Genomic DNA, 57,671 nt, shown 5'->3' on the forward strand with positions numbered 1-57,671 from the left:
GGTTCCTCGCGACCCGCACGACATCCTGGCGGAACTCTTCCGGATAGGGCTTCGGCACAGCGACATCCTTCCCACCTGCCCTACAGGGCAAGCCAGATCAGATGCCACCCGTTCGTGCGGCAGACCCCACAGCAAGGACAGCCGAGTCGGCCTCCTGGTCTCCGACCACCACAACACCAACACCCTCTCCATCTCCGCCAGCAGCCTCGCCACCAACCGCCGCAAGACCATGCCGTTCGGCGGCGAACGAGGAGCCGCCCCCTACTTCTGGCCCGGCACCAAGGGCTTCGTCGGCGGCGACATCGACACCACCACGGGCCTCACTCACATCGGCGCCCGTGAATACGACACGGCTCTGGGTCAGTTCATCAGCGTCGATCCAATTCTCAGCCTCGATCAAGCGCAGTCACTTAATGGCTACAGTTACGCGAACAATAACCCGGTTACTACCTCGGATCCCACAGGAATGCGCGCTGACGACGCTAGATGTGGTGGCACGAATGGGGCTAACCGCTGTGGATCTGCATCGAATGGAACTAAAGCGACAGGTGCTGTGCCGGGAGACGTTCAGCAGCCCTCCGAAGGGGGCGATTATATTGGTGAGACAGTGGCTGGAAATGCTGGGGAAGATCAGAAAACTAAGGAAGAGGTGGATCGGGAAAGGAAGAGGAATCGAGAGAGGGAAGCCTTGCGGCTCGAAGACGAGTACCTGGATCGCCAGACCGCTCCTCTCTACTATAACGACGATGACGGAGCAAATAACGGGCCCTATTTCTGGCAGAAGCCAAATCAGGCTGAAATGAACATGTGCCTTCTTTCCCTGGCTGAATGTAGCACTGCATATGCAATTGCGGGGTGGGCTGAAGAAACGGCCGGGAAGTACTGGAGGAAGATAGGTCTGCGTAAGGGTGGGCAGAACGCTCTGCAGCACTTCCTCTGGCAGGCTAGGCTCACGGTTGAACTTGGGGAGGAGGGGGCGACTCGACTGGCCGACGCGCATGAGGCCTATCTGGATATTAGAGAGAGAGGTGACCGCATGGCGGATCTGTATAATAATTCAAAAGCGAGAGAGGTGGGGCGTAAGCCCCTTGAGTCAACATGGTCAGAGCCCTTTCCGAGAATCGCTCAGAATAACATCACGGAAGGTGAGATAGTTGACGCAGTTGACGCATATGTGAGCACTGGCGATTATGCGGTGAAGGCGAATTTTGGCACCTATGAGAATGGGAAATTTTGATGCGAAGTAATCGCCGTAAGAAGTTGCTGAGGTTTTCTGCCTTTATCGGCACGATCGTTGCTGCAATGGGTGCGTATTTCGCTTTTCTGGTGCCGGCTCGACCGCCCCTTGATGTGGGTGATGTGGCGGGGAATTGGCGAGCGGAGGGGAATGATAGAGTCTCCTCTGTATCTATTAAGGGTGATGGGACGGCAGTTTTTGTTAACGCGCCGGATGTGTGTCCTCCCCATGATGGAGAGTACTACTCTGGTCCTGCGGAATGGGATTTTTATACCGTTCCTGACGAGTCCCCTGGGGTCCTGTTTAGATTCCCTGGAATGTCTGACGGGTGCACTCTCTCCTTCTCTCTCATAGGGCCCGAGGAGGCATTTTTTACGGAAGATCCGAAATCTATTGGATATCTTCGCGGATCGGCCTGGCCGGAATAGGTTGATTGATCTTTTTCATCCCGGTTCTGTGGGGTGAAATTCCGGATCGGTAGGAGTGTGTGACGAGGCGAGGTCCCCGGACGCTGCGGTGGTGTTCTCTACGCGCCATGCATAGCCCCAGAGGCCTCGCTTGGCCCCGTTGGCGCGGTCACAGTTGGCCGAGGCGGGTCGTGTGCGAGCGGTCGAGTCGTTCGATCAGAGACGCTTAAACGCCGAGATCGCGCGGATGCTGGATGTCAGCTTGTGAGCCGGGGCGGCGGCGAGAGTGCAAAGCACCGGATGCGTATCTCGCCGAGATCAAGAACCGCGGTGTGAACGACGTCCTCATGCTCGTCTGCGACGGCCTGAAGGGCCTGCCCGGCGCGGTCGAGACCGTCTGGCCGCAGATGATCGTGCAGACCTGCTTGGTCCACCTGCTGCGGAACGCTTTCCGCTATGCCGCCCGCCAGGACTGGACAAGATTGGCAAGCTCCTCAAGCCGGTCTATGCGGTGGCGACCGAGGAGGCTGCCCTGGAGCGGTTCGCCGAGTTAGCCCACGCCTGGGGTTGGAAATATCCGGCGATCGGTCAAGGCCCGCGGACACCTCCCCAACGAACAGGCCGCGTTGAAGTGTGTCCGTATGGCGATCATGTCCCTCGCCCCCACCGGCAGGGGGATAAACCCGCTGGACTCTGCGTGGGGAGACAGCGTTGAACACCTTCGACGGCTGACTCTCCGCGGCCCGCCAGTAACCCCACCACCGTTACACCCCTCCATTGACAGACCCCACGCCGGGCGCTCACCCGGACGGCCGGTGCCGGGGGCGGTCACGGGGCGGGGCGCCGAGGGCGGTGTCGGCGAGCCAGTGGGCCAGGGGGGCCGGGGCGGCGGGGGTGCCCAGGGTGCGGAGTTCGTGGTGGAGGGGGCGGAGGAGGTCGGGGCGGCGCAGGAGCGGGCGGGCCGCGGGGGAGGCGGTGGCGAGGGCGAGGACCAGCCCCGTCCACGCGTCGGGGGAGTCGGGGTCCTCCGCCAGCAGCCGGGCGTACGCCTCCGGGGCCGACGGGTCGCCCAGGAGCAGGGCGCGGGCGGCGGACGGCGCGCCGGGGGAGCCGCCCAGGACGCGCCGGACGAGCCGGACCCGGCTGTGCGACCAGGCCCCCGAGCGGTCGGGGGCGACGGCGGGGGCGGCGGGGCGGAAGCCGGGCGCCGTGCCCGAGACGTACGCCCGGGCCAGGGCGCGGACGTCCTCCGGGTCGGGGACCAGGTGGCGGATCCGCCACTCGGTGCGGTGGTCGGTCGCGGCCAGCGCGGCCAGCGCGTCCGCGACCGGCCGGATCCGGCGGTCGGCCGGGCGGGCCGGCAGCCGCGCGGCCATGCCCGCCACGAACCGGCGCCCGTGCGCGGTCAGCGCGGGATCGGCGGCGAGCGTCGCCACCGCCTCCCGGGCCTGCCGCCGCACCAGCGCCAGCTCGAACTCGGCCGCGACCCGGCCCGCCGGGACCACCCGGTCCAGGTGCCGGGAGCGGAAGTCGGCGATGCCGAGGAACGCGTACGCCCCCTGGAGCAGGCCGCTCAGCGGCCGCGGGTCCTCCCGCCAGGGGGCGTGGTGGCGCTCCGTCCCGTCGTCCCGCTCCAGCGTCAGCAGGTGGGTCAGCGCGCCCAGTTTGCCGTGCTGGAACTCGTGCACGAGGGTGACGGCGAAGGCGACCGGATCCGGCGGCGGCGAGCTCAGCAGCCCCCCGAAGGAGTCGCCCGAGGAGGCGCTGCGGACGCGTCCGCCCGGCGGCGCCGGCACCGCCGTCAGGCTCCGCAGGGCCTCCGCCAGCGCCGCGGCCGTCTCCGGGTCGCACTCCTCCAGGACCTCCAGCGCCCGCTCGAACCCCTCCTGCCAGCGGGCCGTCCGGTCGGCCCCCAGGCGGTGCGGCGGCAGCGGCTCGCCCAGCTCCCGGTACGGGTCGACGTCGTCCAGCCAGACGCTCACCGCGCGGCCCGCCGCCCGGGCCCGCAGCCGCCGCAGCCCCAGCCAGCCGGGCGCGTCGCCGTCCGCCCCCGCCGCCGGGGGACCCACCCCCTCGCGGTGCGGCTCGACCGTCAGCCGGCCCGCCTCCACCACCACCTCGGCGGTGGACCAGCGCGGCCGGCCCGGCAGCCGGGCCAGCCCCAGGGCGGGAAACATCACGTCGCCGTCCCGCAGCGGCACCGCGGTCCGCAGCGGCAGGCCCGCCCGCAGCGCGGCGACCGCGCACACCGCGAAGAGGTGTCCGAGATCGGTCCAGAGCGGCCCGTCGCCCCAGGCCGTGTGGCGCAGCCGCCGCATCCCGTGTCCCAGCCAGACGCCGACCTGGGGATGGAGCAGCAGCTCCCGGAACTCCTCCGGCGCCCGCTCCTGGGCGGCCGTCAGCGACTCCCACGCGCTGTCCACCGGGGGCAGCGGCCCCAGCGCCGACGGCGTCGCCGCGGCCCCGTCGAGCAGCGCCCGCAGGAGCAGCAGCCGGCGGCTGTACTCGGTCGTGCGCAGGAACCGGACGACCTCGGGTCCGCCCCGGCCCGAGGCCAGGGCCTCGAAGTGCGCCGACGGCACGAGGTGGTGCGCGGCACGGGCGGGCTCGTGTCCTCCGGCGGTCTGCACCGGTCTCCTCCCGGAACGGTCGCGGCCCGGGCCGCCCCCTCCGGATCCCGCCGGGCCCGCGACTCCCCCGCTGCCGCGGGGAGGCGTCGCCTCGCGCACGCGCGCACCGGACGCGGCTCCCCGAGCCGACCTGATCCGAAGGAAACGACCCGGGGCCTGTCCTGTGGGGCGGGCCCCGGGCCCGGCCTAGCCGTTCGGCCCCTCGCCCGTCCCGTCGCCGAAGTTGATCCGCGGACGCTCGATCTGACGCAGCAGCCGGTCCAGCGCGTCGGCGTGCAGCCGCGGGCTCTGCGTGCGGAGGGCGGACAGGGGGATCCCGCTGAGATCGACCAGTTCGGATCCCATGTGTTCCGCGGACGTGTGCATCGGTTCCCCCTCACCACGCTGAACCCCGTCACCCTTCATGATGGCCCAGGCCCGGGGGTTCGGGAAGGGCGTGATCAGGGCGGTCAACCCCCTGAATCCGGCCGAATCCAGCGGTCGGCCCACTCGCTCACGGCCCGCTCCTCCGGTGAGCCGGCCTCGATCAGCGAGACCGCCGCGACAAGGGCCGTGAGGCCGCCGGGGTGTCGCCGGCAGGCCCGCACGATGCTGACGATGTCCGGCCTGGCCGCCCCGAACCGGGGGATGGAACCGGCCAGTTCGGGCGGGAGCAGGGAGACGACGAGCTGTCGCTGCTGCTGGTCCGCCATCCCCGGCGACGCGCTCAGCAGGCCGATCAGCCCGGGCAGCGCCTCGTCCGGCACCGGCCGCTCCGCGCGCCGGGGGGCGGGGAGCGTCAGCAGCCGCTCGTCGCCCGCCCCGGAGCGGTACCAGAGCGAGGTGGGGCGCTGGCCGCCGCCGGCCGGTCCGCCGGCCCCGTCCGCGAACCGCTCGGCCACCGTCGCCGCGAGGGCGCCCGGGTCGGGCGGCCACGTCCCGCCGTCCGCCGCCTCCAGGGCGGACAGCACCACCTCGGAGAACGCCCCGGTCCGCCGTACGGGATCGTTGGCCGCCCGCTGCCCGGGGCCGGCCGCCAGCAGCACGGACTGCTCGCGGCCCGGCAGGCGCTCGCCCCCCGGCGGGAGTTCGGCGGGCAGGGACCGGGACAGGCCCAGCTCCTCCACGAAGGTCTGGCAGGAGTCCACCAGCCAGATCTGGCGCGGGAAGCCGGGCAGCAGGTCGGTGGTGAAGGCGGTCAGCCAGGCGTCCAGGTCGAGATTGCGGCGGTCGTCCCCCTCGGCGTCCGCGTAGAAGAGCCGGCGGTGCCCCTGCGGGTCGGTGACGCCGTGACCGCCCCAGAACACCCACAGGAGGTCGCCCTCCCGGGCCGGCAGCCGCCGCGTCAGCACCTCCTGCACCGCCTCCCGGCCGGCCGGTTCCTCGGCGACGCCGGGCGCGGGCCCGCCCGCCCCCGGCAGCGGCGCGAGCAGCAGCGAGATCTGCCCGGCCGGCACCCCGCTCCGCCGCAGCCAGGCGGTGAAGCGGCGGGCGTCCGCCGCCGGGCCCGGCAGGTCCCACGCCGGGCCCGCCGCGTACCGCTCCACCCCGACGACCAGGGCGTGCGTCCGCTCCGGCCGCACCGGCGTCACGGCAGCTCCGCCGCGAGGAGGCGGTACAGCTCCGGATTGCCCCAGTAGGCGCTGTGCGCCAGCGGGAAGGGCTGCCGGCCGTCGACCTCCACGTCCCGCACCCGGCCCGGGAAGACCCCCGCGCCCAGGTAGGCCAGCAGGTCCCGCCGGTCGTACACGTTGATCCACGGCGGCACGTGCGCGGGCAGCGGCGCCCCGTGCTCCAGGCTCGGCAGCGCCCCCAGCTCGTACAGGAACGGCGCCTGCGAGCCGACCGTGACCAGCAGCGCCACCTCCGGCAGTTCCCGCAGCACCAGCAGGTCGAGCGAGGCGATCCCGCCGAGGCTGTGCGCCAGGACCACCACCGGCGGCGCGGCCTCCCGGACCGCCGCCGCCACGGCCTCCCGGACCGCCCCGCCCCGCGCCAGGTAGAGCAGCACGTCGCCGGCGGCCGGATGGGCCGCGTCGGTCAGCGCCGACCGCCGCTTCACCGCCTGCGCCGAGGCGATCCCGAGGACCAGCCGCCCGGCCAGCTTCCCGGCCCGCCGGGTCACCGGCCCCCGGTGGGTCCCGGTCTCCCCGGGCAGCAGGGCGGCGGCCCGGTCCACCGCCGCGTCCCGGGCGGTCCCGTCGAGCGGCGGCGCCGCGTCCCCGTCCCCGAGCGCGCGGCGCACCGACTCGGCGACGAACGCCCTCACCAGGGCGTCCGGTTCGGCCGCGGCCAGCGGCGACCTCAGGAAGTCGCGGCCGTCCGGGGAGGTCACCACCGAGGCCACGGCGGCGGCGAACTCCCCGCCGATCCCGGCCGCGTCGAGCAGCCCGCGCAGCACGTCGTCACCGGCGAGCGCCAGGGCCGCCGAGGCGAGCGCCTCGCCGGCCGGCCGGGCGCCCGGCGCCAGCTCGGTCCGGGGCCCGGACCCCGAGGCCAGCAGGCGCAGTTCCAGCAGCGGGTCGAGATAGAGCAGACCCCAGAACTCGACGTCCCGGGCGTCCGGTTCGGGGCTCGGGACGGCGCGCCCGGAGCCGTACCCCGGGATCGACAGGCCGTGCGAGCCGAGCGTCGAACCGGCCTCCCCGCCCCAGTAGCAGGGGGCCACCACGACGTCCGGACGGACCGCCGCGAACCCCTCCCGGACCCGCTCCAGAGAAGCGCCGTACCCCGGCTCGCGCACCCCCGTGCCGTGGACGAACAGCACCGTCGTCACCCGTGACCCCCCGTCGAGGTGGCATACGCCAAACGGCTTCCACGATAGGTCACTTCCGCCCCGGGCGGCTACACTCCGTAGGGGCCGCGCCGCAGCGGGAGGTGCGCGCCGGAAGGGATCGCCGGTGAGCTCGGATTCCGTCATCACGCACGTCGTCGCGGCTCTCGCGGTCGTCGTCGGGGCCTCCTACGCCCTCGGGGCGCTGGCCCGAAGATTCGGTCAACCACCCGTCATCGGGCAGCTGTTCGCCGGAATCGCACTGGGGCCGAGTCTGCTCGGACTCGTCCCCGGCGGGGTGCACGAGCTCCTCTTCCCGCCGGAGATCCGGCCGGTCATGACGGCCCTCGCCCAAGTGGCCCTGGTCTTCTTCCTCTTCGCCGTCGGTTACGAACTGGACCTCGGAATGCTCCGGGGGCAACGCTCGGTGACCACCGTCTCGCTGGGCGGCTTCGTCGTCCCGATGCTGCTCGGCGCCGGGCTCGTGCTGCTCCTGCCCGGCCCCTTCGCGGCCGTCAACGACGGCCTCCCGACCGACGCCACCTTCGTCCTCTACATGGCGGTCGCCCTCTCGATCACCGCCGTCCCCGTCCTGGCCAGCATCATCAAGGACCAGGGGCTGGCCGGCACCCGGCCCGGCACCGTCGCGATGGCCTCCGCCGGCGTCATCGACGCGCTGAGCTGGCCCGTCCTCGCCGTCGTCCTCGTCGGCGGGGTGCACGGATCGGCCCGCGAGTGGGCCGTCAAGGCCGCCCTCCTGGTCGTCTACGTGCTGGTGATGCTCTTCGCCGTGCGCCCCCTGACGGCCCGCTGGATCGGCCGGCCCGGAACCCCCGTCTCCCGCCAGGTCCCCGTCGCCGTCACCGTGGCGCTCGCCTCCGCCTGGGCCACCAACGCCCTCGGCCTGCACGTCATCTTCGGCGCGCTGCTCGCCGGCGTGATCATGCCGCGCAGGCCCGACGGCACCCCGGACGCGCGGCTGCTCCGCCCGCTCCAGGACACCGGAGGCCTGCTGCTGCCGATGTTCTTCGCCGTCTCCGGCACGGCCGTCGTGCTGGACGGGCTGCGCGGCTCCGACCTGCTGCTCCTCGCGGTGATAGTGGTGGCGGCGGTGGTGGGGAAGCTGGGCGCCGGCACGCTCGCCGCCCGCACCGGCCGGCTGCCCTGGCGCGAGTCGCTGCTGATCGGCGTCCTGCTCAACACCCGGGGTCTGACCGAGCTGATCGTCCTCGACGTCGGGCTCCGGGCCGGGGTGATCGGCCCCCGCCTCTACGCCCTGCTGGTGGTGATGGCGCTGGTCACCACGGCCGCCGCAGGGCCGCTGATCCGGCTGCTGCGCCGCTCCGGCGACGAGCCGTCCGCCCCCAGGGAGAGCACCCCGGAGATCTGGTCCGGGCCGGAGGCCGCCCCGGGGCCGAAGGCGGCGCCCGTCCCGGACGCCGGGCCGCTGCCGTCGGGCGGTGGCGGGGCGGTGCCCCGGTCCTGAGCCCGGGGACGGAAAGGGCCGGCCGGACCCCCACGGGGGTCCGGCCGGCCCTTCCGCGTCCGCCTAGAACGGCACGGGCGCGATGTCCACGTCGGCGCGGCGGCCGCTCGCCGAGGCCACCGTCGCCGGGTGCTCCTCGCCGAGCCGGCTCCGGAAGTGCGCCAGCGTCTCGGTGTGCAGGGTCGTCGCCTCGTCGTCCCGGCCCAGGGCCCTCAGGTCCAGGACCACGTTGGTGGCGCAGGCCAGCGCGGTCGGGTGGGTGTCGCCCAGGGCGCGGCGCAGCCGCTCCAGGGTGGCCCGGTCGTGCGCGAGCGCCTCCTCGTGCCGCCCCTCGGCGGCGAGCAGGCTGCCCGTGCCGACGGCCGCCGTGAGGGTGAGGACGTGATCCTCGCCCAGCGAGGCGCGCAGCCCCGGCAGCGCGAGGTCCAGCTGCTCCCGGGCGCCCGGCAGGTCGTCCAGGTGCCGCAGGGTCAGGGCGAGGTTGACCCGGGCCGACAGGGTGTACGGGTGGGTGGCGCCGAGCTTCGTCCCGTACCGCTCGATGGTCGCCTCGGCGAGTTCCCGGGACCGCCGCAGCTGTCCGTCCTGGCGCAGGTCCACGACGAGGTTGGCGGCGCAGGCGACCGCGCTCGGGTGGTCGGGGCCGTACCGCTCCACGAACTTCGCCCACACCGACTCGCCCAGCGCGAGCGCCCCGTCGTGGTCGCCGGCGCGGCGGCGGCACACGGCGAGGACCCGCGCGGCGCCGAGCGTGGCGGGGTTGTCCTCGCCGAAGGCGGCGGACAGCCGGCCGTGGACCTCCTCCTGGTGGGCGGCGGCCTCCTGGTAGTCGCCGGTCTCGCGGATGTCGATGGACAGCCCGCTGAGGGTGTTCAGGGTCGCCGCGTGGTTCTCGCCCAGGTGGAGCGCGCGGAGCCGGGCGGTCTCCGTGTCGTGCGTGCGCGCCTCCTCGTACAGGCCCATCAGCCGCAGTCCGATGCCGAGGTTGTGGGCGGCGCGGAGGGTGGCCGGGTCCTCCTCGCCGAAGGCCCGCAGCGAGCGCTCGTACACCGACCGGTCGATCTCCAGGCCGCGGGCCATCTCGGCCCGCAGCCGCAGTCCGCTGGTGAGCTGGATCAGGGCGTCGAGGGTGCCCTCGTTGTCCTCGCCCATCGTCCGGACGTACACGTCGGCCGTGTGCTCCATCATCGCGGCGGCTTCCTGGTACTCGCCGAGCGCGCGCAGCACGAAGGCCAGCCACTTCGCCATCTGGAGCGTCTGCTGGTCCTCGGCGCCGAACTTCTCCGTCCAGATCCGCAGCGCCTCGCGGGCCATCGCGGCGGCGCCCGCGTGGTCGCCCCAGGCGTGCAGGAACTCCACCATGCCCAGGAGCAGCCGGCGCACCCACGGGTCCTCGCACTCCACCGCGCGCGACCCCACGACGTGGGGCAGGAGCTCCTGGTACTGCCGCCAGGAGGAGCGGGCGCCGGGGTTGTTCGGGTTGGCGTCGGCGAGGAGCAGGTGGGCGCCGTGCCGCATGTCGGCCTGCTGCTGCGGGGACATGCGGTTGACGAGCACGGCCTGGACCAGGCGGTGCAGCTGGATGGTGTTGTGGCGGTGCTCGATGCGGGCCAGGGCGTAGACGTTGATCTCGCGGACCGCCCGGCTGAGGCGGATCGGGTCGCGCAGGGCCGCGTCCAGTTCGGGGGCGATGGTGGTGGCCCGCGAGTTGTTGAAGAGGGTGCGCGAGATCGGCTCGGGGGCGAAGAAGGAGCAGACCTGGAGGAGCTGGAGCGCCGCGGGGTTGCGTTCCTCCAGCTGGCGCAGCGAGACGTCCCAGGCGGCCGCCACCGACATCGGGTAGTCGGGCGACGGCACCAGTTCGAGCATCAGCTCGGCGATCTTCTCCTTGATCAGCCGCAGGTACTCGGGGACCGCCATCCCGGTGACGGCCTGCCAGGCCGCCGCCTGCTCGATGGCGAGGGGGAGGTCGCCGAGGGCCTCGGCGAGGCGGTCGGCGTCGGAGTCGCTGAGGTCGCGGGCGCGCCGGCGCAGCAGCGCCTTGCTCTCCTCGCGGGTGAAGATGTCGACGGAGAGCGTCCTGGCCACCCGGTCCCACTCCTGGTTCCGCGAGGTGATGAGGATCTTGCCGGTGCCGCCGGTCGGGAAGTAGGGGCGGACCGCCTCGACGTTCTCGGCGTTGTCGAAGACCAGCAGCCACCGGTCGTAGGGGTCGCCCCGGCGCAGCGCCTCGCGGACGGCGGGGACCGCCCGGTTGGCCTCGCTGCCCACGTTCAGGCCCATCCGCTGGGCGAGTTCGGTGAGCGCGGTCAGGATCATCGTCGGCTGCTCGGAGGGGATCCACCAGACGACGTCGTACTCGTGGGCGTGGCGGTAGACGTACTCGATGGCGATCTGCGACTTCCCGACGCCGCCCATGCCGTGCAGCGCGTGCGGGAGCACCGCCGAGGTGTCGCCGGTGAGGAGCTGGCGGCGCACCTGGGCGATCAGGTCCTCGCGGCCGACGAAGTTGGGGTTGTGCGGGGGGACGTTGCCCCAGACGGCGGGCACGGCGGCGCGCGGCTGCCGCTCCGTCCGGGGGCCGGTCGTGCCGCCGGGGAGCCTCGTGCCGCCGGCGGGGGTGTCACCGCCCTGCCGGTCGTCGGGACTCGGCGCCGGGATCGAGGGGCCCGAGGAGCCGTTGACGTCCTCGATCGGCTGCTGACGGGCGGTGATGTCGGTCATGGGAAGGCCGTCCATGTCGGTATTTACGGGGGTGTTGGGGACATCGTGTACCAGGCCGGGGGCGTCCTCCATGACGGACACTCCCGTGGGACGGCCCTCCAGGGCCGCGCTGATCCGGTTGGCCCGATGGAGGTAGGGGCCGGACAGGGCGCGGAGGATCGCCAGTTCGACGCGGACGAAGGGGAGGCTCTCCGGGGTCAGCGGCGGGTCGGGCGCCTCCTCGGGGGTGAGGAGGGCGCCGCGCAGGCCGCGGGCCGCCTCGGAGCGGTCGCCGAAGAAGTCGGCGACCGAGCGGGCGACCCGTGCGGTGTCCGCCCGCATCGCGCCGGCCAGGAGCGCCTCGCGGGCCCCGGCGACGAAGTCGAGCGCGGCCACGACGGCCGGTGCCGTCCTGGGCGAGGGCTCCTCGACGAGCCCGCTGAGGAACAGCTCGGCCACGTGCACCGGTTGGGCCTCCGGCACCAGCCGGCGCCGCACGTCACGGACCAGCAGGGGGTCGAGGACGGCGGCGGCCAGATGGGTCGCGAGCCGGAAGGCGGTGGGGGTGGCGTGGCTGCGGAAGCGGCGGACGCGCTCCTGCACGGTCGGCGCCGGCGCGGCGGCCGGCGGTGCGGGCGGCTCCGGCGCGCTGCGCGCGGGAGCCCCGAGGAGCAGGACGGAGGAGGGGGCCCAGCCGGAGGTGTCCCCGGCGACGAGCGAGGCCCAGCGGCCCAGCCAGTCGGCGTCGAGCCCGAGGACGGGCACCGGCACGCGCCAGGACGCGGGCGGCGGGGCGAAGGGGTCGTGCTCCTCCGGCGGGAAGCGCACGGCCAGTTCGGTGTTGCGGGCGGCCGGGCGCGGGCTGCGCAGCCGGACCCGCCACGGGGCGAGGGCGGTGCGGTGCCAGTCCCGTTCGGAGAGCAGGTGGACGACGGCGGCGGGCCCGGCCGCCGCCCACCGCTCCAGGGCCGCCTGCCCGGCGCCGGTGCGCCACAGCGGCCCCAGCGCGTCGGTGAGGACGAGGACGATCCGGCGGCCGGTGCGGTCGATCAGCTCGGCCGGGTCGCTCACGGCGCCGCGGGGGCCGTTCAGCACGGCCCGGGTGCCGGACGGGGTCCCGCGTGCGCCGAGGCGGTGGACGCGCACGTCCCGGAAGGCGCCGAGCTGTTCGGCGACGGCGGTGAGCTCGGCGACCGTCTGCTCCCAGATCGCCATCGTCGTGTGGTCGTCCACCACCAGCGCGAGGTCGAAGCGGCGTTCGCCGACGGGCCGGGTCCGGGGCAGCCAGAAGCCGTCCTCGGCGACGCGCTCGACGGTGGCCTCCTCGTCCAGTTCGACCTCGGTGGGGGAGGGGACCAGCCGGCGGAGCGGCCGCAGCCGGCGGCCGATGCCGGGCGCGTCGCGCAGGTCGGGCAGGGGGGCTTCGGCGGGGCGGAGCGCGTCGCCGCCCTCGCTCCCGCCGGGTGCCGCGGCCGGCGGTTCGGCCGCGCCGGAGGGGAACGGCCCGGTCCACCCGGCGAACGGATCGGCCGGCCGGCCGGGTCCGGGGCGGTCCGCCGTGTCCCGCCGCTCTCCGGGCCCCGGTGGCTCCCGCGGTTCCGGCGGCGCGGACGGCGGGGGTTCCTCCGGGAACGGGCCGGTGAGCTCGGGCGGGGTCCTCGGCCGGGTCTGCGGCGGCTCGGAGGACGGCGGCAGCGGGGCGGCGGAGGTCTGGTAGGCGTGCAGCCAGAGCGCCTCGGCCACTTCGAAGGGCTCGGGGAGCGCGTCGGCGTCGTCCATCAGGGTGCTCCCGAGAGGCGTCGCCAGAGGGCTTCCAGGAGCTCGCCCCAGGCCTCGTCGTCGCCGCGGACCCCCGCGGAGCGGAGGTAGACGGCGTTGAGCAGCTGGTCGGTGGCGAGGCCGCCGTGGTCCCGGCCGCGTTCGATGAACTGCCGGATCATGGCGTCGTGGCGCCCCTCCTGGTTCTCGAAGTGGGCGGCGATCATGGCGGCGAGCTGGTCCTCGCGGGGCGGGGAGACGTCGAGCCGGACGCAGCGGCGGAGGAAGGCGGGCGGGAACTGCCGTTCGCCGTTGCTGGTGATGACGATGAAGGGGAAGGCCCGGCACCGCACCAGGCCGTCGGTGACCGGCACGGTGCCCTCGGGGTCGTCGGTGTGGACGTGCGAGACCGGTTCCCGGCGTCGGGCGCGGACCAGTTCGGGGATGGTGTAGGTGCCGTTGTCGAGGACGTGCAGGAGGTCGTTGGGCAGGTCGATGTCGCTCTTGTCGAGCTCGTCGACGAGCAGCACGCGCGGCAGTTCGTACGGGAGCAGGGCGGTGCCGAGCGGGCCGAGGCGGACGAAGTCCCCGATCCTGGAGCCGGGTTCGGGCTCGGCGGCCGGACCGGGGGTGCCGTCCGTTCCGCCCGGCACCGCGGGGGCGGGGCCGGGGCGGAGGTGGCCGAGGGAGGCCTGGGCGCGGCCGATGGCGTCGTACTCGTACAGGCCGGAGCGCAGGGTGCTGCGCGAGGTGATGCCCCAGTGGAGGACCCGGCCGAGGCCCAGTTCGCGGGCGATCAGATAGGCCAGGGTGGATTTTCCGATTCCGGGCCGTCCCGTGACCAGGAGCGGCCTGCGGAGCAGCAGCGCGGTGTTGATGAGGTCGATGTCGTGGGCGTCCTGCCGGGGGGTGGCGCGCCCGGTCCGGCCGAGCCTGCGGTCCGTCTCGGCGCTGTCCGGGGGCACGGGGGGCAGCACGGGGCCGCCGTCGAAGGTCCGCCAGCCGGGTGGTTTGGGCAGCACGTCGCCGAGACGGATGTCGGTCAGTGGCTGTCCGGTGCCCCGGTAGATCCACCAGCTGCGGCTGGTGACGGGGCCTGTGGTCCGGTCCTTGTCGGCCGGGTGGTGGACACCGCTCATGTCTCCCCCTCCTCGTCGTGTCCGCCGCGCACGCGTCCGGGGTCCGACTCGGGAGAACCGGACCAGTCCACCAGCCGGTTCGGGTCGTCGAACAGGACGGCGAGGTGCCGGCCGGTGTGGCCGCCCCGCCTCCCCGCGGCGGCGGTGGCCGCGTCCATGCGCAACCGGTGGACGCGCTGCGGCAGTTCGATCGCCTTTCCCTTGAGCAGTCGGCGTGCCTTCTTGCGGAAGTCGGAGGGCGGTTCGGGGCGCCGGTCCCAGACCGCCATCGGCACCCCGGCGAACAGGGCGTCGAAGAGGGAGGCCCGGCTGCCGCGCGGGTCGCCGGAGAGCGGAGGGGCGCTGAGGACGACGGAGACGAGCTGTTCGTCGGCGGCGAGCGCGCTGGTCCAGTGGCCGGGGTCGTGGTCGCGGCTGCCGGCCGTGTCCCAGTGGCAGGCGGTGTCGGGGCTGTCGAGCGCCTGCTGCCAGCGGTTGCGCCAGCGCCGGTGCGACTCCTTGGCCCGCATCCGCTCCAGGCTGCGCAGGACGACCGGGTAGGTCAGGCACAGGGCGGTGGAGGAGCTGGGCAGGAAGGCCACGGGCAGCCACTCCATCGGCTCGTTCAGCAGATGGAGGGGGAGGATGAACTCCAGCACGGGGCGGCCGGGTTCGCCGGCCCAGCTCTGCTCGGCCCGCAGGACCAGCCGCTCGACGGCGTCGGCCACCTCGGCGAGGGTGACGAGCCGGTCCCGGCCGGGGACCGGATGCCAGGGGCCCGGCCGCATCTGCTGCCAGTGGGACAGGCGGTACCGCTCCGGGTCCGCTCCGCTTCTGCACAGCTGGACAACGACGCACGCGGGCGCGGGTTGTGCGGCGCGCGTCCGGGCGAGTTCGTCGCGCACCGCCTCCAGCGGTGTCCGCAGGCCGAGTTTCCCGGCCTGGACGTCGCTCCAGGCCCGCAGTCCCGCGGCGGTCGGGGCGTCGTCGGGGCCGGAGCCGTCGAGGGCGGCGGCCACGTGCTCGACCAGCACCACCGTGGGGGGCAGTCCGTCGGGCCGGGCGTTGGCCCCGGTGAGGAAGTCGAAGGCCTCGCCGAGGGTGGTGACGGGGCGGAGGGGGAGGGCGAGTTCGCCGGCGGAGGCGTAGAGCAGGCCGCGGGCGTCGAGGTGCCGGACGCGGCCGAGGAGGGCGGCGGCGGCGAGGGTCTCGGAGTCGGGCAGGGCGGCGAGGACCGGCGGGGCCGGGGCGGCGGCGATGAGCTCGCGGACCCGGTGGGCGGGGCGGGAGCCGGGGTCGTACAGGGTGAGGGCGGCGGCCAGTTCGTGCAGCCCGCCCGCTTCGCGGCGGCAGAACCGGACGATCTCCAGGATCCCCGAGCGGGGGCGGTTGTGCCGGGGGATGTTGGCGGCGCCGGGTAAGCGGTCGGCGAGGGTGTCGATGAGGAGGTCGCGGCCGTCGGTGGTGTCGAGCCCCGGCACCGCGCCCAGCTGTTCCACCAGCTCGCGCGTGAGATCCGGCGCCTGAACGGCGTGACGCTCCTCGTGCACCAGCCCCCCCGTCACGGCTCCGGTGTTCCCGACTGCCCGTCGGGCAGGGGTCGTTCGGGCGCCGCCGCCCTGTCGCCCAGGGTAGGGCGAGGGCCGGAGCCGTCGCCACCCCGCGGGCCGATCCTTCGGGTCACTCGACGACGAGGTCCACGGTGATGTTGCCCCGGGTGGCCTTGGAGTAGGGGCAGAAGGCGTGGGTCTTCTCCAGGAGGGCGAGGCCGGCCTCGCCCTGGAGGTGGTCGGGGAACTCGGCGCGCATGACGACGGCGAGGCCGAAGCCGCCGTCGGCGGCGTCCTTGCCGATGGAGACCTCGGCGGTGACGGAGGCGTCGGAGATGTCGATCTTCTCCTGGCGGGCGACGACGCCCATGGCGCTGGCGAAGCAGGCGGCGTAGCCGGCGGCGAAGAGCTGCTCGGGGTTGGTGCCCTGGCCGTTGCCGCCGAGGGCCTGGGGGTGGGCGAGCGGGAGGTCGATCAGGCCGTCGGAGCTGACGGCGCGGCCCTCGCGCCCGTTGGCGGTGGCGACGGCGGTGTAGAGGGCGTTCATGGGGGTCTCCGGTCTCTCGGGAGGGCGTGCGGGAGGTTCCTCGGTGGAGGAGGGGTGGTGCGTGCTGCCCTCTATTGATAGCGCACGATTCAGTTGTGCACAACTCAATCGCGTGTGAGGGGCCTCGCGTATCCTGGTTCCCATGGAGACGCCCGACACCCTCCCCGACGAGGAGTTCCTCCGGCTCGACCGGCAGATCTGCTTCTCGCTCCACGCCGCCGCGCGCGCCTTCAACGGCGTCTACCGCGAGGCGCTCAAGGAGCTCGGGCTCACCTACCCCCAGTACCTCGTCATGCTCGTCCTCTGGGAGCACGGCGAGCTGCCCGTGAAGGGCATCGGGGAGCGCCTGCGGCTCGACTCCGGCACCCTGTCCCCCCTGCTCAAGCGGCTGGAGGCGGCCGGATACGTGGAGCGCCGGCGCAGTGCCGAGGACGAGCGCTCCGTCACCGCCCGGGTCACGGACGCGGGCGCGGAGCTGCGGACGGCCGCCCTCGGCGTGCCGCGCCGGATCGCCGCCGCGACCGGCCTGGACGTCGCGGACATCGCCGACCTGCGCGAGCGGCTCGGCGCCCTCGCCGCCCGCCTCGACGGCATCGACCCCGGCGAGCTGCGCCCCGCCTGCGGCTGAGCGGCCGGCGAGCCGCCCCCGCCTGCGGCTGAGTGGCCGCCGCCCCCGCCTGCGGCTGGGCGGCCGGCGTCCGGCGCCACCGCCCGGCGCCACCGGTCCGCCGGGCTCGGAGGGCGGACCGGGGCCGGGGTGGTCGCCGTCATCAAAATGTAAGGACCGATCGCCGAATGCGTTCCTATACTCGGCGTATGTCCGAGATCACCGTCCGCCGCGCCACGGCCGCCGACTCCAAGCGCCTGACCAAGCTCGTCCGCGGCTCCGCCGCCTACCGGGGGCCGTACGCCGTCATGGTGGACGGCTACCGGGTCGGCGGTGCCTACATCGAGCACCACCCGGTCCACGTCGCCGTCGACGCGGACGACCGCGTCCTCGGCTTCTACGCCCTCCTCCTCGACGAGGCCGAACTCGACCTCGCCTTCGTCGCCGACTCCGCCCAGGGGCTCGGCATCGGGCGCCTGCTCATGGCCCACATGACCGGCGAGGCCCGCGCCGCCGGGCTCGACGCCGTCCGGGTCGTCGCCCACCCGCCCGCCGAGGAGTTCTACCTCCGCACCGGCGCCCGCCGCACCGGCACCGTCCCCGCCGCCGGGCGCATCCACTGGGACCGCCCCGAGCTGAGCTACGACCTCACCGACGCCGCCGCGGCCGCCGCGTGACCGCCGTCGGGTCGCCGCAGGAGGAGAAGCGCCGGATCTTCGCCGACCTGACCCCGCTGCGCGCCTCCGCCGACTACCGCCGCCTCTGGTTCGGCAACACCGTCTCCTGGGTCGGCCAGGGCATGACCGCCCTCGCGATCTCCCTCCAGGTCTACGACATCACCGGCTCGGCCTTCTCCGTCGGACTCGTCGGCCTCTTCTCCCTCGTCCCGCTCGTCGTCTTCGGCCTCTACGGCGGCGCCATCGCCGACACCGTCGACCGGCGCGCCCTCGGCCTCGCCGGGGCCACCGGCTCCGCCGTCCTCTCCGCCGCCCTCGCCACCGCCGCCTTCGCCGGCTTCCACCGCGTCTGGTTCCTCTACGCGATCGTCGGCCTCCAGGCCGTCTGCGCGGCCCTCAACTCGCCCGCCCGCAGCGCGATGATCCCCCGCCTGCTCCCGCCCGAGCAGCTGCGCGCCGCCAACGCGCTCAACTCCATGGTCATGACCTTCGGCACGCTCGTCGGCCCCAGCCTCGGCGGCGTGATCGTGGGCCTCGCCGGCTACCAGATCGCCTACCTCATCGACGCCCTCGCCTTCTCCGCGAGCCTGTACGCGATGTGGCGGCTTCCCTCCATGCCGCCGGAGCGCACCGGGGCCAGGAAGGCGTCCGTCCTCGACGGACTGCGCTTCCTCGGCACCCGGCCCAACCTGCGCGCCACCTTCGTCTCCGACCTCTTCGCGATGATCCTCGCCCAGCCCAAGGCGCTCTTCCCGGCCGTCGCCGCGCTCTGGTTCGGCGGCGACGCGAAGACCACCGGACTCCTCGTCGCCGCGCCCGCGTTCGGCGCGCTGCTCGGCGGGGTGGTCTCCGGCTGGCAGAGCCGGATCCGGCACCACGGGCAGGCCATCCTCGTCGCCGTCGCCGCCTGGGGCCTCGCCATCGCCGCCTTCGGTCTCAGCCGGAACCTCTGGATCGGGCTGCTGTGCCTCGCCGCCGCGGGCTACGCGGACACCTCGTCGATGATCTTCCGGAACACGATGATGCAGGTCGCCGCCCCGGACGAGATGCGCGGCCGGCTCCAGGGCGTCTTCATCGTGGTCGTCGCGGGCGGCCCCCGGCTCGGCGACTTCGTCGCCGGCTCCGTCGCCGACCTCACCTCGCCGGCCGTCGCCATCACCGGCGGCGGCCTCCTCTGCGTCCTCGCCGTCGGCGTCTTCGCCCTGTACGCACGGGGCTTCCGGCGGTACGACGCCCTCGACCCGACCCCGTGAGGCACCCATCCGGAGCGTCCCGGACGCTCCCGTACCGACCCGTCTTCGCCCGACTGGCGGTTGGCCGCCACGGCACATAGCCGCCAGGCGAGAAGCGACTCAACTCCCTTCCCGGCGACCAGACTCCTCGCGGATCCGGAATCCCACCCCCGAACCCCCGGGTCCGCGAGGAGTCCCCCATGACCGCACCGCCGACCGGAGGAAGGGCCGGGCTGATCGCCGCCGGCGTCTCCCTCGTGATGCTCTCGGCCGGGCAGACCGCCGCCGCGCCGGGCGCGACGGCGGCCGCCGCGCCCGACACCTTCAGGGGCCCGGCCGCGTCCGTCACCGTCACCCTCGTCACCGGTGACCGCGTCACCCTCACCGGACTCGACGGCGGACGGCGGACCGTCACCGTCGACCGGGCGAAGGGCGCCACCGGCGCCGTCCGCACCCGGGTCACCGACGGGCGGATCACCGTCGTCCCCGACGAGGCCCGCCGCCACCTCGACTCCGGCGCCCTCGACCCGCGCCTCTTCGACGTCACCGGCCTCGTCGAACAGGGCCTCACCGACACGCTCCCGCTGATCGTCACGTACGGCGGCAACGCCCGCGCCGCGCACGGCGCCCCGCGCGGCACCGAGACCGTCCGCGCGCTGCCCAGCGTGGGCGGCGCCGCGGTCACCGCCACCGACCCCGCCGCCTTCTGGCAGGCCTTCACCGGGAAGACCGGCGCGGCCCGCTCCGCCGCCCCCGCCAAGGTCTGGCTCGACGGCCGGGTCGAGGCCGCCATGGCCGAGTCCAACGCCCAGATCGGCACCCCCGCGGCGTGGGAGGCCGGGCTCACCGGCAAGGGCGTCAAGGTCGCCGTCCTCGACACCGGCGTCGACGCCGGCCACCCCGACCTCGCCGGCCGGATCGCCGAGTCGAAGTCCTTCATCGAGGGCCAGGAGGTCGCCGACCGCGACGGCCACGGCACCCACGTCACCTCGACCGTCGGCGGCAGCGGCGCCGGCTCCGACGGCAAGGAGAAGGGCGTCGCCCCCGGCGCCACCCTCGCCGTCGGCAAGGTCCTCGGCGACGAGGGCTCCGGCACGGAGTCGCAGATCATCGCCGGCATGGAGTGGGCCGCCAAGGACATCGACGCGAAGATCGTCTCGATGAGCCTCGGCTCCCGGGAGGGCAGCGACGGCACCGACCCGATGGCCCAGGCCGTCAACACCCTCTCCGCCGAGACCGGCGCCCTCTTCGTCATCGCCGCCGGCAACTCCGGCGCCCCCGGCTCCATCGGCTCGCCCGGCGCCGCCGACTCCGCCCTCACCGTCGGCGCCGTCGACTCCGCCGACGAGGCCGCCTACTTCACCAGCAAGGGTCCCCGCTACCGAGACCAGGCCCTCAAGCCCGACCTCTCCGCGCCCGGCGTCGGCATCCTCGCCGCCCGCTCCCAGCTCACCGAGGGCACCGGCCTCTACACCTCGATGAACGGCACCTCCATGGCGACCCCGCACGTCGCCGGAGTCGCCGCGCTCCTCGCCGAGAAGCACCCCGACTGGACCGGCGCCCAGCTCAAGGACGCCCTCATGTCGAGCTCGAAGGGCCTCGACGCCTCCGCGTACGACCTCGGCGCCGGACGCGTCGACGTCGCCGCCGCCATCGCCGCGGAGGTCACCGCCACCGGCTCCGCCGACCTCGGCTTCTTCGCCTGGCCCCACGAGGAGAACGAGCCGGTCACGAAGACCGTCACGTACACCAACTCCTCCGACACCCCCGTCGAGCTGGACCTCGCCGTCGAGGGCATGCCGGCCGGCACCGCCGCCCTCGCCGACACCACGCTCACCGTCCCGGCCCGCGGCACCGCCTCCACCACCGTCACCGGCGACGGCACCGCCGCCCCGGTCGGCACCAGCTCCGGCCGGATCACCGCCGCCGCGGGCGGCACCCCGGTCGCCCGCACCGCCCTCGGCCTGGTCAAGGAGGAGGAGCGTCACACCCTCACCGTCCACGTCAAGGACCGGGACGGCGCCCCGGCCGCCGCGGGCCTCGGCATCAAGGAACTCACCCCCGGCGAGGACCCCTTCCCGGCCTCCGTCGGCGAGTCCGGCACCCTGAAGCTGCGCCTGAAGCCCGGCACGTACACCGTCGACACCTTCCTCGACGTGCGCGGCGCCAAGGGCGCCGACTCCCTCGGCCTCGGCTTCATGGCCGCCCCCGAGGTCGTCCTCGACCGCGACCGCGAGATCACCCTCGACGGCCGGGAGCTGCGCGAGATACGCGCCGACGTCGAGAAGCGCACCGAGACCCGCCAGCTGCTCATGGAGTACGACCGCCGGGCGAACGGCACCGGATACACCGACATCGTGCAGGTGCCCGTCACCTACGACTCGCTCTTCGCCGCGCCCACCGCGCCCGTCGCGAACGGCACCTTCGAGTACCGCACGGTCTGGCGGCTCGGCAAGCCGATGGCGGAGGCGAGCGTCGACGGCGTCCGCCTCGCCGACCTGCGCCCGCAGGCCGGTGCCGCCCTCCTCGAAGGCCGGCACCGCCTCGGCCTCGTCGACGCGGGCACCGGCACCCCGGCCGAGTACGCCGGGAAGGACGCCGCAGGCAAGGCCGTCCTGGTCCGCCTCGCCGACGGGGCCGACCCCGCCCGGGTCGCCCAGACCGCCCAGGACGCCGGGGCCGCGGCGCTCCTCGTCACCGACGACGCCCCCGGCCGCCTGATGAAGTGGTTCGGCACCGCCGACTACCAGGACCGCCCGCTCGCCGTCGCCACCGTGAACCGCGCCGACGCCGCCCGGCTCGCCGCCGGCGCCGCCCGCGGCAAGCGCGTCGACCTCACCGGCACCCGCTTCACCCCGTACGTCTACGACCTCTCCGAGGGCCACCCCGGCCGCATCGGCACCGACCTCGTCTACCGCCCCGGCGGCCGGGACCTCGCCACCGTCCGCTCCACCTTCCACGCGCCCACCAAGCGCGGGGAACAGGGCGGCGAGTTCCGCTACTCGATCACCGACACCTTCCCGATCGGCGTCGGCTTCAAGGAGCGGATCGGCTTCCCGGCCGAGCGCACCGAGTACGTCTCCACCGGCACCGGCCAGCAGTGGCACGAGTCCGTCGACCTCGGCGAGTCCCTGGAGCAGCGCGGCGGCCGCTCGGTCTACCGCGGCGGCTCCGTCACCCGCAGCGAGTGGTTCGGCCCCGTCTGGCACCCCTGGCTCGGCACCGGCCTCGGCTGGGGCCAGCAGCGCACCGGCAACGACCTGAGGTTCAACACCCCCGGCTGGGGCGACTCCGGACGCGACCACACCGGCTTCGGCAACGTGTGGGGCGACGACACCATGACCCAGTACACCGAGGTGTACGTGAACGGGGTCCGCGTCGACCGCAAGATGAGCTCCGGCGCCTACGCCTGGGACGCGCCGGCGGAGGAGGCCACCTTCAAGGTCGTCACCGACACCACCCTCGACCCGGCCCGCTGGCGGCTCGGCGCCAAGGGGCACAGCGAGTGGACCTTCCGCTCCGCCGAGACCCCGTCCGACCGGGTCACCCACCTGCCGATGCTCAACCTCGGCCTCGACCTCGACACCGACCTGTACGGCGACGTCCGGGCCGGCTCCAGGGTCCCGGTCGGCGTCTTCGCGGAGTATGTCGAGGACGCGTCCGGCACCGGCACCGTCACCACCGGCGGCCTGGAGGTCTCCTACGACGGCGGCACCACCTGGCGCGCCGTGCCCCTCCGCGGCTCCGGCAGGGGCGCCTCCTGGACGGGCGAGCTGCGGATCCCGTCCGGCGCGGCCACCGTCTCGCTGCGCGCCGCGGCCGCCGACGACCAGGGCGGCACGGTCCGCCAGGAACTGATCCACGCGGTCGGCGTGAAGTAGCCGGCGGGCGACGGGCCGGGCTCCCGGAGCGGAGCCCGGCCCGTCGCCGTCATCCGGCCGGCAGCCGCTTCTTCAGGACCTTCCCCAGGTCGTTGCGGGGGAGGGCGTCGAGCAGCCGGACCGTCCGGGGCCGCTTGTGCGGGGCGAGCAGCCGGGCCACGTGGTCCGCCAGCTCCGCGTCCGCCGGCGGGGCCGCCGGGTCGGCGGGGACGATCCAGGCCACGATCCGCTCGCCCAGGTCCGGGTCGGGCTCCCCGGTGACGGCGGCCTCCCGCACCCCCGGGTGGTCGAGGAGCGCGTTCTCTATCTCGCCCGCCCCGATCTTGTACCCGCCGCTCTTGATCAGGTCGGTGGCCTTGCGGCCCACCAGCCGGATCGCGCCGTCCGCCTCGCGGACCGCCATGTCGCCGGTGCGGAACCAGTCGCCGTCGAACGCCTCCGCGGTCGCCTCCGGCCGGTTCAGATAGCCGGAGAAGAGGTTCGGCCCGCGCACCTGCACCTCGCCGACGGTCTCCCCGTCGGACCCGCCGAGCACCGTGCCGTCCTCCTCCACCAGCCGCACCTCCACACCCGGCAGCGGCGTCCCCACCGTGCCGGGGCGCGGCGGCCCGCCGGGCCGGACGCTGGTGTTCATCAGCGTCTCGCTCATCCCGTACCGCTCCACCACCGTCCGGCCCGTCGCCGCCGTGATCCGCTCGTGGTCGCGCACCGGCAGCGCCGCCGACCCCGACACCAGCAGCCGCGCCCCGGACAGCGCCTCGACCAGCGCCGGGTCCCCGGGGAGGGCCTCCGCGAGCCGGTGGTACATGGTGGGGACCCCGAACAGCATCGTGCCGCCCGCCGCCAGCTCCCGGGCGACGCCCTCCGCCGAGAAGGCGCCCAGGTGACGGACCTCGCCGCCGCGCCGCAGCGGGCCGAGGACCCCGAGGATCAGCCCGTGGACGTGGAAGAGCGGCAGCGCGTGCACGAGGACGTCCTCCTCCGTCCAGGACCAGACCTCCGCGAGCGCGTCCAGCGAGGCGGCGACCGCCCGGCGGGGGAGCAGCACGCCCTTCGGGGGGCCGGTGGTGCCGGAGGTGTAGACGACGAAGGCGGGCGACCCGGGATCCTCCGGCCCGTCGCCGTGCGCGACCACCGCCGAGACCGGGGTGAAGTGCGCGACGCGGGTCGGCACGTCGATCCGGGGCAGCCCCGCCAGTGCCGCCGGCGGCTCGTCCTGCGGGCCCGCCAGGAGGAGCGCGGGCGCGCTGTCCGCGAGGACGTGGGCCAGCTCCCGCTCCCCGACCCGCGGGTTGAGCGGGACGACGGGCACGCCCGCGAGCAGCGCCGCCACCACCGCCACGGCCGTCCGGGCGGTCGGCGTGGCCCAGACCGCGACCCGGGTCGCCCCGGAGAGCCGGACGGCCAGCTCCCCGGCGGCCCGGGCCAGTTCCTCGTAGGTCAGGGTCTCCGCCGTCGCGGGGTCCGCGCCGAAGCGCAGCGCGGTCCGGTCGGGACGGCTTCTCAGGGCCGGGAAGAGCGCACTCACCGGTCGTACTCCTCGGGTCGCATCGGGAACGCCGCTGCCGAGGGGCATTCTGCCGGGCCGTCAGGGCGTCCCGGCCGTGACCTTCGTCGCCCCGGACGCCGGCTCGTCGCCGCCCGGCCGGATCCCGCGCATCCGCCCGTACGCGTACACGCACCCCGCGAGCGCCAGGTCGGAGAGGAGCATGAAGCCGATCGAGTACGAGTCCTTGGCGCTGTAGATCGCGCCCATGACCAGCGGCGGCACGAAGCCGCCGAGGCCGCCCATCGCGCCGACGATGCCGGTCACCGAGCCCACCTTGGCCTGCGGGGTGACCTGCGAGACCAGTGCGAAGACCGAGCCGCTCGCGGTGCCGAGCCCGGCCGCCATCACCAGCAGGGCGATCGTGCCGCCCGGGTTCAGCTTCGGGTCGAAGGCCTGGACGATCGCGAACAGGGCGACGACGCCGAGCGCCCACGCGGTGACGACCGCCGGGTGGACCCGGTCCGAGAGCCAGCCGCCGATCGGCCGGAAGACGACCGTCACCAGCGCGAACCCGGCCGCCTTGGTGCCCGCGTCGGTCGGGTCCAGCTCGTACCAGGTCTTCAGGTACGTCGGCAGGTAGACGCCGAAGGCCACGATGCCGCCGAAGCCGATCGCGTACAGCGCCGACAGCTCCCACGTCACCCGCAGCCGCCCGGCCGAGCCCAGCCGGGTCGCCAGCGAGGCGGTCGGCACCGGGCGGTCGGGGCGGTCGGTGATGAGCGCGGCGGCGAGCACCGCGTACACGGCGAGCGCGATCGCCACGACGATGAACGGCAGGTTCTCGCCGTGCTTGGCGATCCGGGGCGTGAAGTAGCCGGAGAGCGCCACACCTCCCATGCCCATGCCGAAGACGCCGAGCGCCAGGCCCCGCTTCTCCGGCGGGAACCAGGAGTTGACCAGCGGGATGCCGATCGCGAAGGTCGTGCCGCCGAGGCCGAGGAGGAAGGCCACCACGATCATCAGGCCGTAGGAGTCCTTCACCAGGATCAGCAGGAGCACCGGGACGATCGTCAGCGCCGAGACGAGCGGGAACATCAGCTTCGCGCCGTACCGGTCGGTGAGCGCGCCGGCCGGGATCCGGCCCAGCGAGCCGACCAGCACCGGCACGGCGACGAGGAACGACTGCTGGAACGAGCTCAGGCCCAGGCGTTCGCCGTACCAGCTGCCGAGGGGCGCGATCAGGTCCCACGCCCAGAAGGTGAGCGTGAAGCCGATGGTGGCCATCACCAGGTTGCGGTAGGCCGCCGCGGTCGGGGGCTTGGCGTCGGAGTTCACCTCCTCAGTCAAGATCCGGCGCGCGGACCCGGCGCGCGGTACTGCTCCGTCCGGGGGAGCCGCGCGCCGGGCGGCACCTCGCGGACGGGGCCCGAGACCGGGTCGCGGCGTCCACGGCCGTGTTGCCATGCCTGCGGGCGGGGCCTCGTGTCTACGGCCAGGTCACCGTCGTCGGCGGGGTGCCGTCGTCCTCCACGCGCAGCCGGGCCCCGTCGGCACCGGCGCCGACGTCCACCTGGATCCGCCCGATCCCGGGGCGCCGGTGGGCCGCCGCGAGCGCCCGGCGCAGCACGCCGAGCAGCGCCCGCGCCGACTCCTCGTCCACCAGCGCGTCCACCGCGCCGGAGAACCGCACCGACGGCTGGAAACCGAGCAGCGCCCCCGCCCCCGCCGTCTCCCGCAGCACCCGGCCCCGGAAGGTCGTCGGGGCGTCCGCGGGCGGCTGCTGGAGCGCGAAGATCGCTGTCCGCACCTCCTGGATCGTCGAGTCCAGCTCGTCCACCGCCTTCTCCAGCAGCTCGTCCTCCTCGGACGGCCCTCCGGCGCGGCGGCGGGTGGACTCCAGCATCATCTCGGTGGCGAACAGGCGCTGGACGACGAGGTCGTGCAGGTCGCGGGCGATCCGGTCGCGGTCCTCGAAGACCGCGAGCCGCTCCCGGTCGTGCCGCGCGTCCGCCAGCACCAGCGCCAGCGCCGCCTGCGAGGCGAACTGGGAGGCGAGCAGCCGGTCCACCGCCGAGTACGGGTCGGCGTCCCGGTGGCGGGGGAGCGCGAGCGTGCCGATCAGCCTCCCGCCGCTGCGCAGCGGCAGCATCATCGACGGCCCGAAGCGGGAGCGGACCGGCGTCGTCATCCGGGGGTCGGTCGAGGAGTCCTCGACGAAGACCGGCTCCCCGCCGAGGAGCTGCACGAGGACGGCGGAGCCGGGCAGGATGGTGGTGCCGACCAGGTCGCCGGGATCGTCGGTGGTGGAGGCCGTGACGATCTCCATGCCGCCCTCGGGGGTGGGCTGGAGGATCACGCCGGCCGCCGCGCCGGCGAGGATCCGGGCCTGTTCGGCGACGGTCATCAGGGCGTCCTCGGCGGATTCGCCGGTGAGCAGCGCCGTGGTGACGGCCGCGGCGCCCTCGATCCACCGCTCGCGCTGCCGGGCCGTCTCGTAGAGCCGCGCGTTGCCGATGGCGATGCCGGCCTGGGCGGCGAGGACCCGCAGCAGGGCCAGGTCCTCCTCGGTGAAGCCGTCCGGCTTCCCGGAGAGGTACAGGGTGCCGAAGACCTGGGTGTGCACGCGGATCGGGACGCCGAGCTCCCCGTGCGGGCCCTCGGGGAGCCGGGCGATCCTGGTCCGCTCGGCGTCGTCCATCCCGGTGGTGAAGAGCCCGGTGAGCCGCGGGCGCTCGGGGTCCACCACCCCGAGCGCCCCGCGGCGGGCCCCGACCAGCTCGGTCGCCGAGTCCACGATGTGCTGCAGCGTGGCGCGGAGTTCGAGGTCCGTGCCGACGCCGAGGACCGCTTCGAGCAGCATCGGCAGGCGCGCCCGCCCCCGCTCCCCGTCCTCGTCCATGATCACCATGGTCTCATCGGCGTACGAATCAGGCGATGTCGTGATCGGTCACTCCGTCAGGTCGTCGGCGTACGCCCGGTCCCGGCCGCCGTCCCGGTCGTCCGCCAGGCCGCGGTGGTCGCCCAGCGGGTCGAGGATCATCGGCTGCACCTTGCCCTCCAGCATCGCGCCCAGGCCCAGCACGGCGCAGACGTCGGGGCGTTCGGCGATGTGCACCGGCATGCCGGTGGCGTCCCGGAGCATCTGGTCCAGGCCCGGGAGCAGCGCGCTGCCGCCGACCATCATGATCCCGCGGTCGGCGAGGTCGGCCACCAGGTCCGGCGGGCAGTCCCGCAGCACCTTCCCGAGGCCGTCGAGCACCGCCGTCAGCGGGGTGTGGATGGCCTCCCGCACGGCCGCGGTGTCGACGGTGACCGAGCGGGCCAGGCCGGTGGCCACGTCCCGGCCGTGGATCTCGGTGGACGCCGGCCCGTGCGGGGTCAGACCGTTGCCGCTCAGCGCGATCTGGAGCGGACGCACCGACTGGCTCGGCAGCATCAGCTCGTGGTGGTGGCGCAGGTGCTGGATGATCGCGTGGTCGATGGCGTCGCCGCCGACCGGGATCCGCTCGGCCGTCACGATCGCGCCCAGCGAGAGCACCGCGATCTGGGTCGTCGCCGCACCGCACACCATGATCATGGTCGCGGTGGGCTGCTCCACCGGGAGACCGGAGCCCACGGCCGCCGCGATCAGCGTGTCGACCAGCTCCACCCGGCGCGCCCCGAGCCCCACCAGGGTCTCCACGGCCGCGCGCTGGGCGAGCGGGTCGCTGTCGTGCGGGGTGCAGGCGGCGGCCCGCAGCCGGGGCTTGCGGCGGAGCTGGCGGCGCAGCTTCTCGCCGAGGAGGTGACGGAGCATCCGCTGGGCCATCTCGATGTCGACGACGGTGCCGCCGGAGACCGGGCGCACGACCCGGATGTAGTCCGGGGTGCGGCCGGTCATCTTCTCGGCGAGCGCGCCGACCGCGATCAGCGCGCCGGTGCGGGTGTTGACGGCGGCGACGCTCGGCTCGTCGACGACGAGCCCGGAGCCCTTGACGAAGACCCGGGTGCGGGCGGCACCCAGGTCGACGGCGACATGGCAGCGGCGCAGCTGTTCGAGGCTGACGGTCATGGCGGATCCTCCGGGGGGCGGTGCTGACACGGGCGAGGTGTCGCGTTCGGGTTTCCTGTTGGCATCGTGCGACCGCCGGGCCCGCCGCGCGCGTTGGGCTGAGCCGCCCGGGGCCGCTCCCGGGCGGCCCCGCACGGCCTCCGGACCGGCGGAGGAGTCCGGTCCGGAGGCGTGCGGGCGGGAGGTGGCGAACCGGGAGAATCGCGGCGCCACGGCGTTCACCTGCGGTTTCCTCACAAGATCCTCACGTCCTCGACGCCCCGGGGCCGCTCCGCTCGTCCTAGCGTGCGAGCCCCATGGACTACTGCCACGCGTGCCGGCGGTATCTCAACGGGGCCCTCGCCTGTGCCGGGTGCGGGACCCCCGTGGAGCGGCTGCGGTACGACACCCCCCAGACCCCGCCTCACTCCGCGCCTCACGAGGGCGTCGAGGCGCCGGAGCCGTACCCGACCGGACGGCCGTACGGGCCGGAGCCGCACGCGCCGCAGCCGTACCCGGCGGAGCCGTACGCGGGGGCCCCGCACCCGGCGGGGGCGTACCCGGCGGAGCCGTACGCGGCGGAAGCGGGGGAGACGGCGGGCGGGGGTGCGGCCGGGCCGGTCGCTCCCGAGCACGTCTACGAGCTGGACGTGGTGGTGCCGCCGCGCCCCGGCGGGCGGGCGGCGGGCCGCGCCGCCGCGCGGCGGAGGCGGGGCCGGGCCGGCCTCGGCCGGACGGTCGCGGTGAGCACGCTGGGGCTGGTCCTCGCGGCCGGGTCGCTGGGGCTGGCGAGGACGGCGTTCGAGGGGCCGGGGGAGAAGGGCCCCGCGAACGCCGTGGAGGAACTGGAGGTCACCGAGGCCCCGCTGCCGCCCGCGCTGCCCACGCGCAGCCCCGGCGGCGGGACGGCGGAGGACGGCGGGGACGGCGACCGGGCGGGCGGGGGCACCCCGGACCCGGCCGCGCCGACCGGTCGGCCGCGCGGGACCGGCGCGGGACCGGACGGCGGCGGCCCCGGCACCTCCGCCGCCCCGCGCCCCGGGGCGGGCTCCGCCGGCGGGCCGGGGACGGGCTCCGGTACGGGCACGGGTGCGGGCGCCGGCTCCGGTGCGGGCACGGGCGGCGCGTCCGCCGGGCCGTCCTCCGCCGCGCCCTCCTCCCCGGCGCCGTCCGCGCCGGAGGTCACCTCGGGGCCGCAGGGCGACGGCCCGGGTCCCACGCCGAGCGCCTCGGGCTCGCCCACCGCGCCGGCCACGGGCGGCGCGACCCCCTCGGCCTCCGCGGGCACCGGCCGTCCGGCGCCCCCGTCGGCGACGCCGGAGCCGAAGCCCTCGGAGACCTGCACCCGCTTCCTGTGGTGGTGCGTCTAGTCCCCGCTTCCGGGCGGGACGGGGCGGGAGCCGGGGCGGGCGGGACCGGGGCGCGTCCGGTCCGTCAGGGGGCCGACGGGGCCGGGCCCTCGCCGAGCATCCGGCGCAGCAGGTCCCGCAGCAGGGTGCGCTCCAGGCCGGTCAGCTCGCCGAGCGGCTCGCGGGCGAAGTGGAGGGAGTCGCGCAGCCGGCGGGCGGTGTCCCGGCCCTCGTCGGTGGGCGCGGCCAGCTTGACCCGGCGGTCGGCCGGGTCGGGGCGCCGCTCGACCAGGCCCCGGGACTCCAGGCGGTCGATGATCCCCGTGACGTTGGACGGCTCGCACTTGAGCTTCTCGGCGATCTTCCGCATCGGCGTGGGTTCCAGGGTGAGCAGCCCGAGGACGCGGGCCTGCGCGCCGGTGAGGGAGTGTGCGGCGGCGGCCTCCTCGTACTCCTGGTGGTAGCGCGCCACGACCGTGCCGATCAGCTCGACGACTTCGAGGGTCACGGGGTCGGTGTGTGAGGTGGGCATGGGCGCCATCCTACTCCGATGCTTGACAACCTGAAATATTCAGGCGCATGGTTGTTTCATCAAGTGAAGCTTTTTCCCGGAGGTCCCCACCATGACCGCTCTGCCCGCCACCAGCCGCGAATGGCACCTCGTCGCCCGCCCGCACGGCTGGCCCGCCCCCACCGACTTCGCCCTGCGCGAGGTCCCGGTCGAGGCGCCCGCCGAAGGCCGGATCCTGGTGCGGAACCTCCACTTCTCGGTCGACCCCTACATGCGCGGCCGGATGAACGACGTGAAGTCCTACGTCCCGCCGTTCAAGCTGGACCACCCGATGGACGGCGGCGCGGTCGGCGTCGTCGTGGCGTCGAACGCCGAGGGCTTCGCCGAGGGCGACCACGTCCTGCACGGCCTCGGCTGGCGCGAGTACGCGAGCGTCCCGGTCCAGCACGCCACCAAGGTGGACCCGGAGCTCGCCCCCCTCTCCACCTACCTCGGCGTGCTCGGCATGACCGGCCTCACCGCCTACGCGGGCCTCTTCGAGACCGCCTCCTTCAAGGAGGGCGACGCCGTCTTCGTCTCCGGCGCGGCCGGCGCCGTCGGCAGCCAGGTCGGCCAGCTCGCCAAGCTGGCCGGCGCCTCCCGCGTCATCGGCTCGGCCGGCTCCGACGAGAAGGTGAAGTGGCTGGTCGAGGAGCTCGGCTTCGACGCCGCCTTCAACTACCGCAACGGCCCCGTGCGGGACCAGCTCAAGGCGGCCGCCCCGGACGGCATCGACGTCTACTTCGACAACGTGGGCGGCGAGCACCTGGAGGCCGCGATCTCCTCGCTCAACGTGCACGGCCGCGCCGCCATCTGCGGCATGATCGCGCAGTACAACGACACGGAGCCGGTCCCCGGCCCGCGGAACATGGCGATGATCATCGGCAAGCGGCTCCGCCTCCAGGGCGTCCTCGTCGGCGACCACTACGGCCTCCAGCAGAAGTTCGTCGAGGAGGTCGGCGGCCGGCTGCGCTCCGGCGAGCTGAAGTACCGCGAGACCTTCACCCAGGGCATCGAGAGCGGCGTCGACGCCTTCCTCGGTCTGCTCCGCGGCGACAACACCGGAAAGATGATCGTCTCGCTGGACCGGTAGTCTTCCCTCAGCCGTCGCGATCGTGGGCGCGAGTCGAGGCGGGGAGAAGAAGGTAGATACCAGCATGTCCATCCAGCACTCCGACGTCCTCTACACCGCCGTCGCCACCGCGGAGAACGGCCGCGACGGCCGTGTCGCCACGGACGACGGCCAGCTCGACGTCGTCGTCAACCCGCCCAAGGCCATGGGCGGCTCCGGCGCCGGCACCAACCCCGAGCAGCTCTTCGCGGCCGGCTACAGCGCCTGCTTCCAGGGCGCCCTCGGCGTCGTCGCGCGGAACGAGAACGCGGACATCTCCGGCTCGACGGTCACCGCCGAGGTCGGCATCGGCAAGAACGACGACGGCTTCGGCCTCATCGTGAAGATCTCGGCCACCCTCCCGAACGTGGACGCCGAGACCGCCAAGAGCCTGATCGAGAAGGCCCACCAGGTCTGCCCGTACTCTAAGGCGACCCGCGGCAACATCACGGTCGAGCTCGCCGTCTGAGGCACCGGCCACACCGGAAGCGGACCCGTGCGGGCCGCACCCCGGTCGACCGGGGTGCGGCCCGCACGCGCGTACAAGTGCGCGAGCGGGCCCCGCTAGGCTGCCCGCATGCGCGATTTCGGGGTGGGTTTCGGTCATCTGGTCCAGGGCCAGAAGTGGGTGGCACGGCACGGACGCCGGTTCGGTTTCGGACTGCTGCCGGGCCTGGTGACGCTGGTCCTCTACTCGGGGGCGCTGGTCGGTCTCGCCCTCGGCGCGGACGACCTGGTGGCCTGGGCCACCCCCTTCGCCGACGACTGGTCCTCCCCGTGGCTCGGCCTCTTCCGCAACGCCCTGACGGCCCTCCTCTTCGTCTTCGGGCTCTTCCTCTCCGTCATCACCTTCACCGCCGTGACCCTGCTCGTCGGCGAGCCCTTCTACGAGTCCCTCTCCGAGGACGTCGACCGCGACCGGGGCGGTGAGGTCCCCGAGTCCGGTCTGCCGCTCTGGCGCGAGCTGCTGATCTCGGCCCGGGACAGCCTGCGGCTCCTGCTCCGGGTCGCCCTCTACGGCGTGCTCCTCTTCGCCTGCGGCTTCATCCCCGTCGTCGGCCAGACCGTCGTCCCCGCCCTCGGCTTCTGCGTCTCCGGCTACTTCCTCGCCGTGGAGCTGACCGGCGTCGCCCTCCAGCGCCGCGGCGTCGAGCTCAAGGAGCGCCTGGCGCTGCTGCGCGGCCGGCGCGGCGCCGCGCTCGGCTTCGGCGTCCCGCTCATCCTGGCCTTCCTCGTCCCCTTCGTGGCGGTCTTCCTGATGCCCGGCGCCGTCGCCGGCGCCACCCTCCTCGTCCGCGACCTGCGCGGCGAGGACCCCCAGGAGAACGATCACGAGGGCGGCAACCTTTCCTCCGCGGGCGGCGACCAGGGAGTGCACCACATCCCCCACTGAGGAAGTCACCCCATGACGTCACACAAGCGCAGGACGGTCCGCCGCAGGGCGCTCGCCGGCGGCCTGGCCGCGTTCGGAGTCACCGGCGCGGCCATCGTCACGACCACCCTGCTCGCCCCGGCGGGCGCGGCCCCGGCCGCCGTCCCCGCCTGGCCGGCCGCCAAGGGCGCCCGGCCCGTCGCCGCCACCATCGAGGTCTCCGGCACCTACGACGGCGGGCTCAAGCGCTTCTCCGGCACCGGCGCCCTCGGCTCCGACGGACAGGACGAGAGCCAGCAGCCGCTCTTCGTCCTGAAGGACGGGGCCACCCTCAAGAACGTCGTCCTCGGCACCCCCGCCGCCGACGGCGTGCACTGCCTCGGCAGCTGCACCCTCCGGAACGTCTGGTGGGAGAACGTCGGCGAGGACGCCGCCACCTTCAAGGGCACCTCGGCGAACGCCGTCTACGCGGTCCACGGCGGCGGCGCCCGGGGCGCCTCGGACAAGGTCTTCCAGTTCAACGGAGCCGGCAAGCTCGTCGTGACCGGGTTCCAGGTATCCGACTTCGGCAAGCTCGTCCGCTCGTGCGGCAACTGCAAGAAGCAGTACCGGCGCACGATCATCGTCAACGACGTCGACATCACCGTCCCCGGCAAGTCGATCGTCGGCGTCAACGCCAACTACGGCGACACCGCCTCGCTGCGGAACGTCCGGATCCACGGCGACGCCAAGAAGAAGATCAAGCCCTGCACCCGCTTCACCGGCAACAACACCGGAAAGGAGCCCGCCGAGCTCGGCACCGGCCCCGACGCCACCACCTGCCGCTACACGCCCTCCGACGTCTCGTACGACTAGGGACGCTCCGGCAGCCGCTCCGCCAGGACCGGATGGAGCTCCGGCCTGGCGGCCCACCACTCCCGGTGGAAGGCGTTGTTGCCGACGTTCGCGAGGTACGCCTCGGCCGCCGCCCGGTACAGCAGCTCCGCGTGCCGGGCGGAGACCGCCGAGCGGTTCCAGGCGAGGCGGATGCGGCCGGTGACCGGGTCGCCCTCCAGGGGACGGAGGACCGTCCCCCCGGTGGGCGGCGCGGTCGGCTGGCTCAGGGAGATCGCGCGCCCCGAGGCGATCAGGTCGTAGTGGATCTTCCGGTCGGCGACCCGGTGCCGCAGGGACGGGGTGAAGCCGGCCCGCTCGCAGGCGGCGACCAGCGCCTCGGGGCCGCCGTCGTCGTCCTCGACCAGCGTCATCCAGGACTCGCCCGCCAGCTCGGCCAGCGCGATCCGCTCCTTCGCGGCCAGCGGGTGGTCCGCCGAGATCCGTACGCAGAAGGGCTCCTTCGCGATCAGCGTCCGGGCCGTCGTCCCCTGCGGCAGCGGCACCTCGTGGTCGTTGACCTCGCCGTACAGCACCGCGTCGTACCGGCCCGCGCCCAGCTGCCGGGTCAGCGTCGTCGCCGACTGCTCGACCGTCACCGCGATCTCCCGGCCCGCCACGACCTGTTCGAGCCCGACGAGCAGCCGGTCCACCAGGACCAGCAGGATGCAGCCGAGCCGCAGCGGGGTGGACGGGTCGACGGCCCGCGCCCCGGCGGTGATCGCGTCCATCTCGCCCAGCACGAGCCGGGCCTTGGAGAGCACGAACTCGCCCAGCGGGGTGGGCTCCACGCCGCGCCGGCCGCGCAGGAACAGCTCCCCGCCCGCGACCCTCTCGATCCGCCGCAACTGGGCCGAGAGCGCCGGCTGCGAGATGCCGAGCCGGAGCGCCGCGCGGCCCAGACTTCCCGCCTCCGCAATCCGGCAGACGGCTTCGAGATGCCTCAACTCCAGCTGCATTTCAGCAGCGTACGCAGCACCGCGCGGGCGCACCATAACCCGCGTCTTATGCCGGATGAGATGTCCCGAACTGGCCATGTCCACGCCCATACTCGGCGCGACGATCCGTCTCCCCCACCCTTGAACGGAGCACGACGTTGCACCCCACCAGACTCACGGCGGCCGTCGCCGCCCTGGCTCTCTCGGCGAGTCTCGCGACCGCCCTCGCCGGATCCGCGGCCGCCGCCCCGCAGCCGCAGCCGGTCCCGCCGGGCCACGGGAAGTCGCTGGCCCTGGCCGCCGCGGACACCGCCGCCGCCAGCGGCCTCGACGAACTGCGGCACGGAGCGGACGAGGACCTCGTCCGCACGTCCGTCACCCCGTGGTCGAACGGCCTCTACTACACGGCCTACCAGCGGACGTACAAGGGCCTCCCGGTCCACGGCGGCGGCGACGCCGTCGTCCTCTCCGACTCCTCCGGCAAGGTCCGCGACGTCACCGGCGCCGCGGCCCCCTCCCTGAGGCTGTCGACGGGCGCGAAGGTGACCGCGGGGGCCGCCCTCGCCACCGCGCGCGGGCAGCTGGCCGCCGTGGAGAGCGCGAGCACCCCCGAACTGACCGTGCTGCTCAAGGGCGGCAAGCCCGTCCTCGCCTGGCACACCCTGGTCGTCGGCACCACCGCCGGCAAGCTGCCCGGCTCGCTCGACACCTACGTCGACGCCCGCACCGGCAAGATCGCCCAGGCCACCGACAAGGTCCGGCACGCCGACGGGCGCGGCTACCACAACGGCAACGTCACCATCGACACCGCCGCGGGCTCCATGACCGACACCAGCCGCGGCGGCTTCAAGTGCGGCGGCCAGAACGGCAGCGCCTACACCGGCTCCTCCCCGTGGGGCAACGGCGGCGCCAACGACCTCGTCACCGCCTGCGTCGACATCATGTACGCGGCCCAGCGCGAGTCCGACATGCTCAAGGAGTGGTTCGGCTACAACGGCATCAACGGCCAGGGCGGCATGGTCCCGGCCCGCGCCGGGCTCTCCCAGGTCAACGCCTACTACGACGGCACGAAGACCACCTACGGGCGCAACCAGAACGGCACCAACCAGCTCACCGGCATCGACGTCGTGGCCCACGAGTACGGCCACGAGATCTTCGACCGGACCCCGGGCTCGGCCGGCTCGTCCAACGAGAACGGCGGCATGAACGAGTCCACCGGAGACATCTTCGGCGCGCTCACCGAGCACTACGCCGACAACCCGAACGACACCCCCGACTACACGGTCGGCGAGAAGCTCAACTTCACCGGCAACAACCAGCCGATCCGCAACATGTACAACCCCTCGCTCATCAACAACGACCCCAACTGCTACACCCAGCTGACCTCGGGCACCGAGGTGCACGCCGCGGCCGGACCGCAGAACCACTGGTTCTACCTGCTCGCCGAGGGCTCCAACCCGGGCGGCGGCAAGCCCAGCAGCCCGATATGTTCCGGCGGCCCCTCCTCCGTGACCGGCATCGGCATCCAGAAGGCCGGCAAGATCTTCATGGGCGCCCTGCTCCTGAAGACCTCCTCCTGGAACCACCCCGCGGCCCGCCGCGCCACCCTCACCACCGCCAAGAACACCTACGGCGCCACCGAGTGCAACGCGGTCAAGGCGGCCTGGAACGCGGTCGGCGTCCCCGCACAGTCCGGCGAGACCGACTGCGGCGGCACCTCCACCCCGGACTTCTCGCTCTCCCTGAACCCGTCCTCGGGCTCGGCCCAGCCGGACTCCTTCGTCACCGCCACGGTCAACACCACCACCACCGGCGGCGCCGCGCAGACCGTCCAGCTCACCGCGAGCGGCGCCCCCAGCGGGGTCGACGTCTCCTTCAGCCCGGCCTCGGTGACCTCCGGCACCTCCTCGACGATGACCGCCAAGGTCGCCGCGGGCACGCCCCACGGCACCTACCCGATCACCGTCACCGGCACGGGCTCCGCCACCCACACCGTCACCTACCAGCTGACGGTCGGCACCTCCACGCCGCCCACCGGCTGCGCGAACGCCGAGCACACCTACCGGGGCACGCTGGCCTCCGGTCAGGCCGCCGCCCAGCCGGACGGCTCGTACTACTACTCGGCGAGCGCCGGCACCCACGTCGGCTGCCTCCGGGCCCCGGCCGGCACCGACTTCGACCTCTACCTCCAGAAGTGGAACGGGGCGGGCTGGGCCGACGTGGCCGTCGGCGGCACCGCCGGTGCCGACGAGGACACCAGCTACTACGGCACCGCGGGCTACTACCGCTACGTCGTGCACGCCTACAGCGGCTCCGGCGCCTACACGCTGGGCCTGAGCGCCCCGTAGCGGGCGACGGGAGCGCGCCCCGCGACGGACGCGACGAGAAGCGCCCCGGGGCGGGGTCCTGACGCCCCGCCCCGGGGACGGGGGCGGCACGGCGGACCGGGGGTTCCGTCGGACGTCCTCACGGGCCGGGCCGCCGGAGTCCCACGGCGGCCCGGCCCCCTCCGCGTCCGGGCCCGCCCCTCCCCGGGCGGGCCCGGCGTCCCCGGCGGACGGGACCGCCCCCGCGTCCCCGGAGTCCCGCGGGTCCGCGCCTCCGACGGGACCGGCGGTCCGGCGAGGCGGGTCCGGCGCCTCAGCCCACCTCGGCGAGGACGAACCCCGGCTTCTCCGGCCCCGCGTCGGCGAGGCGCGCGCCGTCCGGGCCCCAGATCCCGGCCCGGCCGCCGCCCTCGCCGACCTCGCTCGGCCCCAGCGCGTTGGCCAGCGCGACGAAGAGGCCGAAGTCCCGGGCCCGGACCGGGTAGACGGTCTCGAAGGAGTCGTTGCCGGCCTCCAGCATCGAGCTCGCCAGATAGACCGCGCAGCCGTCGGCGGCGGCCCGCTCGGCGAGCTCGGGGAAGCGGTTGTCGTAGCAGGTGGCGAGCGCGAACCGGACCCCGTCCAGGTCGAACCGCCCGTCGGCGGTGCCCGCCGTGAAGGTCGACCCCTCGTCCCCGTGGTAGAGGTGGCGCTTGTCGTAGCGGGCGAGCGTCGTCCCGTCCGGGCCGATCACCAGGGTCGCCAGCCCCGGCAGCGGGCCCCGGCCCCGCACCGGCCCGTTGACGACCGCCGCCGCGCCGGCGGCCCGGCAGGCGTCGCGGACCGGCTCCAGCCGGGGATCGTCCTCGGCGAGCGTCAGACCGGGGCGCTCCCGGATCAGGGCCGTGTCGTAGCCGGTGAGCGACAGCTCGGCGAAGACGACGACCCGGGCCCCGGCGGCCCCGGCCTCCCGGACCAGGCCGGCGATCGTACGGACATTGGCCTCGACGTCCCCGGGGACCGGGGCGAACTGAGCGGCGGCGAGCTTCATGGCCCCCATGCTCGCAGCTCCCGCGCGGTCTCCCGCAGGAGGCCCAGGAAAGCCGTCGCCGCCGCCGTCGGGGCCCCCGGTGCGGCCGCGCAGATCCGCCGGTGCGGCACGTCCTCGGGGTGGATCGTCACGAGCGCGACGTCCGGGCGCACCGACGCCGCCGCCAGCGCGGGGACCAGCGTGACGCCGAGTCCGGCCGCGACCGCGCCCAGCTTGGCGATCCAGTCGTGCGCGAGGAGCCCCGTCCGGGGCCGGAACCCGGCCGCGACCGCGGGCCGGAAGAGGGTGTCCTCCAGCCGTTCGTTCCCGACGATCCACTCCTCGCCGGACAGCTCCGCGAGCCGCACGTCCCGCCGCCCCGCGGACGGGTGCCCGCGCTCCAGCGCCACCAGCATCGGCTCGTCCAGGAGGTGATGGAGGGTCACGCCCGGCGGCGGCGGGACGTCCACCGCCGGGCTGACCACCGCCAGGTCCTCCTCCCCGGCCGCGACCAGCCCCAGGTGCTTCACCGACGGCCCCTCCACCCGGGTCACGGCCACCCCCGGGTGGCGCCGCCGGAAGGCCGCCTGCGCCCGCGGCACGAGGGCGGCGGTGGCGCTGGAGAAGGCGCCGAGCCGCAGCAGCCCGCCGTCCAGGGTGCGCAGGGCGGTCAGTTCGGCGCGGGCGGCGGCCAGCCGGTCGCGCACCGCCTCGGCGTGCGGCAGCAGCGCCCGCCCCGCCTCGGTGAGCCGCACCCCGCGCGGCCGCCGCTCGAACAGCTCGGCGCCCCACTCCTCCTCCAGGGACCGGACCTGACGGGAGACGGCGGACTGGGTGTAGCCGAGGGCGCGGGCGGCGGAGGTGAAGGACCCGGACCGGGCGACGGCGAGGAAGGCGTCGTACAAGCCATGCGTGACGGGCATGCCCGCCATGCTAGACATTCGCTTGTCGCATGAGTGGGCCGGTCCTAGCGTCGACGGCATGGACACCACCCCGCAGACGATCGCCTTCCTCGGTCTGGGCTCCATGGGCCTGCCCATGGCCCGCCGCCTCCTCGACGCCGGACACCCGCTCACCGTCTGGAACCGCACCGCCGCCAAGGCCGCACCGCTCATCGAGGCCGGCGCCGCGCTCGCCGCGAGCCCCGCCGAGGCCGTCCGGGACGCCGAGGTCGTGATCACCATGCTGGCCGACCCGGCCGCCGTCCGCGCCGTCGCCGCCGAGCTGGTCCCGGTGCTCCGCCCCGGCACCACGTGGATCGACACCTCGACCATCGGCCCGGACGCCACCCGGGAGCTCGCCGCCCGGCTCCCCGAGGGGGTGACCCTGGTCGACGCGCCCGTCATGGGCAGCGTCGACCGGGCCGCCTCCGGCGAGCTGCTGGTCCTCGCGGGCGGCGACACCGCCCCCGTCGCGGACGTCCTCGCCCGGCTCGGCTCCGTCACCGCCTGCGGCGGGCCCGGCGACGGCGCCGCCCTCAAGCTGGTCCTCATCAACGCGGCCGTCGGGGGAGTGGCGCTGGTCGCCGAGAGCCTGCGGCTGGCCGCGGCGCTGGGGCTTCCCCGCGAGCTCGCCCTGCGCACCCTGGGCGCGGGACCGATCGGCGGCGCGGTCGGCCGGGCCACCGCCACCGGCTCGCACTTCCCGGTGGCGCTGGCCGCCAAGGACGTGGCCCTCGCCTCGGCCGTGACCGAACTGCCGCTCCTGGAGGCCGTGCACCGCCTCCTCGTCGCGGACCCCGCGCTGCTCGCCGAGGACCTGGGGGCGGTGGCGCGGTAGCCCGGGAAGGGCCGCGGACGGACCCGCGGTAGCCCGCGAAGGGCCCGGGGAAAGCCGGGGCTCCGGCGCGCGGCGGGACCCGGACCCGCCGGCAGCGGCCCCGCGCGCCGTCGTCACGCCTCGGCGGGGCCCGCCAGCAGGCGCAGGAAGTCCCGGAAGGCGCCCGGCATGTCGACCGCGGCCGGGTCCAGGAGCCACTGGTACTGGAGGCCGTCCATCACGGCGGTGAGCAGGGGCGCCGCCCGCTCGGGGGTGAGGCCGCCGGGCAGCCGCTCGCCGTACTCCAGGCGCAGCACGTCCGCCATGTTGGCGCGGACCTGCGCGTACCGCTCGGTGAAGAACTCCCGGGCCGGATGTCCGTCGGTGACGCTCTCGCCGAGCAGCGCGGAGAAGGTCTGGACGATCCCGGGCCGCATCGCGTTGTACTCCACCAGCGAGTCCAGCAGGTCGAGCCGCCAGCCCTCGCGGTCCCGGCCGCCGCTGGTGTCCCAGCGGTCGCGCTCCTCCAGGACGGCGACGAGCAGCGCCTCCTTGGTGGGGAAGTAGTGCAGCAGGCCCTGCTGGGTCAGGCCGACGCGCTCGGCGACGGAGCCGAGGGTGGCGCCCCGGTAGCCGCGCTCGGCGATCACCTCCAGGGCGGCGCGCAGGATCTCCGCGCGGCGCTCCTCGCTCCTGGTCCGTGCCATCGCCGGCCCCCTTTCCGCTGGTCCCGTGGGACAGGACCGTACGCCATGACGGATATAACGAAAAGATTACATCACCTACCGATCTACAGGTAGGCGGGTTCATGATGGCCGGACCAGCACTTCAACGCGGAGGTACGGACGTGAACGAGGACGCCGTGCGCGAGGCAGCCGTCGAGGCCGCCCTCGCCCAGCTCGACCTGGACGCCAAGACCCGGCTGCTCGGCGGCCAGGACATGTGGTCCCTGCCCGCCCTGCCGGAGATCGGCCTCGCCTCGCTCGTGATGTCCGACGGCCCCATCGGCGTCCGCGGCGTCCGCTGGACCGCCGACGACCCGTCCGTCGCCCTGCCCTCCCCGACCGCCCTCGCCGCCGCCTGGGACCCCGCCCTCGCCCGCCGGGCCGGCCGGCTGCTCGCCCAGGAGGCCCGCCGCAAGGGCGTCCACGTCCTCCTCGCGCCCACGGTCAACCTGCACCGCACCCCGCTCGGCGGCCGCCACTTCGAGGCGTACAGCGAGGACCCGCACCTCACCGGCGCCGTCGGCACCGGCTACGTCCGGGGCGTCCAGGACGGCGGCGTCGGCACCACCGTCAAGCACTTCGTCGCCAACGACGCCGAGACCGACCGCTTCACCGTCGACAACCGGATCGCCCCGCGCCCGCTCCGCGAGCTCTACCTCGCCCCCTTCGAGGCGATCGTCGCCCACGCCCGCCCCTGGGGCGTCATGACCGCCTACAACCGGGTCAACGGCGTGACGATGACCGAGCACCGCCACCTCGTCGAGGACGTCCTGCGCGGCGAGTGGGGCTTCGACGGCGCCAACGTCTCCGACTGGATGGCCGCCCGCTCCACCACCGGCGACATCACCGGCGGCCTCGACGTGGCCATGCCCGGCCCCGGCACCGTCTACGGCGAGCACCTCGCCGCCGCCGTCCGCGCCGGCGAGGTCGAGGAATCCGCCGTCGACGCCGCCGTGCGGAACGTGCTGCGGCTCGCCGCCCGCGTCGGCGCCCTCGCGGGTGCCCCCGCCGCCGTCACCGAGCACCCCGAGGCCATCGACGGCGACGCCCTCGCCCGCGAGATCGCCCGCCGCGGCTTCGTCCTCGTCCGCAACGAGCGCCGGGCGCTCCCCCTCGCGGCCGGGACCACCGTCGCCCTCTCCGGCGCCGCCGCCCGCGACGCCCGGGTCCTCGGCGGCGGCTCCGCCCAGGTCTTCCCCGAGCACGTCGTCTCCCCGCTCGACGGCCTCGCCGCCGCCCTCCCCGACGGCGCCCTCACCTACACGATCGGCGCCGACCCCAGCGAGGAGCTCGCCCCCGCCGACCAGGGCTTCACCCTCCGCGCGGTCTGCCGCGACGCCGCGGGGAACGTCCTCGGCGAGGGCACCCTGCCCAACGGCCAGGTCCAGTGGATCGGCGACGACCTCCCGGCCGGCGTCACCCACGAGGCCCTCGCCTCCGTCGAGGTCACCGGCGTCTTCACCCCCCGCGAGTCCGGCGCGCACGCCTTCGGCACCCGCGGCCTCGGCGCCTTCGCCCTCACCGTCGACGGGCGCGAACTCTTCGACGGCGTGCAGGCCATGGGTCCCGAGACCGACCCCTTCGAGGCCTTCTTCGGCTCCCCGGTCGAGCGCGGCACGGTCGGGCTCACCGCCGGCGAGACCGTCGAGGTCTCCCTCCGGCACACCCTCTCCAAGGAGTTCGCCGCCCCGCTCCCGGCGGTCATGTTCTCCTTCGTCCACCTCGGTCCCCGCCGCGACCCCGACGAACTGATCGCCGAAGCCGTCGAGGCGGCCCGTGCCGCCGACACCGCCGTCGTGGTCGTGGCCACCACCGAGCGCGTGGAGTCCGAGGGCTTCGACCGCAAGGACCTCGCGCTCCCCGGCCGCCAGGACGACCTCGTCCGCGCCGTCGCCGCCGCCAACCCGAACACGGTCGTCGTGGTCAACGCCGGCTCCCCGGTCGAACTGCCGTGGCGCGACGAGGTCGCCGCGATCCTCCTCGGCTGGTTCCCCGGCCAGGAGGGCGGCGCTGCCCTCGCCGACGTCCTCACCGGCGCCGAGGAGCCCGGCGGCCGCCTCCCCACCACCTGGCCCGTCGCCCTCGCCGACGCCCCCGTCACCGAGGTCACCCCCACCGGCGGCGAGCTCCACTACGCCGAGGGCCTGTTCATCGGCTACCGCGCCTGGGACCGGGCCGGCGCCGTCCCCGCGTACCCCTTCGGCCACGGCCTCGGCTACACCACCTGGTCGTACGACGCCCTGGAGGCCACCCCCGGGACGGTCACCGTCCGCCTCACCAACACCGGCGACCGACCCGGCCGCGAGACCGTCCAGCTCTACCTCGCGCCGCTCGCGGACACCGTGGAGCGCCCCGCCCGCTGGCTCGCCGCCTTCGCCGGCGTCGAGGCCGCGCCCGGCGAGACCGTCGAGGCCGTGATCGAACTCCCGCGCCGCGCCTTCGAGATCTGGGACGAGGAGAAGAACGCCTGGACCCTCGTCCCCGGCCGCTACGAGCTCCACGCCGCCCACTCGCTGGCCGACGCCCGCCTCACCACCACCGTGGAGGCGTAGCGCCACCCCCGAACCGCCCCGGGGCGGACCTGACGCCCGCCCCGGGGCTACTTCTCCGTGATCCTCCGGTACGCCAGCTCCGCCAGCCGCGCCTGCCCGTCGCGGCTCGGATGGAACCAGTCCCAGGTGCTCAGCAGCGTGCCGTCGAAGCGGAAGCCGAAGACCGCGCCGCCGTCGTACCGGCAGAGCTCGTCCGCCGCGCAGACCTCGGCCAGCACCTCGTTGTACGCCACCACCCGCTGGCGCACCGCCGCGCGCCGCTCCTCGGCCGCCGGCCCCAGGTCCCGCGGGTCCGCCAGCATCGATCCGCAGACGCCCAGTTCCCACACCCGCAGCGCCAGGGGGCTGGTCCGGCCGGTGTCCCACAGGCGCAGCAGGTCCGGCACGCTCGCCACGTACACCCGCGCCTCGGGCGCGTCCTTCCGCAGCCGGGCCAGCGCCGTCGTGAAGAAGTGCCGGAAGTCCTCCACCGGCGTCATCCGCGCCGCGGTCGGCCGGCAGGCGTCGTTGGCGCCGATCATCACCGTGACCAGTCCGGGCCGTTCGGCCGCCGCCCGGGCCATCTGCTCCGGCAGCGTCGCCACCCGGGCCCCGCTCCGGGCCAGGTTCCAGCTGTTCCCGGCCACCCGGCCGGCGCCCAGCAGCCTCAGCGCCAGACTGTTCACCGCCGGGTCCGTGCCGGTCGCCCAGGACGCCTCCGGGCAGTCCGCGAGGAGCGAGCAGGCGTCGAAGGCGCGGGTGATGGAGTCGCCGACGGCGGCGACGGACGAGGGGGCGACGTCCCACGGGGAGGCGGGAGCGGGCGTCGGCCGAGGCGGGGACGCCGGTGCCGGTGCCTGGGCGGGTGTCCGCCGCGGCGCCGGCGCGGCCGCCGGATCGCCGCCCGCGCACCCCGCGAGCGCGGCCACCGCGAGCACGGCCCCCACGACGGCGGTACGGAATCGTCGACGGCCGTACGGCACCGGCCCCTCCTCACGCGCTGCTGGCCTCCTGGCGGGTGAAAGCTTCGTGTCCACCCGCCCCCTGACCGACCGTACGTCACCCCGATGACGGTGCGGCACGGTAGCTTTTCCCCGTCGAACCGGCGGCGCGCCCACGCCGGCCGGCTCCGGTAAATTACATCACGTCACATGCTGTCCCTTTTCATGAGTTTTGCGGAGTTCTTCGCCTGATGCCGATGCCCGAGGCCGCTGGGAAGGCGCACCTCGTCCCACACTGGAGGTCCCGGTGACGACACGTGGAGTCCTGTACGTACACTCCGCGCCGCGCGCGCTCTGCCCGCACGTCGAGTGGGCGGTGGGGGGTGTCCTCGGCGCGCGGGTCCAGCTCGACTGGATCCGCCAGCCCGCGGCGCCCGGCACCTGGAGAGCGGAGTTCTCCTGGCAGGGGCAGGCCGGTACGGCCTCCAAGCTCGCCTCCGCCCTCCGCGGCTGGCAGATGCTCCGCTTCGAGGTGACCGCCGAACCGTGCCCGACCGCCGAGGGCGAGCGCTACAGCGCCACCCCCGACCTGGGCATCTTCCACGCCGTCACCGGCATGCACGGCGACATCCTCGTCCCCGAGGACCGGCTCCGCGCCGCCCTCGCCCGCGCCGCGCAGGGCGAGACCGTCCTGGAGGCCGAGATCGCCAAGCTCCTCGGCAAGCCCTGGGACGACGAGCTGGAACCCTTCCGCTACGCCGGCGAGGGCGCCCCGGTCCGCTGGCTTCACCAGGTCGTCTGAGGCCGTTCACCCGGGCGCGCTAGTTTCCCGCCCCTGGGCGCGCAGCGGGCGCGCGGGCGGGGGGACGACGTTGAGGGTGCTGCGCAGAACGGTCGGAGCGGCCACCGCCCTGCTGGGGGCGCTCGCCCTGGGCGCGGCACTGGTGCTCCTGGCGGGCTTCGCCCACCGGCTGGTGTCCGGCGACGCGGTCGGCGCCATGGGGTGGTGGGGCCTCGGCCTGCTGGTCCTGGTGCTCGTGCTGTTCGGCGTCTCGGGCGTGACGCTCTGGGGCGCCGATCCGGCCGAGCCGGGGGAGCGGGCCGATCAGGGGCAGCCGGTCGACCGGAAGGGGCCGGTCGACCGGGGGGACCAGGAAGAGCCGGGGGAACCGGAAGGGAGCCCGGAGCCGGCCGGATCCGCCGGACCCGCCCGGCCGGACGTGGCCGCCGGATCCGCCGGACCCGCCCGGCCGTCCGTGGTCGCCGGACCCGCCGGGCCCCCGGCGTCCGTCGCGGCCGGCGGGAAGGCCGCGAAGGCCGAAGGCGACTGGTTCGACGGCCTCGTCTTCCTGCTCGTCCTGCTGGGCATCCTCGCCGGAGGCCCCTTCGGCATCGCCGGGTACGAGGCCCTGCGGCCCGGGGCGGCCGCCGCCCCCGCCCCGCCCGCCCCCGATCCCACCGCCTCCGGCCCCTCCTCCGGTGCCGCGCCCCCCGCGGCCTCCCCCTCCGCCTCCCCTTCCGGCGCGGTCCCCGTCCCGCCTCCGCCGCCCGGCGACGCGGCCGTCGTCTGGAAGGTGCCGCCCGCCGGAGGCCCGTACGAGACGGCCCCCGGCGCCTGGGGGGCCGGGGACGCCGTCGTCCACGTCCGGCTCGACGGCCTCTTCGCGTACGCCGCCCGCGACGGCGCCGTCCGCTGGAAGCTCCCGGCGCCGCCGCGCGAGGGCGTCTGCGCGATGAGCCCGGGTGCGGGAGGGAACATCGGGCTCGTCGGGCTCGGACGGCACCGGAAGCCCTGCGCGACCCTCCTCGCCGTGCACACCGCGACCGGCGAGGTGCTGTGGCGCCGGCCGGCCGGCGGCGGCGGGCTCGCCCCGTACGGCCTCGCGGTCGGCGGGTCCACGGCCGTCGCCGCCGAGGACGGGGCGGTGCGCGGCCGCTCCGCCGAGACCGGGGAGGAGCGCTGGCGCCGGACCCCGGACCGGGACTGCGCGGTCCTCGCGCTCGACGCCGACGAGGCCCGCGCGCTCCTGGTGGAGCAGTGCGGCGCCGGCGCGCGGCTGGTCGCCCTGGAGACCCGTACCGGCGAGGAGCGGTGGCGCAGGGCGCTGCCCGTCGAGTCGCCGGCCGCCGCCGCGGTGGTCTCCGTGACGCCGCCGGTCGTCGCCGTCGACGAGGAGGACCCGCGCGGCACCCACGCGCTGTTCGCCTTCGACGAGCGCGGCACGCCCGGGGCGACCGTGCCGGTCGACGGGCCGGCCGGGACGCTCCTGGTCCCCGAGCAGGTGGCGGAGACGGGTCAGTGGGGCCGCCCGGTCGTCCTCGGCGGCCGGCTGATCGCCCTCGCCGCCCAGGGCTCCTCCCGGGCCCACAAGGTGGTCGCCCTCTCCCTGGAGGACGGCGGCACGGCCTGGGAGCACGCGACCGAGGGGACGTTTCCCGAGGCGCTCGCCCCGGAACCCGACGGCGGCCTCGGCGTCCTCACGGTGCCCGACGCCGGCCTCGCCCTCCTCGACCCCGCCACGGGGGCGGTCCGCGCCGGGAAGGCCGCGAAGGGGGCCGGCGCGGACGTCTCGATCCGCCCCCTGCTCGTCCCCCTCGCCGGTGCCCACGTCGTCGTCAACCGGGTCGCGTCCGCTCCCCAGCCGGCCGTGTTCGGCCTGCGCTGACACGCGGAAGGCCCGCCCCCGTGCACGGGGGCGGGCCTTCCGCGTTCAGGCCGCGGGATCAGACGGTGCGGAACGCCAGGACCACGTTGTGGCCGCCGAAGCCGAAGGAGTTGTTGACCGCGGCGATCGTCCCCTGGGGGAGGGGACGGGGCTCGCCGCGCACGATGTCGGCGTCGACCTCGGGGTCCAGCTCGTCGACGTTGATGGTCGGCGGGGCCAGGCGGTGGTGGAGCGCCAGGACCGTGGCGACCGTCTCGATGCCGCCGGCGCCGCCCAGGAGGTGACCGGTCATCGACTTGGTGGCGGAGACCGCCACGTGGTCGAGGTCGTCGCCGAAGACCTTCCGCAGCGCCTTGATCTCGGCGACGTCGCCCTGCGGCGTCGACGTGGCGTGCGCGTTGAGGTGCACGACCTCGGACGGCTTCAGGTCGGTGGTGTCGAGCAGGTGCTGGAGCGCGGAGGCGATGCCCCGGCCGCTCGGCTCGGGCTGCGCGATGTGGTGGCTGTCGGCCGACAGGCCCTGGCCGAGCGCCTCGCAGTAGATCCGCGCGCCGCGGGCCTTGGCGTGCTCCTCGGACTCCAGGATCACGACGCCGGCGCCCTCGCCGAGCACGAAGCCGTCGCGGCCGGTGTCGTAGGGGCGCGAGGCCTTCGTCGGCTCGTCGTTGTTCTTGGACATCGCCATCATGTTGGCGAAGGCGGCGATCGGCAGCGGGTGGATCGCGGCCTCGGTGCCACCGGCGACGACCACGTCGGCACGGCCGCTGCGGATCATCTCGATGGCGTAGCCGATCGCCTCGGCGCCCGACGCGCAGGCGGAGACCGGGGTGTGGACGCCGGCGCGGGCGTTCACCTCCAGACCCACGTTGGCGGAGGGGCCGTTCGGCATCAGCATGGGGACGGTGTGCGGGGAGACGCGGCGGACGCCCTTCTCCTTCAGCACGTCGTACTGGTCGAGCAGGGTGGTGACGCCGCCGATGCCGGAGGCGATGACGGAGCCGAGCCGCTCGGGGGCGACGCCCGCGTCCTCGCCGGCGGGGGCGGTGTAGCCCGCGTCGGCCCACGCCTCGCGGGCCGCGATCAGCGCGAACTGCGCCGAGCGGTCCAGCTTGCGGGCGAGCGGGCGGGGCAGCACATCGCCCGGGTCCACCGCGGCGGCCGCGGCGATCTGGACCGGAAGTTCGGCGAAGCGCTCGCCCTCCAGGGGCTTGACGCCGGAGCGTCCCGCAAGAAGACCTTCCCAGGTCGACGCGGAGTCGCCACCCAGCGGTGTGGTTGCGCCGATACCGGTGACGACCACGGTGCGATTGGTCGAGCTCACAGGAATTCGTTCTCCATGTGTGTGATGGTCGAAAGACGGCGCCACCGCCGGGTGGCGGACCGAGTCAGCGGGGACCGGGCCCGGTGGGGCCTGGTCCACCAGGGCCGAATCAGGCCTGGTGCTTGAGGATGTAGTCGACGGCGTCGCCCACGGTCTTGAGGTTCTTGACGTCCTCGTCGGGGATCTTGACGTCGAAGCGCTCCTCGGCGGCGACGACGACCTCGACCATGGACAGGGAGTCGACGTCCAGGTCGTCGGTGAAGGACTTGTCCAGCTGGACGTCCTCGACCGGGATGCCGGCGATCTCGTTCACGATCTCGGCGAGACCTTCGACGAGCTGCTCCTGGGTGAAGGCCATGGTGGCGCTCCTTCTGTGGTTGCTTCGGTGGGTGGGCTTCCGGGAGATCCCGGTCGCCTAGGGGAGAGTAACGACCGTCGCGGCGAACACGAGACCCGCCCCGAAGCCGATGACGAGCGCGGTGTCGCCGCTCTTCGCCTGTCCGGTCGCCAGGAGCCGCTCCATCGCGAGCGGGATCGAGGCGGCCGAGGTGTTGCCGGTGGTCTCGACGTCACGGGCGACCGTGACGTGCTCCGGCAGCTTCAGGGTCTTCACCATCGAGTCGATGATCCGCATGTTGGCCTGGTGCGGGATGAAGACGTCCAGGTCGTCCGCCGTGATGCCGGCGGCGTCCAGGGCCTGCTGCGCGACCTTGGCCATCTCGAAGACGGCCCAGCGGAAGACCGCCTGGCCCTCCTGCGTGATGGCCGGGAACTTGATCTCCCCCGCCTCGTTGAGGGGGAGGGCGGAGACGTCGCCGGTGGGGGTCCCCCCTGCTCGAACGGAGCCGAGAACGTGGGGGTGGAACTCGTTCCAGGGGACGGTCTGCTTGATCGTCTCCGACTTGTCGCCCTCGGAGCCCCAGACGGTGGGGCCGATGTGCGGCACGTCGGAGGGGCCGACCACGACGGCGCCGGCGCCGTCGCCGAACAGGAAGGCCGTGGCGCGGTCCTCCAGGTCCGTCAGGTCGCTGAGCCGCTCCACGCCGATCACCAGGACGTACTCCGCGGAGCCCTCGACGATCATGCCCTTGGCGAGGGTCAGGCCGTAGCCGAAGCCCGCGCAGCCGGCGGAGATGTCGAACGCGGCCGGCTTGCCGGCGCCGATCTTGTCGGCGATCTCGGTGGCGACGGCCGGGGTCTGCTTGAAGTGCGAGACGGTGGAGACGACGACGGCGCCGATCTGCTCCGGGGTGATCCCGGCCTCGGCGATCGCCTTCCCGGAGGCCTCCACCGACATGGCGGTGACGGTCTCCTCGGGGGAGGCCCAGTGGCGGGTGGAGATGCCCGAGCGCGAGCGGATCCACTCGTCGGACGAGTCGATCTTCTCGAGGATCACCTCGTTCGGCACGACCCGGGCCGGGCGGTAGCCGCCGACGCCCATGATCCGCGCGTACGGGGCGCCCTTGCTGGGCTTGATCTTCGACATGCTTCTCGACACTCCTCGTCAGACGGCCGTGTGCTCGGCGACGAGCGTACGGGCCGCGTCCAGGTCGTCGGGAGTCTTGAGGGCCGCGGTGGCCACGCCCGGCAGCGCGCGCTTGGCGATGCCGGTGAGGGTGCCGCCGGGGCAGACCTCGATCAGCGCGGTCGCGCCGAGGGACCGGAAGGTCTCCATGCACAGGTCCCAGCGGACCGGGTTGGCGACCTGGCCGACCAGGCGGGAGAGGACCTCGTCGCCGGTGGCGACGGTCCGCCCGTCCTTGTTGGAGACGTACGGCACGGTCGGGTCGGCCGGGGACAGCTCCCGGGCGGCCTGCTCCAGGGTGGCGACCGCGGGGGCCATGTGGTGCGTGTGGAAGGCGCCCGCGACCTTCAGCGGGACGACCCGGCGGACGCCCTCGGGCTTGTCCGCCTCCAGGGCGGCCAGCTGCTCCAGCGTGCCGGCGGCCACGATCTGGCCCGCGCCGTTCACGTTGGCCGGGGTCAGGCCCAGCTTCTCCAGGTGCGGGACGGTCACCTCGGGGTCGCCGCCGAGCAGCGCCGACATGCCGGTCGGGGCGATCGCGGCGGCGTCGGCCATCGCCAGGCCGCGGGTGCGGACCAGCTTCAGGGCGGCGGTGCCGTCGAGGACACCGGCGAACGCGGCGGCGGTGAACTCGCCGACGCTGTGGCCGGCGACCGCGCCGGGGGCGGTGACGCCGAGGGCGTCGGCGGAGAGCAGGCCGGCCGCGACGAGCAGCGGCTGGGCCACGGCGGTGTCGCGGATCTCGTCCGCGTCCGCCTTCGTGCCGTAGTGGACGAGGTCGAGTCCGATGGCGTCGGACCAGGCAGCGAGGCTGTCGGCGGCGCCGGGGAGTTCGAGCCAGGGGGTCAGGAAGCCGGGCGTCTGGGCGCCTTGGCCGGGAGCGACGAGTACGAGCACCCTCACACTCTCTCTTGGGGACGGCGTCCGGCGCCCGTGGGGACTAGGACGAAGAACCGTCGGGGTAATTGTCGGTGTTCGACAAAAGTCTAGGACTGCCCCTCGGCCTCGGCCAAGCGTCCGAGGATCAGGGCGATCCGCAGGGTGAACGCGGAACGGACGTCGGAGGGTGACCAGCCGGTGACGTCGGTCACACGTCGGAGCCGGTAGCGCACGGTGTTCGGGTGGACGAAGAGCATTCTCGCCGCGCCTTCGAGACTGCTGGCCTGCTCCAGATAGACACTCAGAGTTTCCAGCAGCGCCGAGCCCGCTTCCTCCAGCGGTCTGTAGATCTCCTCCACCAACTGCTCGCGGGCCGAAGGGTCGGAGGCGATGGCGCGCTCGGGCAGCAGGTCGTCCGCGAGGACCGGCCGCGGCGCGTCCTGCCAGGCCGTACAGGCCTTCAGCCCGGCCGCCGCGGCCTGTGCGGAACGGGTCGCCGCCAGCAGGTCGGGCACCACCGGACCGGCCACCACCGGACCCGCCGCGTACGGCCCGATGAGCGCCTTCGCCACCCCGAGCGGATTGTCGGAACCGCCCGCGATCACCACGAGCCGGTCGCCGAGCACTCCGGTCAGCACCTGCAGCTTGGCGTGCCGGGCCGCCCGCCGGATCGCCTCCACGGTCAGCTCGCTGTCCCCGTCGGGGGCGGTGCCGAGGACCACGCACACGTGGTTCGGGGAGTTCCAGCCGAGCGCCGCCGCCCGCGACACGGCGCCCTCGTCGGCCTCGCCGGACAGCACCGCGTTCACCACCAGCGACTCCAGGCGCGCGTCCCAGGCGCCGCGCGCCTCCGCGGCCTGCGCGTACACCTGGGCGGTCGCGAAGGCGATCTCCCGCGCGTACACCAGCAGCGCCTCGCGGAGCACCGACTCGTCGCCGGGTGCCGCGACCTCCTCGATCGCGACCTCCATGACCTCGATCGTCGTCCGGACCATCTCCACGGTCTGCCGCAGCGTGATCGCGCGGGTCAGCTCGCGCGGCGCCGTGCCGAAGACGTCCGTCGAGATCGCCTGGGGGGTCTCGGGGTGCCGGAACCACTCGGTGAACGCGGCGATGCCCGCCTGCGCGACCAGTCCGATCCACGAGCGGTTCTCGGGCGGCATCGCCCGGTACCACGGCAGCGTCTCGTCCATGCGGGCGATGGCGTCGGCGGCGAGCCGCCCGGAGGACTGTTCGAGGCGCTTCAGGGTGGCGGTGTGCGGATGAGCGGCGTTCGTGGGTTCAGACACGGGGACAAGACTGCCTCATCCGGGCGCCGACGTGCGGGGTCGGGGCGGTTTCACCGCAGAGGGCCCCGCTACCGTACGGAGGGTGATCCGCATCCAGCGCGCCGGCGACCGCTACCCGGGCGGCGACCCCGAGGCCGGCATCGAGACCCGGCACGCCCTCTCCTTCGGGCCGTACTACGACCCGGACAACCTCCGCTTCGGCCCGCTCCTCGCGGTCAACGAGGAGCGGCTGGCGCCCGGCGCCGGCTTCGACGAGCACCCGCACTCCCACACGGAGATCGTGACCTGGGTGGTCGAGGGCGAGCTCACCCACCGCGACACCACCGGCCGCGAGACGGTGGTCCGCCCCGGCGACCTCCAGCACCTCTCCTCGGCGGCCGGCGTCCGGCACGTCGAGCGCAACGCCGGGGACGCGCCCCTGGCCTTCGTCCAGATGTGGCTGGCCCCGCGCGAGACCGGCGGGGAGCCCGCGTACACCCTCCTCCGCGGCCTGCCGGACCGGTACGAGCTGCCGGCCGCCGGCGCCGTCCTCCACGTCCACCGCCTGGCGCCCGGCGAGGAGGCGGAGCTGCCCGGCGCCGCCGCCCTCTACGTCCACGTGGTCCGGGGGGCGGTCGCCCTGGCCGGCGAGGAACTGGCGCCCGGCGACGCGGCACGCGTGACGGAGGCGGCGGGGCTGACGCTCCGGGCGACCGCCGACGCGGAGGCACTGGTCTGGGCGGCGGACGCCTGAGGCCCTTCAGCCCAGCGCGCTCTTCGCCTTCCAGGCCGGCCAGGACAGGTTCCACGCCCCGTAGCCGTTGCCCTCGGCGACGACGCCCTTCGTGTCGCCGCCTCGGATCTCGAACGGGTCGCCGACGTTCACGCTCGCGTAGAACGACGCCGCGTCCTCGGTGCTCATCCCGATGCACCCCGAACTGGCGTTGACACGGCCGAAGTTGCCCGCGTTCCACGGCGCCGCGTGCGCGTACATCCCCGACCACGTCAGCCGCATCGAGTAGTCGACCATCTTGTCGTAGGCGTCGCCGAGGCCGACCGTCTCCGAGTTCATGTTGATCGTCCCCTCCTTCGCCATCAGCACGGCCGTGCCCCGCCAGGACCGCTTGTCGCCGCCGGGCGTCCCGCCGGAGACCGGGATCGTCCGGACCGCCCGCCCGTCCTTGACCAGCGTCAGCCGCTTCGCGTCCAGGTCGACCTTCACCACCTGCGAGGCGCCGATCGTGAAGCCGGTCCGGTAGTCGCGCACGAACCAGCCGTCACCGGAGTCCGTCCCGTTCAGGTCCGCCTCCAGCGTGACCCTCGTCCCCGGCTTCCAGTACTCCCGGGGCCGCCAGTCCACCCGGTCCCGGCCGGAGTGGTCGGTCACCCAGCCCCACGACCCCTCGGTGCCGTTCGAGGTGGTGACCTTCAACTGCCGCTCGACGTCGGCCTTCCGCGTCACCGGCCGGTCGAAGACGATCGACAGCGGCTGCCCGATGCCGACGGTGGTGTTCTTCCCGGGCGCCAGCGTCAGCCTGTTGACCCGCTCGGCCTTCTCCGTGGAGAAGGTGGACCGCGTCGTGGTCTCCTTCCCGCCGGCGGTGCGGGTGACGGCCTCGACCGTGTACGAGGTGCCCGGCGCCGCCTTCCGGTCCGAGGTCCAGCGCGCCCCGCCCGCCGCGGACCTCCCGGCGAGCTTCCCGCCCTCCGCGTCCGTGACCGTGACCGACGAGAACGTCCCGCCGGCCGCCGCCACCGTCACCGGCTTCCCGGCCACCCGGTCCACGACGGTCACCTTCGCGGGCGGCCCGTCCTGCGCCGCGCCCCGCGCGGGGGCCCCCGAGGAGTCCGGACCGCTCGCGGCCTGGGCCGTGCAGGCGGTGAGGGAGACGACCAGGGCCACGGCGGCGAGAGCGGGCCGGGACGTGCGTATCGGCGGCACGGAGCACCTCCAGAAGAGGAGAGAAAAGAGTGGGATGCCCGGACTCTAGGCCGCCCCCGCCGGCCCGCGCCCGGCTCGGGGCCCATGTGACGAGGGCTGATGAAGAACGGTCACCGTCCCGTCACACACGCCGCGCGGACCCGTCTCATCCGGCTGTGAGCCTGCTGTGCGCCGCGCCACCGGGGGGCGGCAGGACCAAGGAGGCTCCCGTTGTGTCAGCGCTGCTCGTGACGCCCGCACCCGCGAAGCGCCGCCCCGCCCCGGCGCCGCCCGCCGGCCCGCTCCGGCTCGGCCCCGTGACCCCCGAGGTGTACCGCGCCTTCCTCGCCTCCCGCGCCACGGGACCGGACGGCCCCAGCTTCCTCCAACTCCCCTCCTGGGCCCAGGTCAAGGACGGCTGGACCCACCAACTCATCGGCTGGGGACCCGAGTCCGGACAGCTGACCGGCGTCGCCCTCGTCCTGCTGCGGGCCTTCCCCGGCACCCGGAGGCACTTCGCCTACCTCCCCGAGGGCCCCGTCGCCGACTGGGCCGACCCCGGCCTCGACCGCTGGCTCGACCCGCTCCTCGCCCATCTGAAGGCCTCCGGAGCCTTCGCCGTCCGCATCGGGCCCGGCCCCGACCACCGCCGCTGGGCCGCCGCCACCGTCAAGGCCGCCACCGGCCCCGGCCGCCGCCTCGGCGACGTCCTCGCCGACGAGGTCGACCCGCTCGGCACCGCCGTCGCCGAACGGCTCCGCGCCCGCGGCTGGAAGCGCTGCGGCGGCGACTCCGAGGACGGCGCCGACGCCCAGCCCCGCCACGTCTTCCAGGTCCCGCTCACCGGCCGCACCCCCGACGACCTGTGGTCCGGCCTCAACCAGGAGTGGCGGCGCAACGTCCGCAAGGCCCGCAAGTCCGGCGTCGAGATCACCGTCGGCTCCGCCGCCGACCTCCCCGAGTTCCACCGGCTGCTGCGCGTCACCGAGGAACGCGACGGCTTCCGCCTCGGCCGCTCCCTCGCCTACTACGAGCGCCAGTACGCCGTCCTCAACGCCGAGCACCCCGGCCGGATGCAGCTCTACCTCGCCCGCCACGAGGGCGAGATCCTCGCCGCCCACACCATGATCACCGTCGGCCGGCGGGTCTGGTACCAGACCGGCGCCTCCGCCGACCACCGCCGCGAGGTCCGCCCCTCCAACGCCCTCCAGTGGCGGATGCTGCTCGACGCCCACGCCCTCGGGGCCGACGTCTACGACCTGCGCGGGGTACCCTCCACCCTCGATCCGGACGACCGCGCCCACGGGCTGCTGCGCTGGAAGCTCGGCACGGGCGGACAGGTCGTCGAGACGCTGGGGGAGTGGGAGACACCGATGCACGGCACGACCAACCAGGCGCTCTACCGCGCCTTCCAGGCCTACCTGGCCCGCCGATGACGACGCTCACCGCCGGACCGGCGACGAAGACCGAAGCGCCCTCCGCGCTGCGCAGCGGCGCCCTCATGGCCGCCGGCTCCCTCGTCTCCCGCGCCACCGGCTTCGTCCGCGCCGCCGTCGTCGCCGCCGCGCTCGGCGCGGGCCTGGTCGCCGACGGCTACGCGGTCGGCAACTCCGTCCCCACCATCGTCTACATGCTCCTCCTCGGCGGCGCCCTCAACGCCGTCTTCGTCCCCGAACTGGTCAAGGCCGCCAAGGAGCACGAGGACGGCGGCGCCGCCTACACCGACCGCCTCCTCACCCTCTGCGCCCTCGCCCTCGCCGCCCTCACCGCCACCGCCGTCCTCGCCGCGCCCGCCCTCGTCGACGCGTACACCGACTACACCGGCGGCCAGCGGGACCTCACGATCGCCTTCACGCGCGCGTGCCTCCCGCAGATCCTCTTCCTCGGCCTCTTCACCCTCCTCGGACAGGTCCTCAACGCCCGCGGCCGCTTCGGCGCCATGATGTGGACCCCCGTCCTCAACAACGTCGTGGTCGTCGCCGTCTTCGGCCTCTTCCTCCTCGTCGGCGACGGCGGGGAACTCACCGCGGGCGAGACCGCCCTCCTCGGCTGGGGCACCACCGCCGGCATCGCCGTCCAGGCCCTCGCCCTCGTGCCCTCGCTGCGCGCCGCCCGCTTCCGCTTCCGGCCCCGCTTCGACTGGCGCGGCAGCGGCCTCACCGCCCCGCTGCGCGCCGCCGGCTGGCTCGTCCTGCTCGTCCTCACCAACCAGGCCGCCTACTGGGTCACCACCTGGGTCGCCACCTCCGCCGGCACGGACGCCCGCACCGGCGGCGCCGGCCTCGCCGCCTACAACAACGCCTACCTGCTGTGGGCCGTCCCGCACGGCATCGTCACCGTCTCCCTGGTCACCGCCCTGATGCCCCGGATGAGCGCCGCCGCCGCCGCCGGGGACCTCGCCGCCGTCCGCCGCGACGTCGGCTACGCCCAGCGCACCGCCGCAGCCGCCGTCGTCCCCGCCGCCTGCGCCCTCCTCGCGCTCGCCGTCCCGCTGATGTCGGCCGTCTTCGGACACGGCGCGACCGGCCCCGCCGACGTCCGCGCCATGGCCTGGACCCTGATGGCCCTCGCCCCGGGCCTCATCGCCCTCTCCGGGCAGTACGTCTGCACCCGCGCCTTCTACGCGCTCCGCGACACCCGCACCCCCTTCCTGCTCAACCTGGTGATCGCCGGCCTCAACGCGCTGCTCTCCCTCGCCGCGTACCACTGGCTGCCCACCCGCTGGACCGTCACCGGCATGGCCGCCGGCTACTCGCTCGCCCTCTGGGCGGGCTGGGCGCTCACCGCCCACGTCCTCCGGCGCCGGCTGCCCGCCTCCGACGACGGCGGGACCGGCCTCGGCCGCCTGCTGATCGCCGCCGTGCCCGCCGTCGGCTACGGCCTCCACGTCACCGACGGCACGGCCCCCGCCGGCGCCGTCGTCTCGGGCCTCGCCGGCGCCGCCGCCGTCCTCGGCACCTTCGCCGCCCTCGCCCGGCCGCTGCGCCTCACCGAGGTCGCCGCCCTCCTCACCGCCGCCGCGGGCCGCGCGCGCCGCCTCGCCCGCCGGGCCTGACCGCACACCGGGGCTCCCCGCGGGGCCCTCCACCGACCTTGGGATACTCCACGAATGCCTCGCGTGCTCCTCATCGAAGACGACCCCTCGGTCCGTGAAGGCGTCGAGCTCGGGCTCCGGCGCCGCGGGCACGAGGTGCGCACCGCCGCCACCGGGGAGACCGGACTCGCCGCCCTCGGGGAGTTCCGCCCCGACCTGCTCCTCCTCGACCTCATGCTGCCCGGCATGAACGGCGTCCAGGTCTGCCGACGGGTCCGCGAGACCAGCCAGCTCCCGATCATCATGCTCACCGCCCGAGGCGACGACTTCGACGTCGTCATCGGCCTGGAGGCTGGCGCCGACGACTACATCGTCAAACCGGCCCGCACCGAGGTCATCGAGGCCCGCATCCGCGCCGTCCTGCGCCGCATCGAGGAGCCCGGCGGCGGCCGGCCCGCCGTCGAGCACCACGGCGACCTCGCCGTCGACCGGGCCGGACTCACCGTCGCCAAGGGCGGCGAGCGCCTCGCCCTCGCCCCCTCCGAGCTCAAGCTGCTGCTCCACCTCACCGCCGCCCCCGAGCAGGTCTTCAGCCGCCAGCAGCTCCTGGAGCACGTCTGGGAGCACAACTACCACGGCGACGCCCGCCTCGTGGACGCCTGCGTGCGGCGGCTGCGCGCCAAGATAGAGGACACCCCCGGCGACCCCCGCTACATCCAGACCCTGCGCGGCTTCGGCTACCGCTTCGGACCGCTGTGAAGGCCTGCGTGCACCCCCGCGAGGAGCCGGGGACCGACCCGGCGGACCTCCCGGGCGGGACGGCGCACGGGCGGGGCGCCGGGCGCGCCGGCGACGCGGAGGCGGGCGGCGACACCGGTCCGCACCGGGCGCGCGCCCGGCTCCGCCGCCCCCGCCCCTTCGGACTGCGCACCCGCATGGTCTTCGCCTTCCTCCTCGTCGCGGCCGTCAGCTGCGGCACCACCGCCGCCCTCACCTACCGGGCCGCCCGCAGCGCCATCCTGGAGCAGACGCAGAACACCGCCGTCTCCGCCTTCCGCGAGCAGGTCGACGCCCTCGCCCTCGACCTGCCGCTCGACGAGACCATCCTCCGCGAGATGCTGCTGAACATCGCGCGGCAGGGAAAGCCCCGCCCCTGGCGGGTCTACGCCGAGTACGGCGCGCTGCGCGTCTCCTCCACGGACCGCCCCGCCTCCTCCGTCCTCACCCCGGAGCTGAAGGCCCGCGCCCACGCGCGCGAAGGCGTCCCGCACACCTCCTTCCAGCGGGTGGTCAAGGGCGGCACCCCCTATCTGACGATGGCCGTCCCCGCCGTCTTCCGCACCCACCACGAGCAGGGCACCGCCCAGCCCAGCGGCCTGGTGGTCTACGCCGTCATGGAGCTCCGCGAGGACGAGGCCAACATCGAGGCGCTGGTCACCGCCGCCCGGGACGGCGCCCTGCCCGCCCTC

The 57,671-nt window shown here is 74.5% G+C and carries 45 protein-coding genes and 1 pseudogene (1 of these 46 running past the window's edge); 22 read left to right on the forward strand and 24 right to left on the reverse strand.

What is annotated here, in order from left to right:
* Positions 1-1,237, forward strand: a 1,237-nt coding sequence (locus IE287_RS26590; RefSeq protein ID WP_229883765.1) for an RHS repeat domain-containing protein, incomplete at its 5' end; no start/stop codon positions are given.
* A gap of 683 nt (positions 1,238-1,920) precedes the next feature.
* Positions 1,921-2,376 (forward strand): annotated as a pseudogene (locus tag IE287_RS26595) (transposase); the annotation flags it as partial.
* A gap of 68 nt (positions 2,377-2,444) precedes the next feature.
* Here IE287_RS26595 and IE287_RS39165 read toward each other — a convergent pair.
* The 4 genes from IE287_RS39165 to IE287_RS26615 all read right to left on the reverse strand — a co-directional run bounded on the left by IE287_RS39165 (position 2,445) and on the right by IE287_RS26615 (position 7,029).
* Positions 2,445-4,274 (reverse strand): HEXXH motif domain-containing protein, encoded by a 1,830-nt coding sequence (locus tag IE287_RS39165; RefSeq protein WP_189851738.1) that lies wholly within the window; start codon positions 4,272-4,274, stop codon positions 2,445-2,447.
* A gap of 186 nt (positions 4,275-4,460) precedes the next feature.
* Positions 4,461-4,640 (reverse strand): hypothetical protein, encoded by a 180-nt coding sequence (locus tag IE287_RS26605; RefSeq protein ID WP_189851739.1) that lies wholly within the window; start codon positions 4,638-4,640, stop codon positions 4,461-4,463.
* Positions 4,641-4,723: 83 nt separating this feature from the next.
* Positions 4,724-5,845, reverse strand: a complete 1,122-nt coding sequence (locus tag IE287_RS26610) for an effector-associated domain 2-containing protein (protein ID WP_189851740.1) — start codon at positions 5,843-5,845, stop codon at positions 4,724-4,726.
* Complete coding sequence (locus IE287_RS26615) at positions 5,842-7,029, reverse strand: hypothetical protein (protein ID WP_189851741.1); 1,188 nt, start codon at positions 7,027-7,029, stop codon at positions 5,842-5,844. The genes IE287_RS26610 and IE287_RS26615 overlap by 4 nt, the downstream gene beginning before the upstream one ends.
* 124 nt (positions 7,030-7,153) lie before the next feature.
* Here IE287_RS26615 and IE287_RS26620 point away from each other — a divergent pair, with 124 nt between their 5' ends.
* On the forward strand, positions 7,154-8,512 hold the full coding sequence (locus tag IE287_RS26620; protein ID WP_189851742.1) for a cation:proton antiporter: 1,359 nt from the start codon (positions 7,154-7,156) through the stop codon (positions 8,510-8,512).
* 63 nt (positions 8,513-8,575) lie between these two features.
* On the opposite strand, the gene fxsT is transcribed toward IE287_RS26620, so the two are convergent.
* The 4 genes from fxsT to IE287_RS26640 form a co-directional block, all read right to left on the reverse strand.
* Positions 8,576-12,994, reverse strand: a complete 4,419-nt coding sequence (fxsT, locus tag IE287_RS26625) for an FxSxx-COOH system tetratricopeptide repeat protein (RefSeq protein WP_189851743.1) — start codon at positions 12,992-12,994, stop codon at positions 8,576-8,578.
* Positions 12,994-14,112: an AAA family ATPase gene (locus IE287_RS26630; protein ID WP_189851744.1), complete on the reverse strand. Its 1,119-nt coding sequence runs from the start codon at positions 14,110-14,112 to the stop codon at positions 12,994-12,996. Before IE287_RS26630 ends, fxsT begins: the two co-directional genes overlap by 1 nt.
* Positions 14,109-15,641, reverse strand: coding sequence for a VMAP-C domain-containing protein (locus IE287_RS26635; RefSeq protein ID WP_189851745.1), 1,533 nt, complete (start codon positions 15,639-15,641; stop codon positions 14,109-14,111). Before IE287_RS26635 ends, IE287_RS26630 begins: the two co-directional genes overlap by 4 nt.
* A gap of 130 nt (positions 15,642-15,771) precedes the next feature.
* Positions 15,772-16,188, reverse strand: coding sequence for an organic hydroperoxide resistance protein (locus tag IE287_RS26640; protein WP_189851746.1), 417 nt, complete (start codon positions 16,186-16,188; stop codon positions 15,772-15,774).
* 142 nt (positions 16,189-16,330) lie between these two features.
* Between IE287_RS26640 and IE287_RS26645 the strand changes: the two genes are divergently transcribed.
* The 4 genes from IE287_RS26645 to IE287_RS26660 all read left to right on the forward strand — a co-directional run bounded on the left by IE287_RS26645 (position 16,331) and on the right by IE287_RS26660 (position 22,585).
* A complete protein-coding gene (locus IE287_RS26645) occupies positions 16,331-16,816 on the forward strand; it encodes a MarR family winged helix-turn-helix transcriptional regulator (protein WP_189851747.1) in 486 nt (161 codons plus the stop codon).
* Positions 16,817-17,004: 188 nt separating this feature from the next.
* The gene (locus IE287_RS26650; protein ID WP_189851748.1) at positions 17,005-17,472 is read left to right on the forward strand and encodes a GNAT family N-acetyltransferase; all 468 of its coding nucleotides are present in this window, start codon (positions 17,005-17,007) and stop codon (positions 17,470-17,472) included.
* On the forward strand, positions 17,469-18,725 hold the full coding sequence (locus IE287_RS26655; protein ID WP_189851749.1) for an MFS transporter: 1,257 nt from the start codon (positions 17,469-17,471) through the stop codon (positions 18,723-18,725). The genes IE287_RS26650 and IE287_RS26655 overlap by 4 nt, the downstream gene beginning before the upstream one ends.
* Before the next feature lie 179 nt (positions 18,726-18,904).
* Positions 18,905-22,585, forward strand: a complete 3,681-nt coding sequence (locus IE287_RS26660) for a S8 family serine peptidase (RefSeq protein WP_189851750.1) — start codon at positions 18,905-18,907, stop codon at positions 22,583-22,585.
* A gap of 49 nt (positions 22,586-22,634) precedes the next feature.
* On the opposite strand, the gene IE287_RS26665 is transcribed toward IE287_RS26660, so the two are convergent.
* The 4 genes from IE287_RS26665 to IE287_RS26680 form a co-directional block, all read right to left on the reverse strand.
* Entirely contained in the window at positions 22,635-24,113 is a 1,479-nt protein-coding gene (locus IE287_RS26665; RefSeq protein WP_189851751.1) for an acyl-CoA synthetase, read from the reverse strand.
* Between the two features lie 60 nt (positions 24,114-24,173).
* Positions 24,174-25,358, reverse strand: a complete 1,185-nt coding sequence (locus tag IE287_RS26670; RefSeq protein WP_229883775.1) for an MFS transporter — start codon at positions 25,356-25,358, stop codon at positions 24,174-24,176.
* A 202-nt stretch (positions 25,359-25,560) separates the two neighbouring features.
* Positions 25,561-26,973, reverse strand: a complete 1,413-nt coding sequence (locus IE287_RS26675; protein ID WP_444545984.1) for a GAF domain-containing sensor histidine kinase — start codon at positions 26,971-26,973, stop codon at positions 25,561-25,563.
* A gap of 48 nt (positions 26,974-27,021) precedes the next feature.
* Positions 27,022-28,125, reverse strand: coding sequence for a rod shape-determining protein (locus IE287_RS26680; protein ID WP_229883766.1), 1,104 nt, complete (start codon positions 28,123-28,125; stop codon positions 27,022-27,024).
* A 296-nt stretch (positions 28,126-28,421) separates the two neighbouring features.
* Here IE287_RS26680 and IE287_RS26685 point away from each other — a divergent pair, with 296 nt between their 5' ends.
* Positions 28,422-29,474, forward strand: a complete 1,053-nt coding sequence (locus IE287_RS26685) for an SCO2400 family protein (RefSeq protein ID WP_189851754.1) — start codon at positions 28,422-28,424, stop codon at positions 29,472-29,474.
* Positions 29,475-29,538: 64 nt separating this feature from the next.
* On the opposite strand, the gene IE287_RS26690 is transcribed toward IE287_RS26685, so the two are convergent.
* On the reverse strand, positions 29,539-29,985 hold the full coding sequence (locus IE287_RS26690) for a MarR family winged helix-turn-helix transcriptional regulator (RefSeq protein WP_189851755.1): 447 nt from the start codon (positions 29,983-29,985) through the stop codon (positions 29,539-29,541).
* 91 nt (positions 29,986-30,076) lie between these two features.
* On the opposite strand from IE287_RS26690, the gene IE287_RS26695 reads away from it, so the two are divergent.
* From IE287_RS26695 to IE287_RS26710, 4 genes are all read left to right on the forward strand, one after another.
* On the forward strand, positions 30,077-31,096 hold the full coding sequence (locus tag IE287_RS26695; protein WP_189851756.1) for an NADP-dependent oxidoreductase: 1,020 nt from the start codon (positions 30,077-30,079) through the stop codon (positions 31,094-31,096).
* A gap of 64 nt (positions 31,097-31,160) precedes the next feature.
* Positions 31,161-31,583, forward strand: a complete 423-nt coding sequence (locus IE287_RS26700) for an organic hydroperoxide resistance protein (protein ID WP_189851757.1) — start codon at positions 31,161-31,163, stop codon at positions 31,581-31,583.
* Between the two features lie 108 nt (positions 31,584-31,691).
* Positions 31,692-32,507 (forward strand): EI24 domain-containing protein, encoded by an 816-nt coding sequence (locus IE287_RS26705; RefSeq protein WP_189851758.1) that lies wholly within the window; start codon positions 31,692-31,694, stop codon positions 32,505-32,507.
* A 12-nt stretch (positions 32,508-32,519) separates the two neighbouring features.
* Complete coding sequence (locus IE287_RS26710; RefSeq protein ID WP_189851759.1) at positions 32,520-33,341, forward strand: pectate lyase; 822 nt, start codon at positions 32,520-32,522, stop codon at positions 33,339-33,341.
* On the opposite strand, the gene IE287_RS26715 is transcribed toward IE287_RS26710, so the two are convergent.
* A complete protein-coding gene (locus IE287_RS26715) occupies positions 33,338-34,318 on the reverse strand; it encodes a LysR family transcriptional regulator (RefSeq protein ID WP_189851760.1) in 981 nt (326 codons plus the stop codon). The genes IE287_RS26710 and IE287_RS26715 overlap by 4 nt on opposite strands.
* Positions 34,319-34,455: 137 nt before the next feature.
* On the opposite strand from IE287_RS26715, the gene IE287_RS26720 reads away from it, so the two are divergent.
* Positions 34,456-36,645 (forward strand): M4 family metallopeptidase, encoded by a 2,190-nt coding sequence (locus IE287_RS26720; RefSeq protein ID WP_189851761.1) that lies wholly within the window; start codon positions 34,456-34,458, stop codon positions 36,643-36,645.
* 292 nt (positions 36,646-36,937) lie between these two features.
* Here the strand turns inward: IE287_RS26720 and IE287_RS26725 are convergent, their stop codons facing one another.
* On the reverse strand, positions 36,938-37,654 hold the full coding sequence (locus IE287_RS26725; protein ID WP_189851853.1) for a carbon-nitrogen hydrolase family protein: 717 nt from the start codon (positions 37,652-37,654) through the stop codon (positions 36,938-36,940).
* Positions 37,651-38,556: a LysR family transcriptional regulator gene (locus IE287_RS26730; RefSeq protein WP_308436887.1), complete on the reverse strand. Its 906-nt coding sequence runs from the start codon at positions 38,554-38,556 to the stop codon at positions 37,651-37,653. Before IE287_RS26730 ends, IE287_RS26725 begins: the two co-directional genes overlap by 4 nt.
* A gap of 58 nt (positions 38,557-38,614) precedes the next feature.
* On the opposite strand from IE287_RS26730, the gene IE287_RS26735 reads away from it, so the two are divergent.
* Positions 38,615-39,412 carry an NAD(P)-dependent oxidoreductase gene (locus IE287_RS26735; protein ID WP_189851763.1) on the forward strand — a complete coding sequence of 266 codons (798 nt, stop codon included), beginning with the start codon at positions 38,615-38,617 and terminating at the stop codon, positions 39,410-39,412.
* Between the two features lie 113 nt (positions 39,413-39,525).
* On the opposite strand, the gene IE287_RS26740 is transcribed toward IE287_RS26735, so the two are convergent.
* Entirely contained in the window at positions 39,526-40,098 is a 573-nt protein-coding gene (locus IE287_RS26740) for a TetR/AcrR family transcriptional regulator (protein ID WP_189851764.1), read from the reverse strand.
* Between the two features lie 104 nt (positions 40,099-40,202).
* On the opposite strand from IE287_RS26740, the gene IE287_RS26745 reads away from it, so the two are divergent.
* The gene (locus IE287_RS26745) at positions 40,203-42,668 is read left to right on the forward strand and encodes a glycoside hydrolase family 3 protein (RefSeq protein ID WP_189851854.1); all 2,466 of its coding nucleotides are present in this window, start codon (positions 40,203-40,205) and stop codon (positions 42,666-42,668) included.
* Between the two features lie 47 nt (positions 42,669-42,715).
* Here IE287_RS26745 and IE287_RS26750 read toward each other — a convergent pair whose 3' ends face one another.
* A complete protein-coding gene (locus IE287_RS26750) occupies positions 42,716-43,630 on the reverse strand; it encodes an SGNH/GDSL hydrolase family protein (protein ID WP_189851765.1) in 915 nt (304 codons plus the stop codon).
* 265 nt (positions 43,631-43,895) lie between these two features.
* On the opposite strand from IE287_RS26750, the gene IE287_RS26755 reads away from it, so the two are divergent.
* Both IE287_RS26755 and IE287_RS26760 read left to right on the forward strand, forming a co-directional pair.
* Positions 43,896-44,390, forward strand: a complete 495-nt coding sequence (locus tag IE287_RS26755) for a DUF3145 domain-containing protein (protein ID WP_189851766.1) — start codon at positions 43,896-43,898, stop codon at positions 44,388-44,390.
* Positions 44,391-44,466: 76 nt separating this feature from the next.
* On the forward strand, positions 44,467-46,254 hold the full coding sequence (locus IE287_RS26760; RefSeq protein ID WP_189851767.1) for an outer membrane protein assembly factor BamB family protein: 1,788 nt from the start codon (positions 44,467-44,469) through the stop codon (positions 46,252-46,254).
* Between the two features lie 58 nt (positions 46,255-46,312).
* Here IE287_RS26760 and fabF read toward each other — a convergent pair whose 3' ends face one another.
* The 5 genes from fabF to fasR all read right to left on the reverse strand — a co-directional run bounded on the left by fabF (position 46,313) and on the right by fasR (position 51,268).
* Positions 46,313-47,575: a beta-ketoacyl-ACP synthase II gene (gene fabF, locus IE287_RS26765; protein ID WP_189851768.1), complete on the reverse strand. Its 1,263-nt coding sequence runs from the start codon at positions 47,573-47,575 to the stop codon at positions 46,313-46,315.
* Between the two features lie 109 nt (positions 47,576-47,684).
* On the reverse strand, positions 47,685-47,933 hold the full coding sequence (locus IE287_RS26770) for an acyl carrier protein (RefSeq protein WP_030756408.1): 249 nt from the start codon (positions 47,931-47,933) through the stop codon (positions 47,685-47,687).
* Between the two features lie 57 nt (positions 47,934-47,990).
* Positions 47,991-49,061 carry a ketoacyl-ACP synthase III gene (locus IE287_RS26775; RefSeq protein WP_189851769.1) on the reverse strand — a complete coding sequence of 357 codons (1,071 nt, stop codon included), beginning with the start codon at positions 49,059-49,061 and terminating at the stop codon, positions 47,991-47,993.
* An 18-nt stretch (positions 49,062-49,079) separates the two neighbouring features.
* Entirely contained in the window at positions 49,080-49,997 is a 918-nt protein-coding gene (locus IE287_RS26780) for an ACP S-malonyltransferase (protein ID WP_189851770.1), read from the reverse strand.
* 89 nt (positions 49,998-50,086) lie between these two features.
* Positions 50,087-51,268: a fatty acid biosynthesis transcriptional regulator FasR gene (gene fasR / locus IE287_RS26785; protein ID WP_189851771.1), complete on the reverse strand. Its 1,182-nt coding sequence runs from the start codon at positions 51,266-51,268 to the stop codon at positions 50,087-50,089.
* Positions 51,269-51,350: 82 nt separating this feature from the next.
* On the opposite strand from fasR, the gene IE287_RS26790 reads away from it, so the two are divergent.
* Positions 51,351-52,001: a pirin family protein gene (locus IE287_RS26790; protein ID WP_189851772.1), complete on the forward strand. Its 651-nt coding sequence runs from the start codon at positions 51,351-51,353 to the stop codon at positions 51,999-52,001.
* Positions 52,002-52,007: 6 nt separating this feature from the next.
* Here the strand turns inward: IE287_RS26790 and IE287_RS26795 are convergent, their stop codons facing one another.
* A complete protein-coding gene (locus IE287_RS26795) occupies positions 52,008-53,189 on the reverse strand; it encodes a L,D-transpeptidase (protein ID WP_189851773.1) in 1,182 nt (393 codons plus the stop codon).
* A 212-nt stretch (positions 53,190-53,401) separates the two neighbouring features.
* Here IE287_RS26795 and IE287_RS26800 point away from each other — a divergent pair, with 212 nt between their 5' ends.
* The 4 genes from IE287_RS26800 to IE287_RS26815 form a co-directional block, all read left to right on the forward strand.
* Complete coding sequence (locus IE287_RS26800; protein ID WP_189851774.1) at positions 53,402-54,604, forward strand: lipid II:glycine glycyltransferase FemX; 1,203 nt, start codon at positions 53,402-53,404, stop codon at positions 54,602-54,604.
* Positions 54,601-56,223, forward strand: coding sequence for a murein biosynthesis integral membrane protein MurJ (gene murJ / locus IE287_RS26805; RefSeq protein ID WP_189851775.1), 1,623 nt, complete (start codon positions 54,601-54,603; stop codon positions 56,221-56,223). Before IE287_RS26800 ends, murJ begins: the two co-directional genes overlap by 4 nt.
* A 54-nt stretch (positions 56,224-56,277) precedes the next feature.
* Complete coding sequence (locus IE287_RS26810) at positions 56,278-56,961, forward strand: response regulator (protein ID WP_189851776.1); 684 nt, start codon at positions 56,278-56,280, stop codon at positions 56,959-56,961.
* A 176-nt stretch (positions 56,962-57,137) separates the two neighbouring features.
* Positions 57,138-57,671, forward strand: partial view of a sensor histidine kinase gene (locus IE287_RS26815; RefSeq protein ID WP_189851855.1) — the 5' portion only. Its footprint extends 870 nt past the window's final position; 534 of the gene's 1,404 nt are visible here — the first part of the coding sequence; the start codon lies at positions 57,138-57,140; the stop codon falls past the right edge of the window.

Origin of the sequence: Streptomyces omiyaensis (genome assembly GCF_014650895.1) — a bacterium.
GTDB lineage: Bacteria > Actinomycetota > Actinomycetes > Streptomycetales > Streptomycetaceae > Streptomyces > Streptomyces omiyaensis.

Coding starts and splice junctions, on each gene's coding strand:
- IE287_RS26725 (WP_189851853.1), bottom strand. CDS start 37,654: ATGAAGCTCGCCGCCGCTCAGTTCGCCCCGGTCCCCGGGGACGTCGAG.
- IE287_RS26640 (WP_189851746.1), bottom strand. CDS start 16,188: ATGAACGCCCTCTACACCGCCGTCGCCACCGCCAACGGGCGCGAGGGC.
- IE287_RS26775 (WP_189851769.1), bottom strand. CDS start 49,061: ATGTCGAAGATCAAGCCCAGCAAGGGCGCCCCGTACGCGCGGATCATG.
- IE287_RS26605 (WP_189851739.1), bottom strand. CDS start 4,640: ATGCACACGTCCGCGGAACACATGGGATCCGAACTGGTCGATCTCAGC.
- IE287_RS26770 (WP_030756408.1), bottom strand. CDS start 47,933: ATGGCCTTCACCCAGGAGCAGCTCGTCGAAGGTCTCGCCGAGATCGTG.
- IE287_RS26735 (WP_189851763.1), top strand. CDS start 38,615: ATGGACACCACCCCGCAGACGATCGCCTTCCTCGGTCTGGGCTCCATG.
- IE287_RS26690 (WP_189851755.1), bottom strand. CDS start 29,985: ATGCCCACCTCACACACCGACCCCGTGACCCTCGAAGTCGTCGAGCTG.
- IE287_RS26670 (WP_229883775.1), bottom strand. CDS start 25,358: ATGGCCACCATCGGCTTCACGCTCACCTTCTGGGCGTGGGACCTGATC.
- IE287_RS26705 (WP_189851758.1), top strand. CDS start 31,692: ATGCGCGATTTCGGGGTGGGTTTCGGTCATCTGGTCCAGGGCCAGAAG.
- IE287_RS26645 (WP_189851747.1), top strand. CDS start 16,331: ATGGAGACGCCCGACACCCTCCCCGACGAGGAGTTCCTCCGGCTCGAC.
- IE287_RS26700 (WP_189851757.1), top strand. CDS start 31,161: ATGTCCATCCAGCACTCCGACGTCCTCTACACCGCCGTCGCCACCGCG.
- IE287_RS26630 (WP_189851744.1), bottom strand. CDS start 14,112: ATGAGCGGTGTCCACCACCCGGCCGACAAGGACCGGACCACAGGCCCC.
- IE287_RS26740 (WP_189851764.1), bottom strand. CDS start 40,098: ATGGCACGGACCAGGAGCGAGGAGCGCCGCGCGGAGATCCTGCGCGCC.
- IE287_RS26650 (WP_189851748.1), top strand. CDS start 17,005: ATGTCCGAGATCACCGTCCGCCGCGCCACGGCCGCCGACTCCAAGCGC.
- IE287_RS26715 (WP_189851760.1), bottom strand. CDS start 34,318: ATGCAGCTGGAGTTGAGGCATCTCGAAGCCGTCTGCCGGATTGCGGAG.
- IE287_RS26660 (WP_189851750.1), top strand. CDS start 18,905: ATGACCGCACCGCCGACCGGAGGAAGGGCCGGGCTGATCGCCGCCGGC.
- IE287_RS26710 (WP_189851759.1), top strand. CDS start 32,520: ATGACGTCACACAAGCGCAGGACGGTCCGCCGCAGGGCGCTCGCCGGC.
- fxsT (WP_189851743.1), bottom strand. CDS start 12,994: ATGGACGACGCCGACGCGCTCCCCGAGCCCTTCGAAGTGGCCGAGGCG.
- IE287_RS26685 (WP_189851754.1), top strand. CDS start 28,422: ATGGACTACTGCCACGCGTGCCGGCGGTATCTCAACGGGGCCCTCGCC.
- IE287_RS26730 (WP_308436887.1), bottom strand. CDS start 38,556: ATGCCCGTCACGCATGGCTTGTACGACGCCTTCCTCGCCGTCGCCCGG.
- IE287_RS26810 (WP_189851776.1), top strand. CDS start 56,278: ATGCCTCGCGTGCTCCTCATCGAAGACGACCCCTCGGTCCGTGAAGGC.
- IE287_RS26680 (WP_229883766.1), bottom strand. CDS start 28,125: ATGACCGTCAGCCTCGAACAGCTGCGCCGCTGCCATGTCGCCGTCGAC.
- IE287_RS26695 (WP_189851756.1), top strand. CDS start 30,077: ATGACCGCTCTGCCCGCCACCAGCCGCGAATGGCACCTCGTCGCCCGC.
- IE287_RS26675 (WP_444545984.1), bottom strand. CDS start 26,973: ATGGACGAGGACGGGGAGCGGGGGCGGGCGCGCCTGCCGATGCTGCTC.
- IE287_RS26745 (WP_189851854.1), top strand. CDS start 40,203: ATGGCCGGACCAGCACTTCAACGCGGAGGTACGGACGTGAACGAGGAC.
- murJ (WP_189851775.1), top strand. CDS start 54,601: ATGACGACGCTCACCGCCGGACCGGCGACGAAGACCGAAGCGCCCTCC.